The sequence below is a fragment of the Flavobacterium sedimenticola genome, from assembly GCF_030053345.1.
Lineage (GTDB): Bacteria > Bacteroidota > Bacteroidia > Flavobacteriales > Flavobacteriaceae > Flavobacterium > Flavobacterium sedimenticola.
Genome location: NZ_JASGBP010000011.1, coordinates 1 through 57,671, shown reverse-complemented (window position 1 = coordinate 57,671; position 57,671 = coordinate 1). Strand labels below are relative to the sequence as shown.

The window sequence follows — 57,671 nt, the reverse complement described above, 5'->3', positions numbered from 1 at the left end:
ATCGGCGGCTTCAAATTTTTCTTTGCTGCCGTAAAACCACCATGAGGTATTAAAAAACAGGCGTTTGGGCTGCCAGGTGCTCACCAGTTGCAATTGATTAGCATAAATAGAGGGATTGTTAGCTTTTTCGAAAGCTTCTATACTAAGCATGGCCGAGGAAGTATGATGTCCGTGTGTGGTTCCCGGCGATCGATGATCGAAGCGGTTGATAATGATATCGGGTTGGAATTTACGAATAGCCCAAACGACATCGCTCAATACTTGTTCTTTGTCCCAAATTTTTAACGTCTCATCCGGATTTTTGGAAAAGCCAAAATCGTTGGCACGTGTAAAAAACTGCTCACCGCCATCAATTTTTCGGGCTTCGATTAATTCTTGCGTTCTGATCACACCTAAAAGTTCCCGAAGTTCGGGCCCTATTAAGTTTTGTCCGCCATCACCACGAGTTAACGACAAATAACCGGTTCGGGCTTTTTTATCGTTGGATAACCAAGAAATCAATCGAGTATTTTCGTCATCGGGATGCGCCGCAATGTATAAAACAGAGCCTAAAAAGTTTAATTTTTGAATTTGGTGGTAAATTTCTACGGCACTGGGTTTGGCGGGTTGTTGCGCCCAACAGTCTTGAGAAAACAGTATTAAAAAGGCAATAAAACAGGTGTAAAGCTTTTGCATTATATGGATTTTGGCAATAGCTTCAAATATAAACATTAAATAAAAAGCAAGATTTTATTTAGAATGTTTTTAACAAATGATTTACTCTGAGGAAGCCGTAGTACGTGTTGTAAATCTTCCTTTTGAATTGTAAGGATATAACTTTTTGTGAATTTTCAATAATTCATAAGGCTTGTCATCATCGTAATCGTTGATAATCACATGCGCTTTGTTATACATCGAATAACCTCCATAATTAGGGGGAAGTTCGGGAGCCGTTTTCCATTCTCCTTTTTCCTTGTAATGGTACACTAAGGTTAGGTTGTCAAAATAAGCTTCCAGATTCGGGTAATAATAGTATCGTATGTAACAATTGGTTTTTTTATCTTTAGGAAGCGTTTCGATTTTGGCCGTTGTGTTTTGCGCAAACGCTTGATTTGAAACAGCAACAACAGCCCATACAAGCAGAAGTTTGATTGTTTTCATGATTAGTAGGTTTTGGGGTAAACTAAAATAGTTACGGTTTACAGCTCAAAGTTATACAATTTTTTTCTTTGAAATGATAGTTTTACCGATGAAACACACTTTTTTTAGTTTAAAATAAGATTTTTTTGATATAAATAACTGATATTCAAATTTATATTTCAAAAAAAGGCGAAGCATAAAGCTTCGCCTTTTATTCGTTTTAGGAGCATTAGCCGTTACCTCGACCTTTTCCTTTACCTTTAGATTTACCGTGTCCTTTATTCCAGTGACCGTTGCCTTTGTACTTTACTTTGTGTTGTTTAAAGTAGGCATAAGGTCGATTTCCTCTGTAATCAGTGAGGTAAATGGTTCTTCCGCGATACAAATCGTATCCTCTGTATCGGGCCGGTAAAGCAGCTGAACGATGCCATCTTCCGTTATGTAAATAGATGTATCGTCGGGCCGGAACATCATAGTATACTTCAATGTCAGGCAAATAATAAAAATGTACATCAACCGGTGCCGCAGGTGCCCATACAGGAGGCGTTCCGATATTTACATTTACCGATACTTGTGCTTTACCGGTTGTAGTGACAAATAAAGTAGTCATCAAGGCATAAAATAACATCTTTGATTTCATAATATTTACATTTAAAATTAATGTGGTGAGGTTTATGCTTGGAATTTCAATTGTCTGATGACATATTAAGATGCCAATTCAAGTTAAAACTTCGTTACACTAATTTGGTTTCTATCAATTCAAAATTACAATAGGACTTTCCGGAATGTGTTATAAGATTTTTGTTAAAATTTACAGAATTAAAATTTAGTCTGTAAATTCCCTGTCGTCGTACTTGGCTCTGACAATAGAGATTCCCTTTTGCAGTAAAAGGTTATTGGGATAAATGATGTGTTCACCTTCTTTAGTTATCAAATCGACGTGGAAGGCATTAATGTCGATGATTTCTCCTTCGACAGCGAAATCTTTGTCGTGAATCTTGATGACATCCCCAATTTTAAACGGAAAAGAGAAGAATAAGATAATTCCCGAAGTAATATTACTCAGAATAGACCATTGAGCAAACATGGCTACACCAACGACTGTTGCAATAGAAGAAAGTGTAAAAAGAATATCGTTTTTTTGGACACCCCAAATCACGATGAGTGAGATGAGCGCTAAAATATTAATCAGCAAATGAATATATTTAATCACCAAATTGGTACGCTTCTCAATACCGGTATGCGACTTGGCATAGCGTCTGACGGCTTTAGTGACAATTATTCGCAGAAAAATAACCAGGAAAATAACCAGTCCGGTCCCGATGCATTCTCTGTAATAATGTTCGAATATATTCATAACTACAAATGGCTTAAATAGTGAAATACTTTATCGGTTGGCAAACCCACCACATTAGTATACGAACCTTCAATTTTGTTAATTCCGATTAAGCCAATCCATTCCTGAATGCCGTAAGCTCCGGCCTTATCAAAAGGTTTATAATTTTTCAGATAATAATGAATGGATGCTTCTGACAGCGTATTAAAAGTAACGCGAGTAACATCAAACAAGGTTTCGGTTTGCTGCTTTCTTTTAAAACAGACCGAAGTAATGACTTCGTGTGTTTTGCCCGACATGGATTGCAACATATCGAATGCCTCATCGTAATCTTTAGGTTTGCCCAAAGCTTTGTTTTCAAACCAAACAATGGTATCGCTCGTGATTATGAGCTCGTTTTCGGCTATGTCGCTTTCAAAAGCTCGGGCTTTTAATTCGGCCAAATAATTGGTAATCTCAACACCCTGTAAATGATCGGGATAAATTTCTTCAATATCTTTCAATCGCACTTCAAAATCGATATCCAAATCTTTGAAAAATTGCTGTCTTCTCGGTGATCCCGAAGCTAAAATAAGTTTATATCTCCCAAAATTCTTAACCATTGGCCTTGATGTTATAAGTGATTACGATGACAGACAAAATACCGAATAAAATGATATACTTTAAGACGGCGCTCAACAAACGAAAATCATTTTTAGTCGAAGCATTCCAAATTTTAATTAAGAAGAAAACCATTGGCCCGATTACGGTTATTAAACTGTAGATAACCGCCGTGTAGAGTTGGTTGTTCATCAAATTATCATTAATATACCACAGCAACAAGGCTGTAGCCAACAATCCGATACCAAACACAAGTCGGGTGGTTTTGGTAATGCCGATAATCACCGGCAGCGTTCGCATGCCTTCTTTGTCATCACCTTCCATATCCTCGGCATCTTTTACGATTTCCCGCATCAAATTAATGATAAAGGCAAAAATAGCATAATCTAAAAGTATAGCCAAAAGAACTTTCATGTTGGCCGATTGTTCCAAACTCACATAGGGAAATAACGGAATAATATCGAACATTCCGATGATGATAACGCTGAAAGCCAAAATTAGGGCGACTATTACATTGCCCACTACAGCCATTTGTTTTAAGCTGGTAGCATATAAATAGAGTAGGGCCGAACTGATGATAAAAATGCCGAAAAAAGAGGTTTTGTTGACAAAATCGGCCAAATAATAGCCTATCAACATGCCGGCAATATTGAGTCCGAAATACCAATTATAGGCCGTAGCTTCGGAGATGCTTTGGCCAACAATCACTTTTCCGGGCTTGTTGGTCCTGTCGGTTTCCTGATCCATAATATCGTTAATCACATAACCACCCGCCGCAATCAATAGGGTGGCTAAGACCAACAAACCGTATTGCCAATCGTAAAGCGTTAATGGTAATTCTTGATGCTTTAAAAATCCGTATCGGAAAACAAATTGCATCAAAGCAATGAGTAACAAGTTTTGGTATCGAATTAATTGTAAAAATTTCATGGATAGGAGTTTATAAACTGACTTTTTTAGTAAAACTTTAACTCTTAATCGTGTTTGCCATTGTAGTACAAATGCCATTTGCCTTGCACCTTCATAACCTGTTCAATCATTTCACGCACAGCACCTTTTCCGCCTTTTTTGTGTGAAATATATTTGGATATTGCTTTGATTTCCGGACTGGCATCCTGCGGGCAGGCGGGCAACCCAACCAATTGCATTACGTGAAAATCCGGAATATCATCGCCCATATACAATACTTGTTCGGGGTTAATGGCATATAACTCTGTATACTCTTTAAACGTAGCTACTTTATCGGACGAAGCCAAATGGATATCGGTAATACCCAAATTGCGTAATCTGACACGAACGCCTTCGTTATTACCGCCGGAAATGATACAAATGTTATAACCGCTTTCAATGGCCGCTTTCATGGCGAATCCGTCTCGTATATTCATAACGCGGAGCATTTCACCGGTAGGAGTGATATGAACCGTGCTGTCGGTTAAAACACCATCTACATCAAATATGAACGTAGTTATGTTGTTGAGTATTTCTTTATAGCTTTTTCCCATGGTCGATGATAGATTTGGTTAGCAATTTATACATTTCTTTTTGGTTGGTGTCCGTTAAAAACGCAAGATGCGTATTAATTGTTACGGTGTCGCCGCGTTGGGCCGGACCGGTTTGCGCATCTTGTGGTGAGAGAGTCAATATTTTAATGGCAGTTTCCTGTATTAACGGTTTTAAAATATCAAAAGGTAATTGATTTTCGTTACAAATTTCATTTCCCATTAGATACAAATGGTTCACAAAATTGGAGACGAAAACGGCAGCCACATGCAGGGCTTTGCGCTGTTGGGAATCTACCTTATAAATACAGTCCGAAATAGACTGAGCAACAGCTTCTATGGTTTTGTAATCCTCCTGATTTTGCGCTTCCAGACAAATCGGAATGGTTTTAAAATCGACCGCTTTAGATTTGGAGAATGTTTGTAACGGATAAAAAACACCTTTGCGATGCGACTGTAAATCATCAATAGATATACTTCCTGAAGTATGTACTATCAGTTGATTTTTCAACAGAATTTGCCGGGAAACTTCTGATATGGCGTTGTCTGCAACCGCTATGATGATGACATCAACCGGCAACAATTCAGAATAATCGTCAATAATTTTATCGGAATCGAGTAGGTGAGTCAGGGTATTCTTTTGTCGGGTAAAAGCTTGTTTTAATTCGATGTTTTCCGCTTTGCTCAAAGCTGAAATCAAGTGTTGTGCCACATTACCGGAACCAATGATACTAATCGAAATCATTTGGTAAAAGTAGTAAAAAAGGAAGTAATGACGCAAACTAACGACAAAGTGGAAGCTAAACTATTTATTGAATTTTTCTTCCAAAGCTTTTAACCGTTCCTCAAGAGATTGAATTTTGGCATTCTGTGTTTCGATAGTTTTTTGTTGTTCTTGTATGGCTTTCGCCATCGGAGCAATGAAGTCGTTGTAACGTAAACTGTAAAATCCGTTATCGTCTTTGGTTAAAATTCCGCTGTTGGTTACGCCTAATGATGTTAATGTTTCCTCTACTTCTTGGGCAATAAAACCATACTCCAGCTTTTTAAACGTATCGTTTTTACGAAAATAAGAAACAGGTTTTAACTTTTTGATAAATTCCAATCCTAAGTCAGAAAGGTTGATATCCGATTTCCATCGGCTGTCTGAAGTGACAGACCAAGCCACTTGTACACCGGCATAGCTTATATTGGTATCTCCTATTCGCACTTGATTGTTTCCGGCCGCTGTCGGAACGGCAGCATTATAACCAATCCCAATGTTGTTGCTTCCGGTGCTAAAACGAAGCGCATCTGTTCCCAGGGCTGTATTATAGCTCCCGGCAGTATTAAACTCAATTGCTCTGAAACCACCGGCTACATTGTAGTTTCCGGTTGAATTGTTATACATGGTACCATTGCCAAAACCACTGTTAAAACTTCCGCTGGTGTTTGAAATCAGAGCGCCATTTCCTGAAGCAGTGTTATAGTTTCCTATTCCGTTTGCTTTTAAACATTCATATCCTATGGCTGTATTGGCAACCCCGGTTGAATTGCTCAATAAGGCGTAGACACCGACAGAACTGTTATAACTACCGCTGGTATTAGATTGTAAAGAAGCCAAACCAAACGCACTATTTGATGTTCCATTGGTGTTATAATACAATGAATTTACACCGTTAGCAGTATTATAATTTCCGGAAGTATTGCTGAATAATGCACTCATTCCGATAGCAGTATTGCTGGAACCGGTGGAATTTGATTGAAGGCTTGAGCTTCCGGTTGCGGTATTTTGAATACCTGAACTGATATTTTGTAGCGAAAAGGTTCCGAAAGCAGTATTGTTGATTCCGATACGGCCTGAAATGATATTAGATCGTTTGAATAGTAAGTCCACATTGTCTGTTGTACCAATAAAATTAGCAGAAGAAGTACCACTATTCCCTGTGGTGCTCCAGCCTGAATTAGCGGTTAGAAATTTTGTCCAAGCTGTCGAAGCAGAACCGTTAGTCTTGCGGAACCAAATATCCTGATCAAAGAAGCTACCTGCGATTTGCATGGCATAGTTGTTTGTCGAATTACTGTGTCGGACATCAATTAAATGCCACCATGAGGCGGCTCCTGCAGGATAGTTGGTTGGTGATGCTGTTTCAAAAAAGCCCGACTGTGCGCCGGCATTTCCTTGTAAACCGGCATTGTTTCTTGTTTCTGTTCTAACATTACTATTTCCAAATCCGAATGTCCCGTTTCCTAAATCTAATCGATAGGCCGGAGTTGGCGTACCGATACCAACATTTACACTGCTAGTTGCTCCATTGACACCATTGATGCTTCCTAAAACTAACGAATTGTCTTGTCCTACATAGGCTCTCCAACCAATGGCGGTTGCATTGGTAAGACCGCTTGCACTAACATTAGCACCACAACCGACCCCCGTATTGTTACTTCCCGTTGCATTCGAGAGTAAACATTCCGCTCCTAATGCAGTATTATAGCTACCGTATGTATTGTTATAGAGTGCAAAAGAACCATTAGCCAAATTACCGGTGCCCGCAATGTTATTGTACAAGGAATCCTGTCCCAACGCCGTATTAATGTCTCCGGAAATATTAGCATAGAGTGAATTGTTTCCAATACCAACATTGTTATTGCCAAAACTGTTATTAAAAAGTGAATTCCAACCTACACCAACATTACTATTTCCATAATCATTTGTTTTCAGGGCATTGTGACCCATTGCGGTATTGTAAAATCCATTGAAGTTATTTTGAAGAGCCCCATTCCCAAAGGCAGTTATATGTTGTCCGTTTATGTTTGCCGACGAAGCGTTTAATCCGAAAGAGGTATTCTGTGTACCAATCAATCCTGAAAAGGCAGCATTTCTTTTAAAAATAAGATCGTTATCATCTGTAGTTCCTATGAAATTGGTTGCGGTATTTGTGCCGGAATTACCGGTTAATCCCCAACCTTTTTCACCAACGGGCTTCCAACTGCCGGAGGCATTATCCCAATAATAAAACCCCGGATTATTAGAACCCACAGCAGTATTTAAGAAAAGCATCATCCCGTTTTGAGCCGCTGTAGGATTGCCTGAAGGAAATGAGCTTACTCTGGGTATAATAATCCCATCCGTGATATCGGGAAAATCCGGATGAGAAGGGGAAATCTGAAGCCTGGCATTGGGTGACATTTCACCAATACCAATTTTTCCGAAAGTCATGGTGCCCATATCTTTTCCGTAGATAAAATTGGCTATTGACAATTGGTCATTACCGGTATTGACGGGAACTTGAGCACCCGCGCCAATAGCCGTATTGTTATATCCTGTGGTCAAATTAGTCAGTGCGTCCGATCCTAAAGCAGTATTGCTATTTCCAACGGTTAAATTTCCCAAGGCTAATGTGCCCAATGCAGTATTGGCCGATCCGTTGGTTAACAGAAGTGCGCTTTTACCGATGGCAACATTGGCGATTCCGCTGATATTGGCATTTAACGATTCACTACCCACTGCAGTATTGTTATTACCCGTACTATTATTATAACCGGCATTAAAGCCTACAATCGTGTTAAAACTTCCCAAGGTGTTCGAGTTTAGTGATTGTGCGCCCAGAGCAGTATTTCTGTTTCCGGTAGTATTAGAGATCATAGAAAAAAAGCCTACCGCGCTATTGTATTCACTATTGCTATTATCTCGTAAGGCCATGCTTCCTATGGCGGTATTAAATGATCCGGAGAGATTGTTTCTGAGGCTTTGTTTTCCTACTGAAGTATTGTAAGACCCATTGTCATTGCTGAATAATGATTCCGCCCCAATGGCAGTATTATTTTCACCGGTTAAATTGGAGCTTAAAGAGTATATCCCAAGTGCGGTATTATCACTCGAAGTACTGTTGTTGTTTAAAGACCCGAAACCAACTGCAGTATTGCCGCTTCCTGTGGTATTATTGGTTAAGGAGTTACTGCCTAGGGCGGTGTTAAAATTACCGGTGGTAATGGCCGGAAGGGAGTGGTTTCCAAAAGCGGCATTCTGAAGTCCGGTTAGAGTAAGATTTAAACTGCTATTTCCGAAAGAGGTATTATACAAGGCGAGTTGCCCCGATAAGACATTATTTCTTTTAAACCTAATGTCATTATTGTCAGTGCTTCCAATGAAGTTTGAAGCTGCATTCGTTCCGGAGTTTCCGTTTAATCCCCAGCCTTTGTCACCGCCTACACTTTTCCAAGTACTTGATGGACCATCCCAATAGTAAAACCCTGAATCCAGAGAGCCATAAGCGGTAGTTAAAAAGATAAGCATCCCATGTTGGGCTGTAGTTGGGGTAACTAATGGAAAAGTATCCACCCGGGGAATCAAAAGACCATCCGTATTGCTTGGGTTAGCAGCATTACTCGATTTGATGTCTAAAACAGCATTAGGGGTTGTTGTTCCTATACCAACTTGAGAATATAGGCTATTAAAACAAACGAAATATAAAATAAGTGAGTAAAGCTTTTTCATAACCACCATGTAAAGTACCGTAATACTTTACGAAGGTATTATTTCCTTTTGTGCTGTTCAATAAGCCTTTAGGTGGATTTTAATACGGAATCTTCAGGGAAACTGAGGTTCCATTATTATTATTCTTTATTTCGAATTGCGCATTTATCTTTTCCATTCTTTGCCGGATATTTTTTAAACCATTGCCACCTAGACTTTTCTCATTACCGGGGTTTATGCCTTTACCATCGTCTTGAATGGTAATATTTATGTAGTTGTTCTTTTGGATTTTTATGGCCACATTTTTAGCTTCGGCATGTTTCACAATGTTATGCAAACATTCTTTCACAGACAAGAAAATATGCCTTCTGGTTTCCCCTATAATTTTAAAGTTCATCTCCTCGTCCGGGAAAGTAAAAGTTACATTTAAATTATTACTTTCACAGTATTCTTGAGCATACAACTTGATGTAAGAGAGTAATTCTTCCCAACTGTTGTTCTCTTCTTTCATAGCCCAAATAATTTCACTCATGCTTTCCACCAACTCAGTAGACGTATTTTTTATCCCCGATAGCAGCGATTTATTGTCTTCTTTCTGTAGAGCCATTTGACTCAAATATGTAATTTTGGTCAAACCACTTCCTAAATCATCATGCATATCTTTAGCAATTCTTTTGCGTTCCTCTTCAATCAGTTTTTGCTTTTCAATTTCATTTTGTTGTTTTTCTAACTTTCTGTCAAAATAAGAAGAAACGATTCGGAACATCAAAAAAAGTAATCCTACAGTTAATAAAGTAAAAAACCACCAGGTTTCATACCAATAGTTTGCTATGGTAAAAGGTAACGGATTTGCTAGATAAATCCAATCTTTACTGCCTTTGCTGCGAACCCTGGCATTAAATGTATAGGTTCCGGCTTCTAATCTTTGAAAAAGTACCGTTCTGGTTGCGTTTAAATTGTACCATTTTTTGTTGAGCCCGTCTAGTTTATAACTGTATTCGAGATTTTTCCCGTTTTCAATATCGACCGCCACCATTTTAAACTCCATATTGTTTTCATCCGGTTGAAAATGAAGCGGCTTTGAATAAAAATCTGTTATCTTTCTGTCATTTACAATCAAATAATCGAGATAAAGGTTTGTTTTATTCTTTTTACTTTTTAATATCTCATCAGGATTAAAGTAATATAAATTGTTGATGGCACCAATCCACATTGTTTGTGTTTTAGGGTTTCTCTTTAAAACATTATAATTTACCGGATTATCAAAAAAACCATCCCAAATATCCATCAAAAAGAAGCGTTCCGTTTTGGGATCCAAACAACCAATGCCTTCGTTGCTCAACATCCAAACCCGACCACGATGATCCAGCTCGATATCGTTAATGATATTTGTATTCAATCCGTTGGCCAAAGAATATTGCTTTACCGCGTTGGTTTTAGGGTTAAATTTAATAATACCGCCGCCTTCAAAAGATGCCCAAATGATATTATCTTCAGCAATCTCTAAGCCTGTTACTCCGCCAAAGATGGGCATGTTGGTTCCATTTTGGCGGTTAAAATCAATCTCTTTAAAACGATTGGTTTTATAATTCCACTGCAGAAGCAACTCCGAACGATTTACACCAAACCATAAATTTTTATCGGAGTCTTCAACGGCCAAAGCATAATAGGAGGATTTAAACAAAGGCTTCCCGTTTTTATCTTTATAATAGGTAATGACTTCATTGGAATTGGCTTTTCTACGAACAAAACCTCCACCGGCATTACCGCTGTACCAAACATCGCCATTGGAGTGTTGGTAGGCCAAAGTCACTAAATCCGTCTTAGCGTAAATCGTCTTCAAAAAATGGGTTTGTTCAATCGTGTTGGTGTTCGGAAAATAGGTTTCGACCTCTTTCACAGCATTATGACCGGTTATGACAATCTTGTCATCAAAATTATACAATCCCCATACCTTGGTTCGGCAGTTAACGGGAATTGCTTTGTTGTTTTCAGGGTTTACAGACAATACTTGGTTGAGATAATCCCCAACGAAAACGGTATGGTTTCCAAACGCTATTGTGTTAAAAAAGTAATCGTGATTTCCGGTAAAGGAAATTTTATTGACTTTGGAGTTAAGCTTGTTTTTATAAACACTGATTCCTTGGTTGGTTCCAATCCATACATTGCTGTTTCTGTCCAAAAACAATGATGTTATTATGTTTGCTTTTAATGATAAATCATTTTCTTTTTGGTGCCGGATTATCCTATTTTGTCCTTTTTTAAACAAATTGATTCCTGCATGTGTCCCTATCCAAATACTTCCGTCTTTATCTTTTAAATAGGCAATGATATTTGTGGATGAAATGTGTTTGTTGGGGAGTCCTTTGTTGTAATGCACCAATAATCTTCCTTGAAAATCAAAAACATACAGTCCGGTAAAATAATCGTTGATGTAAATTTTTCGTTCCTTTTCATCTATGTATTTTAATTCAAACAAATCAAAGTTTTCATCTTTATACTTTCTCATGTTTAATGGAAACGGTCTTAATTTATGAGTGGTTAAATCGTACTCATAGTAATCGAAGCAATTACCGACCAAAAGTTGGCTTTCAGACAGCCTACGGACAAAAATATTATTGTAAATTTTTCCTTCTATTTTAATTTCAGCTGTTTTTTTTAGTTTTCCATCGGTTAAGATAAAACGGTTGACGGCATTAAAGGCATACAAATCCTCACTTAGCTTTGTAATGTCAACAATTTCAATATTGGCAAAATCTTTTAGAGGGAGTAGCTGGTTAGCAGCACTATTCAAAACATTCAACCTATTGTTCTTAACAAGCAAAATAAGATTGTTCCCTATCGCATGGAGACAACTGTAATTTCCGCTGTCAAAAATATTTTGAAATTCGGCACCGTCAAATCGACTCAAACCTTCTTTGGTTCCAATCCAGATAAAGCCCTTTTGATCTTCCGTTATAGCGGTCACATTGTTATTGCATAGTCCGTTACGAGTGTCGTAATTTTTAAAAACAAACTCCTCAGACTGCGCTTTTAGTGCAACTGTAATACATAGAAACAATACAGAGAAGAGAGTTTTTCTTAACATTTTAGCGCCCCAACATTTTATTAATGGCTTCGGTTTTATTTTGTACTTGTAGCTTTTGATAAATATGATTTAAATGCCTTTTCACTGTACTGAAAGAGATGTTGAGTTTGTCTGCAATTTCTTTGTACAAGAACCCTTTACTCAACAATTCTAACACTTCTTTTTCACGCTTGGAAATCAATTCATCCACCGAAGTGTTCGTTTGCGAAAAAGTATTCAATACTTTGCGTGCAATCTTGGGCGACATCGGACTTCCGCCTTCATACAGTTCAACTACCGATTCAATGATTTTATCGGGCGCCGTATTCTTGAGAATGTAACCCGAAGCACCTGCCTTTAAAGCTTCGAAAACCTGATCGTTGTCTTCGTAAATGGTAAACATGATGAACTGCATTTTATCATTTAGCTTTTTGATTTCCTGCACACAATCGATACCGCTTTTTCCCGGTAAATTGATATCGGCAATGACAATATCGGGTTTAAGATGAGGCAGTTGAACAATAGCGCTTTCTGCCGTAGTAAAGCAACTCAATAATTGAAAACGGGGTTCCCCTTCAATAATCGATTGCAATCCTTTTTGAATCTCTTCAATATCTTCTATAATACAAATGGTTATCATACTAAAAGTTTGAATAACAAAGTAAAGCTACATTTTTTGATAAAGCAATGATACTTATGGGGGATTTATTTGCTAAAGCTTTGGCATTTTCAAAACCCGGAATAAGTCATAAAAAAGTCTTAAATCCCTAAATAAATGCTCTTGAAATCTATTTATTTACGCTACTTTTGTAACGCTTAAAAAAAAACAATTCCACCTCATGGAAAAAAAAATATTCTCCTTTTTGTTCTCCACAAGATTAATGGCTGTTTTGTTTCTGGGTTTTGCCGTAGCTATGGCTGCCGGAACATTTATCGAAAGTAAATACAATACCGATACAGCCCGAATTTGGGTATATAATGCTTGGTGGTTTGAAGCGATTATGTTGTTTTTCATGATTAATTTCTTCGGCAATATCAAACGTTACCAATTGTATAAAAAAGAGAAATGGGCGACTTTATTGTTGCATTTATCGTTTATTTTTATCATCGCCGGTGCTTTCATCACACGATACATCAGTTATGAAGGGGTGATGCCCATTCGAGAAGGCGCCAGTTCGAATCAGATTTATTCCGAGAAATGTCATTTAGCGGTTTATGTAGATGGTATGTACAATGGGCAGGTTATGCGTCGCACATTCGATAAACCGATGTTACTTTCTCCCGTGGCTGACAATTATTTTGCCATCCGAGAAAAATTTGATCAAATTCCGTTTGAGATTGTGTACAAAGATTTTATACTCGATGCTAAAGAAACCATTCAGTCCGATGATAAAGGGGATGTCTATCTGAAATTAGTAGAATCGGGCGATGGAACACGTCACGAACACATGCTCAAATCGGGTGAAGTGCAAAACATTCACAATGTATTGTTTGCCATCGATAAGCCTACGCAAGGCGCCATCAATATCGATACTAAAAACAATACGATTTCTTCGCCTTTTGAGGGACAGTTTATGCGCATGGCCGATAAAATGCAAGGGAGTGTAGCTAAAAATGTGGTACAACCGTTGCAGTATCGCTCGCTTTATAACATCGGCGGAAGCCAGTTTGTGATTCCGGAGTTGCCCAAAAAAGGAAGTAAAACCTACACATCAAGCGGTGATTTTAAAGCCAAAAAAGGAGACGATGTGCTGATGTTGACCATAAAATCGGGTGGAAAAGAACAAGAAGTGGCTTTGATTGGCTCCAAAGGCCGACAAGGTGAGCCTAAGGCGGTTAAAGTAGGTGACTTGGAATTTACCTTAAGCTACGGCAGTAAAATTTACACCGTTCCGTTCAGCGTGAAGCTCAATGATTTTATTGCCAAAAAATATCCGGGAACTGAAAAGAGCTTTTCTTCGTTTGAAAGTAAAGTAACGGTTTATGACGGTACTACCAATTTTGATGCGCATATATACATGAATCATATTTTAGATTACAAAGGCTATCGTTTCTTCCAAGCCTCATTTGATGATGATGAAAAAGGAACCGTGCTATCCGTCAACCATGATTTTTGGGGGACAACCATTACCTACATTGGCTACTTTTTATTGTTCTTCAGTATGATGGCTATTTTGTTTGTAAAAAATACCCGTTTTGCCGATTTAAAGCGAAAGCTTGAAAATGTAAAGCGCAAAAAAGAAAAACTAATGCTCTTGTTGGCAGTTTCATTTTCGTTGAACGGAATGGCGCAAAATCACAGCCATCAATCGTCTAACATCAATTACATCGATTCAATTCTGCATTACAAAGTGCCCGAGAAACAAGCGGCCGCTTTCGGACGCTTGGTAATTCAGGATGCGGGCGGACGTATGAAACCGGTGAATACTTTTTCATCTGAATTATTGAGAAAAGTGAGCCATAGTGACACCTATCACGGTATGAATTCCGACCAGGTATTGCTGTCGATGAAGCAATTTCCGTTTGCGTGGATTGAAGTGCCGATTATTTACGTGAAAGGCGGTAACGACAGTATTCGCAAAATAGTAGGAGTAGAGCCGGATGCCAAATACATTCCGTTTAAAAAATTCTTCGACGAAAAAGGAAATTACAAATTAGGACCGTATTTAGAAGAAGCTTACAAAGCGGCTAATCCGAATCAGTTTGAAAAAGATTTTGTGGAAACCGACAAAAAAATCAACCTGATGAACAGTGCGCTATTCGGCAGTATCTTAAAAATTTATCCGGTACCGAAAGACGCCAACAACAAATGGGTTTCCAATATTGAAATCAGTCATACCACCGGTACGGTTTTGGACACCATCAAAAATGCGTTTCCGTATTATCTCGAATCCTTAGCCGCTGCCCAAAAAACTAAAAATTATACCATGGCCAATACGTTGCTCAATGGTATGATAAAATACCAAAAGACATATGGTAAAGCGGTAATGCCGACTGATGCCAAAATTGATGCTGAAATCCTGTATAACAAATGGAACATCTTTCAGCGTTTACCGTATTGGTATTTAGGGTTGGCCGCATTAATGATGTTGTTTACCATTATCCGAATTTTTAAAGAACGAAAATGGCTGTCCATTACCGTTAACGTTTTCCACGTTGGTATCGGATTACTGTTTCTGCTGCATACCGGAGGGTTAATTGCCCGATGGTATATTTCGGGTCATGCGCCTTGGAGTAATGCTTACGAAAGTATTATTTATGTGGCTTGGGCTACGATGTTTTTCGGATTGGCTTTTGATAAAAAATCCAAGCTTACCGTAGCGTCATCGGCTTTTGTCACGGCCATGATTTTAACGGCGGCTTATGCCAACTGGATTGACCCTGAAATTGCCAACTTACAGCCGGTTTTAAATTCGTATTGGCTTATGATTCACGTGGCGGTAATTGTAGCCAGTTACGGTCCGTTTGCCTTAGGAATGATACTCGGATTTGTATCGTTACTACTCATCCTGTTTACCACCAAAAACAACAAAGCCAAAATGGAGCTCAACATCAAAGAGATTACCTATATCAACGAAATGGCTTTAACCGTCGGATTGGTCATGCTGACTATAGGAAACTTTTTAGGCGGTCAATGGGCCAATGAAAGTTGGGGCAGGTACTGGGGCTGGGATCCGAAAGAAACTTGGGCGCTAATCAGTATTATGGTGTATGCTTTTGTTATTCACGCCCGATTTGTGCCGGCGTTGCGCAACAAATGGATTTTTAATTTGATGGCGATGTACGCTTTTGTTTCCATTTTGTTTACGTATTACGGGGTGAATTTCCACTTGGTCGGATTGCACTCCTACGCCAGCGGTGAAGCGAAATCGCTGAGTTGGATTTGGATGACATTAGGCGGTATGACGTTGATGGGGGCTTTAGCGTATCCGAGCTATCGCAAACATTATAAAAGAAAATAAATAAAAAAGGTTCACTAATCAGTGAACCTTTTTTTATGTAACAATGTACAATTATACTTTTCCTAAGGTGTAGAGTTTCTCCAATGTTGGCGACGGACTTCCTCCCGCCGGTTCTAAGGTAATTCCGAAGGCTTCCGCTCCGGCATTGTGGTCTACTTTGAAAATCGAACGATCAGCCGTAAAATTCTCCAACAAACCGATACTGGTTGGCGTAAGCGGATTTAATTTCAAGGCCCAAACCTGATACACCATGCCTTCCGGTGGTTCCGGTAAGCCCGAAGCATCTACGTACACCACCTGCTGTTCCTGATTCCAATAGACTTTGGCAGAAGCTGAAGGATCAATGGCTTGTCCGCCTAACGGAATCGCTTTGGTCTGCGCGTCTCTGATGACACTTAATATGGTATTCGTTTCTTTGTTTTGGGTTTCCAATTCCACTACCGTTTGTTGTAGTTTGTTTTTCTCGAGCTGAATATTTTTAATTTCTGTCTTGTTTTCATTCAGGGCCGAATATTGGTAACCAATACCGATTAACAACGCAATCGAAGCCGCCCAACCGATATAATTGGTCCATTTGGTTTTGGCTTTAAGGGTCACTACTTTCCCGTGTTTGAGTTCTAATTGCGCTTTAATTTTTTCAAACTGGCTGTGCGACAAGAACGGAGAAAAACTGCTGGAGAGATTAATAATAGCCTTCTCAATAGCGATAATTTCGGCTTTTATTTCCGGATTTCGATTGGCCATAGCATTGACTTCATCGTTTTCTGCTTCAGTCAATAAACCGTAAACATACAACTCGAGTACGCCTGATTCTATATATTCTTTTGCTTCCATCACACTTTTAAAAAATTTCGTAGGTCATTCATGCATAATCGATTTTGGGTTTTCACAGTACCCAAGGGAATGGCTAATTCATCGGATGCTTCTTGTTGGGTATAGCCTTTGAAGAAAAGCAGGTCGATAATTTGGACACATTTCGGTTTTAGTTTTTTGACAAATTCTAAAATTCCAATGGTATCAATGCGGTTCACCAATTTGTTACTGTCGTCTAACAGATGTACGAAATTATCAGAGGACAGGTTTTTTTGGCTGTTGTTAAAACCTTTAGAGCGCAACTTGTCGATAGCCGTGTTCCGGGTAATGTTGAGCATCCACGTGTACAATCGTCCTTTGCTTTGATTGTAGGTTTCGATGTTTTTCCAAATCTTAACAAATACTTCCTGAAGTACATCTTCGGCTTCTTCGCGATCTTTGATTAAATTGGAAATCACACTAAACAGACTCTTCGAATACATATCGTAGAGCATGGTAAAAGCCCGTTCTTCCTTCCTTAGAAGCAAGGGCAATAATTCTTCTTGTGTCATACCTAATTTTTATTTGCCTTAAAAATAACAAAACTTATTTCAAATACAACATCATTCCAGTAATTAGTGTTGTGATAAACAAACCTTTTCTCTTTTTTTATCGTAAATAAATCCGGGAAGTTCAATTATGATTTCCTTGGTTTTTGTTTTGGTAATGGAAATAATTACTTTCCGTTATGTTTGTTTTAAGCCCGTTGAATTCTTTCATCGGGCTTTTATCAATTAGTAAAACTTTAGGAATTGTATAACATCCGAATGTGTAATATTGATTAATTTTATAAAAAATAAAAACCATGAAAAAATTATTAATCGCTAGCTGCAGCGTCATGTCATTGTGGAGTTGTCAAAACAATGCTCAAAACAAGACGGTGGCAGCAACCACAACATCCAATACTGCTATGAATACTACTGTTAGTGCCGAAACGGTTTATCAATTTAAAGTACAAGACTTGTACGGTAAAACGTTTGATTTTGCATCTCTTAAAGGAAAAAAAGTGCTGATTGTTAATACAGCATCCGAATGCGGCTTAACTCCGCAATACAAAGACTTAGAAGCCTTATATCAAAAGTACAAGGATAAAAATTTTGTAATTATCGGTTTTCCGGCCAATAATTTTGGCGGGCAAGAACCGGGAACCAATGAACAAATTGCGAAATTCTGTCAAATGAATTACGGCGTTTCATTTCCCATGATGGGGAAAAGCTCCGTTAAAGGGAACGACATGAATGAGGTATATCAATTCTTAACTCAAAAAAAACGAAACGGTCTTCAAGACAGCGACGTAGAATGGAATTTTCAAAAATATCTAATCAATGAGCAAGGCCATCTGGTAAAAGTATTATCGCCAAGAGTTTTGCCTACCGATAATGAGATAGTCGACTGGATAAATAACAAATAATTTTTTAATCAACGAAAGAAAACCTGACCATGCATTTTGTCAGGTTTTTTTTTTGAATACTATCGACGAACGTCACGGGTGTAGTGATTTAAAGAGTTTTTTTTCCGTTCAACGATTTTACATGCAATAGTCAATTAATGTTAATAGCTTTGGTTTGTCAAAGATCAACTACCACAATGATTATTATATGAAAAACATATTCAACCCGGTTTACAGAGAGGATTATTTTGAAGGTTATTCATCTGGACTCAATCCGTATCTGAAATGTACCCAAAATAAGAGTGAAGCCTATAATTTCGGATTTGAACAAGGACGATTGGATTATGAAAGGATGAACGGAAAAGTCGCCTATGGCATTCCGCAACTGATTGTAACCAACAAAGTATTGGAAGATTTTCTACTGGCAGGAATGCTGGGAATGGACATCGATTCCGACGGTTATACCGCATTTCAAATTGATGTTATCCAGAAATGGTACCAAAGCGGTGTCGAAAAATACGACCCGAGTCAGAGCAGCTATTTATTGGCTATTTTGGAAGAAAACGGCATCGAATTGGCCTGATTTATACTCAAAAACCTGTAAGCACCGGCTTTCAGGTTTTTTTATTCCAACATCAACTGCATGATTTGAGAATGCAACCATCGCCCGAATTTAAAGCCAGTTTCTTTGAGTACGGCAACAGTGGTAAATCCAAACTGCTCATGAAAGGCAACACTACTTTGGTTTTCGGAATCAATCACCGCGATCATGGTGTGTAACTGTTGTTTTTTGGCTAAATCGATAAGATGTGCCATGATTTTTCTACCAATGCCTTTGCCGTGAAAATTTTTATCTACATAAACCGAATGCTCTACGGTAAACCGATAGGCTTCCCGAAAACGAAACTCACTGTAATAGCCGAAACCAACTGTTTTGTCATCAACAACAGCCACAATTACCGGAAATCCTTTTCGCAATTTATCTTCAAAAATGGCACGTTGTTGTTCCAAGGTTCGGGGCTGATAATCATACAAAGCGGTTGAATGTAAAATGTTGTCGTTGATGATTTCAACTATGGCCGGAAGGTCGGCTACAGTATACGGTTTGATTGTTATTTCCATGCAATAAAAGTAGGTATAAGTATTGAAAAAACAGCACTTCTTTGTACATTTGTAGTTCCTAATACACAAGAATGATTTATCCCAAAATACCCTTGGCACAGAGCATTATAGAAATTTGCGATGCTAAAGGAGTTCACGATATCGTTATTTCACCCGGTTCCAGAAATGCCCCTTTGACGATTGGATTCGCCAATAACCCCAATTTCAATTGTTACAGTATCGCCGACGAACGTTGTGCGGCGTTTTTTGCCTTGGGTATGGCCCAACAAAAGAAAAAACCGGTAGCGGTGGTTTGCACCTCGGGATCCGCGGTGCTCAATTACTATCCGGCCTTTGCGGAAGCGTTTTACAGTCAGATTCCCTTAGTGGTTATTTCGGCCGACCGACCGCTGGAAAAGATTGATATCGGTGACGGACAAACCATACGTCAGGAAAACGTATTCCTCAATCATTCGCTTTATAATGCTAATTTAACCGAAGAAGCTTCCGAAGAAAACGATGTGTTTATCAATGAAGCGATTAACGTGGCTATAGCACACAAAGGGCCGGTGCATATCAATGCCCCTTTCGAGGAACCGTTATACGAAACGGTAAACAAACTCACGGTTGATGTTAACGTAACAAGTTTATTTAAACCGCACAGAACGGTTAGAGTAGAAGACATCATCGCGTTTTCTACGTTGTGGAATCACAGTCAGAAAATATTAATCTTGGTGGGTGAATTAGCACCCAATACCATCGAACAAAAATGGATTGATTTGTTAGCCGAATTGCCTTCGGTAGTCATCATGACCGAAACGACCTCGAATTTGCATCATCCGACAGTAATCAATACCATAGATACCTTAATCACGCCATTTTCAGCGAAAGAATTTACCGAGTTACAGCCTCGTATTTTAGTGACTTTTGGGGGAATGATTGTCTCCAAACGAATCAAAGCGTTCCTCAGAAAATACAAACCCAGACACCATTGGCATATCGACGAACTCAGAGCATACGATACATTCGGAATGCTGACCAAACATTTTCATGTGACACCGAATCAGTTTTTTTCGCAGTTTTTACCTTTTGTCAAAACTGTAGAAAGTGATTATAAAAGAACCTTCGCCACACTGCTTCGCAATCGCAAGGACAGTCATAAAAAATATATGGCACAACTTTCGTTTTGCGATTTAAAAGCGTTTGAAGTCATTCTTTCGGATTTGCCGCCAAACATTCAGTTGCAAGTGAGTAACAGTGCGGCCATTCGGTACACGCAATTATTTGATATCGATGCCTCCATTCAGGTTTTTTGCAACAGAGGGACCAGCGGTATCGACGGCAGTACCTCCACAGCCATTGGCGCAGCGGTAGCTAATTCGCGACCCACCGTTTTAATAACCGGCGATGTTGGTTTTTTGTATGACAGTAATGCCTTGTGGAATAATTACATTCCCAAGAATTTTAAGATAATCCTGATTAACAACGGCGGCGGCGGTATTTTTAGGATTTTGCCGGGTCATCAGGAAAACGAAACCTTTCATACGTACTTTGAAACTTCACACTGTCTGACTGCCGAACACCTGGCCAAGATGTATCGATTGGAGTATGTTACAGCTCATGACCATGAAACGTTAGCGCAATCGTTGAAACATTTTTTCACGATAAGCGACCAACCGGCAATTTTGGAAGTGTTTACGCCAACCCGCGAGAATGATTTGCGCTTGAAGGAATATTTTAAAGCTTTGGCGTAAATTCATATCTTTATAAAAATTAAAAAATCTGTGAGTCAAACCAATAAGTTAAAAATTTTCAACGATCCGATTTATGGCTTTATCACCATTCCGAATTCGTTGGTATACGATTTAATTCAGCATCCTTATTTTCAACGGTTACGACGTATTTCGCAAATGGGATTGTCGTATTTGGTTTATCCGGGTGCGCACCACACTCGTTTTCATCATGCCTTGGGCGCCATGCACATGATGCAAAAAGCGATTGAAGTATTGCGATTTAAAGAAGTGGCCATTTCTAAAGAAGAGGAAAATGCGCTCTACATTGCCATCTTGTTGCACGACATCGGACACGGGCCGTTTTCCCATGCCATGGAGCATAGTATTGTAGAAGAAGTGAACCACGAGGCCATTTCTTTGTTGTTTATGAATCAACTCAATAGGGAATTTGACGGACAATTACAATTGGCGATTCAAATTTTTAAAGGCGAGTACCATCGAAAGTTTATGCTGCAACTGATATCAAGCCAGTTAGACATGGATCGTATGGATTATCTGAAGCGCGACAGTTTTTACTCGGGCGTTGCCGAAGGCAATATCAATTCGGATCGCTTAATTCAAATGATGAACGTGGTGGATGATGTATTGGTGATGGAAGAAAAAGGCATTTATTCTATCGAAAAATTCCTGATGGCACGCCGTTTAATGTACTGGCAAGCCTATTTACACAAAACCAGTTTGGTGGCAGAACTTACCTTAACCAAAGCCTTGCAACGCGCTAAAGAGCTATTGACCAAAGGGGTTGAAGTAGCCTGCAGTGCGCCGTTAAAATATTTTATGGTGCATAAAGTTACCTTGGAAAATTTCTCAACTTCCGATTTAGATACATTTGCACAACTAGATGATTTTGATATCATTAGCGCGCTTAAAGTTTGGCAACATCACGAGGATTTCATCCTAAGCAGTCTGAGCAAAATGATTATCCATCGCGACTTATCCAAAATAAAACTCAACAGCGAGAAATTTGCTCCGGAAGTATTACAGGAAATGAGTGCTGCCTTTGCCAAGGAACACAACATCACACTTCAGGAAACCAAATATTTTATCTTTAAAGGAAAGATTAAAAATCAGGCTTACAGCAAAGAGGCGGAGCCTATTCGAATTTTAAAGAAAGACAGAAGCATTGAAGATGTGGTAGAAGCTTCCGACCAGTTAAACCTGAGAGCTTTATCGAAACCGGTGACCAAGTACTTTATTTGTTTCCCAAAACAGTTGGGTGAAATTTAACAATAAATTTTTTTTTATATTTTTGTCTCGATGAAACAAGCTGTAAATATTATTATACTATCATACACCAAAACTTCCGGCGCGTTGCATCTTATAGAACAACACAAAATTACTGTAGCATAAGATGAAATTTACAGCCGCACAAATAGCAGGAATTCTGGATGGCGAAGTGGTGGGAAACCCGGATGCCGAAGTTTTCAAATTATCGAAAATTGAAGAAGGTACTGCGGGTTCTCTGACCTTTTTGGCTAACCCGAAATATGTAAACTACATTTATACTACAGAAGCGACCATCACTATAGTCAACGCTAATTTTGAACCGGAAAGCGAAATCAAAACCACACTCATTAAGGTGGAAGATGCCTATAAGTCGTTTTCAAAGTTGTTAGAATACTACAATCAGGTAAAATTGATGAAATCGGGTATCGAACAACCTTCGGTAATATCCGACAATGTAACGTATGGCGAAAATCTGTATTTGGGTAGTTTTTGTTATTTAGGTAAAAATGTCACCATCGGAGCCAATGTTAAAATCTATCCTAATACTTTTGTGGGCGATAATGTAACCATAGGCGATAACACTATCATTTTTGCCGGTGTTAAAATATACTCAGAATCTGTGATTGGCGCTCATTGCACATTACATTCCGGCGCTATTATCGGGTCAGATGGTTTTGGCTTTGCACCGCAAGAAGACGGAAGCTACAGCAAAGTACCGCAAATTGGAAATGTAATCCTTGAAGACTATGTTGACATAGGCGCTTGTACCACTATAGACCGAGCAACATTAGGTTCTACCATTATTCGCAAAGGTGTAAAACTTGATAATCATATCCAAATTGCTCACAATGTGGAGATTGGTGAGAATACGGTAATAGCGGCACAAACCGGTGTGGCAGGCTCAACCAAAATAGGCAGTAATTGCATGATTGGCGGCCAAGTGGGTTTTGCCGGCCATTTGACTATCGGGAACAATGTTCGCATTCAGGCGCAATCGGGCATCGGAAAGAACATCGCGGATGGCGAAACCATACAAGGTTCTCCTGCCTTTAATTACGGTGACTTCAGCAAGTCGTATGTGCATTTTAGGAACTTACCTAAAATTGTCGCTGATGTTGAAGACCTCAAAAAGAAACTAAATACAAACTAAACTAAAATTGCATACCAATGGTTAAACAAAAAACCATCAAAAACGAAATTTCGCTTACAGGCGTTGGATTACACACCGGAAAAGAAGTCAAAATGACCTTTAAACCGGCTCCCGTAAATAACGGCTATACTTTTGTTCGAGTTGATTTAGAAGGGAGCCCGATTATCGAGGCTGATGCCAATTATGTCGTGAACACACAACGGGGAACCAACTTAGAAAAGTTAGGCGTAAAAATCCAAACTTCAGAACACGTATTGGCAGCTTTTGTAGGCTGTGATGTAGATAACGTAATCATTGAGTTAAACGAATCGGAGCCGCCAATTATGGACGGTTCTTCAAAATACTTTGTGGAAGCCATTGAAAAAGCAGGTATCGTTGAGCAGGATGCGGAGCGAAAATATTACGTGGTGAAAGAAGTGATTTCTTTTGTGGATGAAAACACGGGCAGTGAAATTTTGGTAATGCCGGCCGATGATTATCAGGTAACCGCTATGGTCGATTTCGGTACGAAAGTGTTGGGGACTCAAAACGCCACCATGAAAAGCATTTCTGAATTCAAAACCGAAATAGCCGATTCCAGAACCTTCAGTTTCCTTCACGAATTGGAAACCTTATTGGATAACGGTTTAATCAAAGGAGGCGACTTAAACAACGCCATTGTTTATGTGGATAAAGAGATTTCGCCGAAAACATTTGAAAACCTCAAAGTAGCTTTTGGCAAAGATTCTATTTCGGTAAAACCAAACGGAATCCTCGATAATCTCACATTGCATTACCCGAATGAGGCTGCACGTCATAAATTATTGGATGTTGTGGGCGATTTGGCCTTAATCGGAACCCGAATCAAAGGAAAGGTAATTGCCAACAAACCCGGACATTATGTGAACACTCAGTTTGCCAAAAAAATGTCCAAAATCATCAAAATAGAACAAAAAAATCAGGTTCCGGTGTACGATTTACACAAAGAGCCTTTGATGGATGTCAATAAAATCATGGCCATGCTACCGCACCGACCGCCGTTTTTATTGGTTGACAAAATTTTGGAAATGTCAGACGAACACGTAGTCGGATTGAAAAATGTAACTATGAACGAAAGTTTCTTTGTGGGACATTTTCCGGGCGCACCGGTAATGCCGGGCGTTTTAATCGTGGAAGCCATGGCACAAACCGGGGGAATTTTAATTTTAAGTTCGGTGCCGGATCCCGAAAATTACCTGACCTATTTCATGAAAATTGACAATGTCAAATTCAAACATAAAGTCTTACCCGGCGATACGTTAGTCTTCAAATGTGATTTAATTTCACCTATACGAAGAGGTATTTGCCACATGCAAGCCAGTGCTTATGCGAACGGAAAGTTAGTCGCCGAAGCCGAATTGATGGCGCAAATTGCAAAGAAAAATTAGACGGCAACCTATTGTTAAAAATATAAAAGTAGTATATGAATCAACCGTTAGCATACGTACATCCCGGAGCGAAAATCGCTAAGAATGTCGTTATAGAGCCTTTTACCACCATCCACAACAATGTCGTTATTGGCGAAGGAACCTGGATTGGCTCTAATGTGACCATCATGGAAGGCGCCCGAATCGGGAAGAATTGCAATATTTTCCCCGGAGCTGTTATAGCCGCGGTGCCACAAGATTTAAAATTCGGAGGTGAAGAATCCTTAGCCATCATAGGCGACAATTCGACCATCAGAGAATGCGTAACCATCAACAGAGGAACTATCGCTTCCGGTCAAACCGTAATCGGTAAAAACTGTTTGGTTATGGCAACGGCGCACATCGCACACGATTGTCACATTGGCGATAATGCCATTATCGTAAATGGGGTAGCGTTAGCCGGACATGTGATTGTGGGGAATTACGCCATCATTGGCGGATTAGCCGCTATTCATCAGTTCATTCACATTGGCGATCACGCCATGATTTCCGGTGGTTCTTTGGTTCGTAAAGATGTACCGCCGTATACCAAAGCCGCTAAAGAACCGCTTTCGTATGTGGGAATTAATTCGGTAGGTTTAAGACGTCGCGGATTTACTTCTGAAAAAATCAGAGAAATTCAGGACATCTACCGCATACTATACCAAAAGAATTACAATACTTCGCAAGCCATGGCCATCATCGAAGGCGAAATGGAAGCCACACCGGAACGCGATGAAATTTTAGATTTTATCCGTAACTCGTCACGAGGAATTATGAAAGGGTATTCAGGCTCCTATTAAACCTTTTATCAAGACAGCAAATCACATAAATAAATACAAAAACATACATTACAATGGCATCTACAGCAGATATTAGAAACGGACTATGCATCAAATTCAATCACGATATATACAAAATCGTTGAATTCCTTCACGTAAAACCGGGTAAAGGTCCGGCTTTCGTGAGAACCAAATTAAAATCACTAACCAACGGAAAAGTATTGGACAATACGTTTTCTGCCGGTCATAAAATCGACGTGGTTCGTGTTGAAACGCATACGTTCCAATTTTTGTATTCAGAAGGCAATGACTTTCATTTTATGAATACCGAAAGCTATGAACAAATTACCCTGAACAGAGACGTTTTAGATGCGCCCGATTTGTTAAAAGAAGGAACTAACGTAATGGTACAAATCAACACCGAAACCGATATGCCATTATCAGTAGATATGCCGGCTTCGATTGTTTTGGAAGTAACCTATACCGAACCGGGAGTAAAAGGGAATACAGCGACTAACGCTACCAAACCGGCTAAAGTAGAAACCGGTGCTGCGGTCAATGTACCTTTGTTTATCAATGAAGGGGACAAAATCAAGATTGATACCGCTACCGGTAAATACATGGAAAGAGTTTAATCCAGTTAGCAGTATTCAGTGATCAGTATGCAACTATTATGCAACACTGGACACTGAGTACTGAATACTGAGCACTAAAATATGAAGTTCCCAAGAATCCATACTCTTAAAGAAATTGCCCAAATCATTGGTTGCCAATACGTTGGTGCCGATGATTTTGCGGTGCATGGCATGAACGAAATTCACGTGGTAGCGCCCGGGGATATCGTTTTTGTCGACCATCCCAAATACTATGATAAAGCACTGCAATCGGCGGCGACTATTGTTTTAATTAACAAAGAAGTCGAATGTCCCGAAGGCAAAGCCCTTTTAATTTCCGATGATCCGTTTAGAGATTTCAATATCCTTACCCAACATTTCCGACCATTTGTGGCGGCTCAAGCGGCCATATCGGCTTCGGCAACCATAGGCGAGGGAACCATTATTCAACCCAATTGTTTTATCGGGCATAATGTAACCATTGGTAAAAATTGCGTGTTACATGCCAATGTGATTGTGTATGATAATACCGTTATTGGCGACCATGTGATTATCCACTCGGGTACCGTTTTGGGAGCCGATGCTTTTTACTATAAAAAACGTCCCGAAGGATTTGACCAATTATTGTCGGGCGGTAGGGTAGTCATCGAAGACCATGTCGGCATCGGTGCGCTCTGTACCATCGACAAAGGGGTAACCGGAGACACGACCATCGGAGCCGGAACCAAAATTGACAATCAAGTCCATGTGGGTCACGACACTGTTATTGGCAAAAAATGCCTCATTGCGTCGCAAACCGGTATTGCCGGTTGTGTGGTCATTGAGGACGAAGTGACGCTTTGGGGACAAGTCGGAACCACCAGCGGTATTACCATTGGGGCCAAAGCCGTGGTACTCGGTCAAACCGGTGTCACTAAATCTATCGAAGGCGGAAAAAGCTATTTCGGCACACCGGTAGAGGAGTCTCGTGAAAAACTAAAACAACTGGCCAACGTTAAACGCATACCCGATATTTTAAATAAATTGAAATAAGTTATGGGCGCTAAAACTATCGTTCAAAATTTTTACAAATCAGATGTACTGCTCGAACCGGAAAAAGTGAATGCTTTATTGCATCCCGATGTAATCTTGGAATGGCACAGCAGTAAAGGTTTTTTAAAACTCCACAAAGATCAGATTATCGAACTCAGCCATGAGTTGGGCAAAGCGTACCTGCGGTCCAAATCAAGGATTTCTCATATCGTTTCAGACGGCAATACCGTATCGGTACGCTATTCGCATTTTGTAAAAACCATAGAGAATCCCAGAGAAGAGATGCTCTTGGCGCATTTTATGGTGATTTGGGAAGTTAAAGACGACAAACTGTACCGCGGTTACCAAATGAGCCAGCTATAGTATTTTTGCAAAAAACTATTCTGCGCATACCCAAACACTGAATACTATTTCATACTTTTGCAACACATTACATAACACAAATAAACAAACACAAACATGAGCGTTTTAGTCAATAAAAATTCAAAAATAATAGTACAAGGTTTTACCGGAAGCGAAGGAACGTTTCACGCTTCTCAAATGATTGAATACGGAACCAACGTGGTTGGCGGTGTAACACCGGGAAAAGGCGGAACCACGCACTTAGATCGTCCGGTTTTCAATACCGTTAAAGATGCCGTAGAGCAAGCCGGAGCCGATACTTCAATTATTTTTGTACCGCCGGCCTTTGCTGCCGATGCGATTATGGAAGCGGCTGATGCCGGTATCAAAGTCATCATCGCCATCACCGAAGGTATTCCGGTGGCCGATATGATTAAAGCGTACAATTTTGTAAAAGGTAAAAACTGCCGTTTGGTAGGGCCTAACTGTCCGGGGGTAATCACTCCTGAAGAAGCCAAAGTAGGTATTATGCCGGGCTTTGTATTCAAAAAAGGCAATGTGGGTATCGTATCTAAATCGGGTACCTTAACCTATGAAGCGGCCGACCAAGTGGTTAAACAAGGTATGGGAATTACAACGGCTATCGGTATCGGTGGCGACCCGATTATCGGGACAACCACTAAGGAAGCGGTAGAGTTGCTAATGAACGATCCGGAAACGGAGTGCATCATCATGATTGGTGAAATCGGCGGACAATTAGAAGCCGATGCCGCACGTTGGATTAAAGAAAACGGAAACCGCAAACCGGTTGTAGGATTTATCGCCGGTGAAACGGCCCCTAAAGGAAGAACCATGGGACACGCCGGGGCCATTGTTGGGGGTTCCGATGATACCGCCGAAGCCAAAAAACGCATCATGAGAGAATGTGGTATCCACGTAGTGGATTCTCCGGCAGAAATCGGTAAAAAAGTAAAAGAAGTAATGGGATAATTTATTCCTTTATGTGCTGTAAATAATAGAAAGCCTCGAGAAATCGGGGCTTTTTTTATTTAAATTTTGGCGTTCCCTTTCAGGTCGGGCTTTCGGCTGTCGCTTCCCGAAAAAATCGGGAGAGCTCCGCAAAGCCTCAATCCCTAACGCATTAATTCGGAAACGGATTGGACCATTTCGGGTCGGTATATACATTCGTTCCGGAAAGCGTTCTGAGAAAAGCAATCACTGCATTAACCTCAGGAGCAGTCAAATGCAATTGCTGACCAAAACCATTCGGACGCAACTTCGCATCCAAATTGGTATTTCCGGGCGCAATATTTATCGTCCCATAATGACCAACCGCCGCTTGCAAGGTTGTAATCACTCCGGTATGCATCATCGGGCCGTTAGTGGTTCCGTCTAACTTCACCAAATCGCGCAACGAAGGCGCTCGAGTATTGCCTACATCAATTCCGGTGCCGTTTAAAACGCCGATAATACCGTTGTTGCCGCTATTCGGATTGATGTCAAACTCGGGTGCCGCATGACATCCGGCACAACCCAAACCGCCCGAGGTGCGATTGCCGTTACCGTCAAAAACGGGCGGTGCCAAAAACAAATTTTTTCCTTGGTTTTCCTGATTGGTAAAATTCGGAAAGGGCTGGGCATCATTGGCGACTTGCGCCCTTCCGATATCATATTTACTGTCAAACGATTGAATGCTGCGCACAAACTGCGCCAACGCCAACTGAATTTTAGCTTCCGTAATTTCTTCGGAACCATACACCCATTGAAACAACTCTTTGTAATAACCAATGGCGCTGAGCTTGGTAAGTAAGGCGCTAAAATCGGCATCACCATTGGTACCGCTAAAACCCATTTCGCCGTGGTCTTTAATCGGCATCGTGGTTTGGGTTTCCAAATTAACGGCGCGTTCGTTCCAAAAAAATCGGGTTTCGTTGGCAAACCGCGTGTTAATCAAACGCATCGAATGCCTTCCGGTGGTACCGTTTACACCCGTACTGGCCACTTGGGTATCGCTGAACGCATTGGCTTGTTGGTGGCAACTCGAACAGGAAATCGTGTTGTTGGAAGACAAATCTTTATCGTAAAACAACACCCGTCCCAAAGTGGCGCCTTTATCCGTAATCGGGTTTCCGCCACTGTTGTCTTTGGTAATGTAATTCGGAATGGTTTGGTTGGCATAATTGTACAAATTATCCGGATTTACAGCAGACCCGAAAGTAGCGCTGATATTCGTATACGGATTCACCGGAACATAGTCGGAGCTGTCATCACTGCCGCAAGAATAGCCTAAGACTACTATCATGGCGACCCAAATTCGTTTCATCATACTAAAAGGTTTTTTATTCCGTTTCCACTACCAACAAGTGGCGCCTCGGAGATGGGTTAGGATTTTGATATCAAAAGAGAGAAAAGGTTTAATCGCTATTTATTCACGACAACCTTTACCGTTTTTTCGGTGTTTCCACCGGCAATTTTAACGAAATAGACACCGTTATAAACGGTAATCAAATCCAATATACTAAGCGTGCTGCCCTGTAAAATTTCACCGGTCATTACCACTTTACCCAATTCATCAATCAGCCACACGGTACTGTTGGTTGGCTGACTGTCGGTTTGAATGGCGATGAATTCTTGGGCTGGATTCGGATATACTTTTACTTGTATTCCGGAAGCGTCGAATTCGGCATTATCCAACGTGTATTGGGTCGTCGCCTCAGTTATGGAAGCCACTTGTGAGGCGGTGCGATTGCCGTAAAAAGTCGGACCAACCGCATACGGATACGCCGAATTGTGATTGGCATCAACCGTGGCAAAATAGCAATACGTGCCGTTCGGATATTCTGGAGTAACACAAAAACGACCGTTGTGTACATCCAAATAACTCGGATCGGACGGGTGCGCTACAAATTCATAATCTTCTCTGAAATACCCCAAAGGATAGGTCGTACTCACGGCCGGTCCGTCGGTCACATTCGTACCGTCGGCATAATGGGTTCGAGTAGTAATATTACGGAGTTGGTAACTCGACTTGATTCTCACGATACCACCGGTGCCATCAGCATTGGCGTAGCCATAGGCACCGTAAATCGGGAAACCGTCATACGCAAACCCAATCAAAGGCGAATGCTCATTTGGATTAATCACATACAATCCGTCTGAAGGGTAGGTATTGCAAATGTTGGAAATGACCACCAAGTCTAAATTAAAGGCACTCGGATTTTGGTGATGGTGGTAGTTGCCCATCGCCGGATGCGCTTTGGCACAATCAAAACCAACACGTTCCGCATATACCGCGTCACGGTTCCAAACACCGTCTCCGGTGCAACCCATAATCGGGCCGCCACAAATCTGACTCGTCGAATTCTTCCAGGAAACACCGTCGCGGTAATCAAACAAAGCCACACCGTTTTTAAATAAACCGATATTGCCTGCGGTTGTATTGGTTGGTGTGCCGGTATTTTGGGTTGGGCTTAACGGAAATCGGAAAATAGCGCCGTTTCTACTGGTCGCCAACGACGGATTGCCGTCCAAAAACGGACCGGTAATGTAGGCCGGAATTCCGTTGGTAGTCACATACACCCAATTGTTGGAATATTGCACAGTTTGTACGTTGGCCAAAACCGCATCGTTAATAGGTGTAGGGTTACCCGAAACATAATGGCGTCCGGTAATTCCGGTGGTGTTGCGCAACCAGGCGGTAATGGCCGGGTTGGTTTGAGCCCAAGTGGTCACTTGGGTCAGTAGAAGCAGCATAAATACAATTCTTTTCATAAGGGTCATAAGGTTAGTTATAGGGTTAGACGCACAAATGGTTACATTCTTGCGTTTGATTTCATTTTATTCTCTCGGAAATTGAAATCGCGGATTAAACAGGAAGGTTTTATCGGTTAAGGTGTTTAAAAACACTTCCATATCAACACGTTCGTTATCAGACAAGTTCATGGGTTTGGCTAATTCTTTCGGCAAACTTTTATCATGTCCTAAAGAATTGTAATGTTTGATGACTTCGTTTAGTGTTTTAAATCGGCCATCGTGCATGTACGGTTTTGTAAATTGAATGTTTCGTAAAGTCGGAATTTTAAAACGTAGGTGATCTTCTTTGCGCCCGGTAATTTTTATTCGGCCCAAATCATTCAATGCAGTATCAACCGCCAAACCGTTTCGTTCAAATTTGTCACTATTGAAAAGTGGTTCGGTATGACAGGAAGCACAATGTTTTTTAAATAAAACATATCCGTTTTGTTCTTGTGCATCAAACGATGTTTCACCACGCATGACTTGGTCATATTTAGAATTAGTTGATTTTAGTGAAACGGTGAATTGAGCCAAAGCTTTTAAAAGACGCTGTGACGTAACTTTTTCATCACCATAAGCCTTTGCAAACAGATTCCGATATTTGGAACTTTGTTGCAACTTGGCAACCACATGCTCAAGTTTTTCATCCATCTCCACCGGATTGGTAATCGGATTGATTGGCTGTACTTCGAGATTGTTTACGCCTCCATCCCAATGAAAATCTTTATTCCAAGCCAAATTGATTAAGGCCAAAGAATTCCTTGTTCCTTTTTTTCCTTCAATGCCATGACTTAAGTCGTGATCAACATGGGTGAAACCGGTAGCTTGTGCATGACAACTTGAACATGAAATAGAATTGTCGCGGGACAATATCGGGTCATAAAACAAATGGCGGCCTAATTGGAACTTTTCTTCAGACAGCGGATTTTTCTTGAAATCGTATTCGGGCTGCGGCCAACTTTTGGGTACTTCGAAATAAAGGGGTGTAAAATAACTTTTGGAGAATGCTAAAATCCCAAAAACAACTCCTCCAAATCCCAATATAAGAATGGCTCTTTTCATTCTGAATAAAACATTTTACTACTTAAATCTGCTAATTCCATAGCGATTTTTCCGGGAATCATAACTGAGTTTGTTGTAGCCAAAGTGACTTCGGCAAAAAAAACGGAAACATCAATGCTTATGGAAATATCGCTTTTATTATTGATATTAATTACTTTTTTTCGCATCGCATTATACGGCTGTAAATAACCGCCTAAATGGAACTCGAATTGATTTTTCCTGGTCTTACAACTTGGACTTTGCCCTTCAATTTTCATATTGACATAACCGCTTTGCCATGCCCAATACATTCCTTGAATCGGATCTAAATCGCCACCCAAAGCGCCGGAAGTATTAGTTGTACTGTCAATACCGATATTGAAAGTAACTTTTGAAATTATTTTATCACTGTTCTTTGTAATAGGGATTTGCAGCGAACTCGGATTTGCTAAGTCGAGTAGGTGATGGCTGTTTTTTTCTTTGAAAACGGTTTTGTCAGCAAATTGGATTTCAAGATCCGAAACGTAACATTTGAAAGCCGTTACAGTTATGGTGTCTTTTTTAGTGCTAACATATCGTTTGTTTAGTTCCAATGGAAATCGGTCAAAAACAACTTTAAAATTAACGTTCAGCGAATCGTTGCTTTGCGCAAATAACTGAAAGCAAAACAACAAAAACAAAACGGTATATTTTCTTTTAGTCATGTCTTGGTCCGCGAGGTTTTGGCGCAAATATTTTTGGCAATTCGCTAATCAGTCTGTCAAAATCTTTTTGTTGCTGTGCATTACATAAATTTCGGATATCCTGAAAATGTTTGAAATGAGTCTCTTCAACTTGTTGTTGCCAATAAGACAATTCGTTTAAAATACCCTGTTTTCGTTCTTTTAATTTTACATCGGTAGAATCCCTGTACAAAAAAGTATACAGCAAATATTTTTTGTGTCTGATATTATCATCCAAGTGTTCAATTTCAGCACGATGCCACTGAATCAGTTTGTCATATTCCTGCTGCTGTTTGGCATCAAAATGCAATTTCTCTATGATAATTTCTCTGGGTTCGGGTCTGCCTTTATGAGGTAATTTACCGGGTTTTGGGCCGCTCAAAAACAGGAAACTTAAAGTTGCCAAATTGAGCAACAATAATCCTATGACTGCAATGGTTAATAGCTTTGTTTTCTCCATAACTTCTAATAAAGTTGGTTGCTTTGGTTTACAGTATTTTCAAAATAAATAGCGGTTGTATTGTCCTTTTGCTTGTTTTGGTTTCCTAACAAAAAAATATTGATGGCAATCAAGGCCGCAATAGAAGCAGCGGTCATCCAAACGGTTTTGGGTGATACTTTGTTTTGCTGCTGTATTTTCTTTTGGATTGTGGATAATAAATTGTCATTCGGCTCAACAGTTGTCATGCCGTTAGTGCTGCTCATTATTTTTTGAATCCATTGTTCTTTTTCCATATTCAGTTAGACGAAAATTATTTTTTTTTCTTGCGATAGGTCTCAAATTTTTCCCCTAATTTTTCCTGAAGCGATGCTTTGGCTCTGAACACAAGTGACTCGACAGCGGAAATACTGACTTCCATTACAGCCGCAATTTCGGGATTAGGCAACCCTTCTACTTTAGATAGGAGGAAAGCAGTCTTTTGATTTTCGGTCAGGGTATTGATGGCGTCAAAAAGAATTTGAGCATCTTCCCGGTGTTCCATCAAAATGCCGGGATGTTCTAAGGTGGTGGCATTGAGATATTCTTTTTCGTCTTGACTTTTCGGACCAAAAATAAAGAACCGCTTGCGACTGTTTTTCTTTTTGACAACATCCAAACACTGATTGATGGTAATGCGATATAACCAAGTTTTAGGCGACGATTGATGATTAAAGGTATCGAGCGAATGGTAAACTTTTACAAACACATCTTGGGTAACTTCCTCAGCATCTTCCCGGTTTTGCAAATAATGCAACGCCATGTTGAATACAAGGGTTTTGTATTCTTGGTACATGCTTTTAAAAGCGGCGTTTGGCTGTTGCATCTGCAATTTTATGATTTCTTTAAGACTTTGAGAAATAACAAAGGTTTAAAGTGATTGATTTTTTTTCAACCTTTAAATTATTGTTATATTTGACCTTTCATTACAATAATCATCCGCGACACAACTAAATGGGTAGTGTGTGTAGCGGAATAAATCAAATTTTTTATCCTATGAAATTATTAGAAGGAAAAGTAGCCATCATCACCGGAGCCAGCAGAGGAATCGGTAGCGGAATCGCTAAAGTTTTTGCACAACACGGAGCCCATGTGGCTTTTACTTATAGTTCTTCTGCCGAAAGCGCTTTGGCATTGGAAAACGAATTAGCCGCAATGGGTATCAAAGCCAAAGGATACCAATCGAATGCAGCCGATTTCAACGAAGCTCAAAAATTAGTGGATGATGTCATAGCCGAGTTTGGTACTGTAGATGTTCTTATTAATAATGCCGGAATCACCAAAGACAACCTTTTGATGCGTATGAGCGAAGAAGATTTTGATAAAGTAATTGAAATCAACTTAAAATCGGTGTTCAATATGACCAAAGCTGTTCAGAAAATCATGCTTAAAAACCGCAAAGGTTCTATTGTAAATATGAGTTCTGTGGTTGGTGTAAAAGGGAATGCCGGACAAGCCAATTATGCGGCTTCCAAAGCCGGTATGATTGGGTTTACCAAATCGGTTGCCTTAGAATTAGGTTCGAGAAATATCCGTTGCAATGCCATTGCACCGGGTTTTATTGAAACTGAAATGACCGCCAAACTAAATGACGACGTAGTACAAGGTTGGAGAGATTCCATTCCGTTAAAACGCGGCGGAACTCCGGAGGATGTTGCGAATGCTTGTTTGTTCTTCGCTTCCGATATGAGTGCCTACGTTTCGGGACAAGTGTTGAATGTTTGCGGCGGAATGCTGACTTAAAAAAAGTAGGCAGAGATCAGTGGTCAGTTTTCAGTAATTAAGTGTTTCTAAAATATTTTTTATGATGTTTCAAGATTTGTTAGCTTATCAAAAATCATTTGAGTTGGCTATGCGTGTTTTTGAAATTTCTAAGTCTTTTCCAAAAGAAGAAACCTACTCATTGACTGATCAAATCAGACGTTCATCAAGAAGCGTTCCTGCCAATATCGCTGAAGCTTACCGAAAAAGAATTTACCCGAAGAGCTTTCATAGTAAACTGACTGATAGTGACGCAGAAAATTCGGAAACACAAGTTTGGTTAGAATTTGCTTTTAAATGCAATTATATTAATCAAATTGCTTACGAGGAACTTGTTAATTATAGTTTAGAAGTTGGAAAGCTCATTAATTTTATGATAGTAAATCCCAATAAGTTTGGAGTAAAAACGAATTAATAAAAAGTTGGCAGTGTTCAGTAATTAGTAGTCGGAAATCCTGATATATTGACCACTGGACACTGAACACTGAACACTGAACACTATAAAAAATGACCACCAACACTGTTTTACTGATCGTACTTGCCTTGGGAATAGCGTTTGCTGTGTCATTTTTCCAATACCTATACAAAGCCAAAAGCCGGTCGAGAGTGACATTGCTTTTGGCTTTTTTACGTTTCCTGACCGTGTTTGGGGTATTGTTGCTGTTCATCAATCCCATTATTACCCGGAAAACAGTGGAAACCACCAAAGTTCCGCTGCCGATTGTGATAGACAACTCGGCTTCGATAGCCGACTTGAAAGCCGATAAACAGGCTTTGGAAGTATGGGATAAGCTCAAAAATAACGATGCGCTGAATGCTAAATTTGAGGTGCAAACCTATCAGTTTGATGAGGACTTTTTGCCTTCGGATACCCTTGATTTCAAAGGAAAACAATCGCAAATGGATATGGTGGCCAAAAACCTCAAAAATATCTATAAAAACCAATCATTTCCGACAGTTTTAATTTCAGATGGCAATCAGACGTCGGGGGAAGATTATGTTTTCGGTTTTGATCCCAATAACAAAGTATATCCGTTAGTCGTAGGCGATACAACCACCTATTTGGATTTGAGAATTGCGCAACTAAATGTGAACAAGTATGCCTTCCACAAAAACAAATATCCGGTGGAAGTCTTCTTAAACTATGCCGGAACGAAAGCCATCAATGCTTCGTTTAAAATTACCCAAGGTAATTCGGTTTTAAATGAGCAAACCGTGGCATTTTCGCCAGACAAAAAATCGGCAATCATTGAGGTCTTATTACCGGCAGACAAAGTCGGGCTTCAGGTGTTAAAAGCAACTGTAACTTCCAAAGAGCAAGAAAAGAACACCTACAACAACACCAAAAATTTTGCGGTGGAAGTCATCGATCAAAAGACAGAAGTGGCGTTGGTAGCCGAGATGTCGCATCCCGACTTAGGTGCTTTAAAACGCAGTATTGAGTCTAATGCACAGCGAAAAGTAACCTTACTTAAACCAAATCAAATCAGTGATTTAGAAAATTACAATATCCTGATTTTATACCAACCAACAACCGCATTCAAATCGGTTTTCGAACAGAATAAAAACGCCAAAATCAATACGTGGATTATTACCGGAAACGATACCGATTTTAATTTCCTGAACCAAAATCAAACGGTCTTTCAGTTTAAGATGAGTTCTCAAAAGGAAGATTTTCGCCCCAATTTCAATGCGCAATTCAATTTATTTGCGTTAGACAATATCGGGTTTGCGCAGTTTCCGCCATTGGAAAATCCGTTTGGCAAAATAGAAGCCAAAACAAACACCAACACCTTGTTGGAAGCTACCATTCGCGGTGTGAATATCAATCAACCTTTGTTTTCTTTTGCCGAAACACAAGGCAACCGTGCGGCGTATTTGTTTGGTGAAAACCTCTGGAAATGGCGTGCAGAAAGTTATTTAAGCCAAAAAAGCTTTGCCGATTTTGATGTATTTGCCGATAAAACCATACAGTATTTGGTCTCCAACAATGCGCGAAAATCGTTAATAGTAACTCATGAACGGTTTTACAATTCGGGAGAAGGTATCGAAATCACCGCCCAATATTTTAATAAAAACTATGAGTTAGACGAAAAAGCGCGACTCACCATTGCGGTTACCAATACTAAAACCAAGCAAGTTAAAAAGTATGATTTATTAAAGGCAACCAATACGTTTCAAGTCAACTTAGACGGTTTATCCGCCGGAAATTATACGTTCACCGTAAAAGAATTGAATTCCAATTCAACTTATTCGGGCGGATTTGAGGTCTTGGATTTCGATATTGAAAAACAGTTTGTGAATCCCGATTGGAATAAACTCAATCAATTAGCCCAACAAACGCAAGGAAAAGCGTATTTACCCAATCAAGTGGACAATTTGATTCAGCAACTGACCGCTGATGAAAGTTACAAAGCCGTTCAAAAAGTGATTACCAAAAAATCGCCGTTGTTGGATTGGATTTGGTTGTTGGTGTTGTTGGCGGCCACTTTAACGGCAGAATGGTTTATCCGAAAGTACAACGGATTACTCTAAACGATTTCTCGTAACCCTTTTTTCAACGGCTATCACCAATAGTATTCCGGCAACATAGGCTACCAAATCTTCCCAAGCAAACGAAGTGCCGATGACGGTACGAGCCAGCTTGTTGTCCTGCAAACCCAGCGTCTCAATAATGTTAGCATACTGCAGGAATTCGATTCCGAAAGAAAACAAAAGTACGCCCAAAGCGGCTTTCGGGACAGCCACTTTTACAAACGTTTTTACAAAACAATAGATCAACATAACCACCAAAACATCGCCCAAATACGGACGAATAAAACCATCGTGAACGAATAGGGCAATGCACACTTCTATACCGAAAAGGAGTAGGGTCAGCATAAAATAACTTTTCGAAAAAGTAAACATCAATACGAATGAATTGAATTAGTGCACTCGGGTAATCGAATAAATCTTGAGGCGAATATAATCGTAATACAGCGCAATCACTAATATGGCCGAAGCCAAAAACAATGTTCTGATTCCGGCGGAACCATACACAAATCCCCCTAAAACACAACCTATAAAAAAGAAGGCAATAATCGAAAATCGCAAGTAAATGTTATTTTTCAATTTGCGTTGCTGTTCCTCTTTCTTGTAAAAAAACAATTGCGACAGCTCGATACCTAAATCGGTGAACAAGCCCGTTAGATGTGTAGTTCTCACGGTAGACTGCGACACTTTGGTCACCAGGGAATTTTGAACTCCCATAGCAAATAACAGTAAAAAGGCAGCGGCTTTACCTTGCCAAAAAGCAATACTTGCCGGTGCCAAAAACAGAGCTACAGCAGTCAGAATACTAATTTCAAGGGTTATGGGTACCACATAAGCCAATCGGGGTTTCCGTTTCAGTACCATCTCTACCAAAGTGCTTGCTGTAAAAGAACCCAACAAAAAGCAAAAAGTAAAAAACAAAAAAGTAACGGCAATACCGTAATTGTGCTTGGTAATCTCTTCGGCAAAATAGGCAAAATGACCGGTAACATTGGTCGTCAGGGTTTGCAACGCCAAGACTCCGGTAACATTGACAATGCCGGCCACCAAAGACAGTAAAGCTGCCAATCGGAGATTGTGAAGAAAGGTTCTTGCTTTACCTTGATGTCTGAACATGGGCCAATGTGCTTCAAATAGAACAACTACTTTTTGGTCATGACGAGTTTCATGCCGCCTTGGTCTAAGGTCATTTGTTTGTCGGCTGTATTGAATTCTAATTTGATGCCGGCCAATGGAAATTCAAAAACATCTTTACGCACCGCATCCAACGGAAAGGCATTTTGACCGGTTGCCTGAGCCGTTATGGTATTTCCTTCTTTGCGAATGGTAATGATTAACGGAATTTCGGGTGAACTGTATTCGCCGACGTATAAGTCTAAATCTTCTGGCTTTACCTCAATAGTATTGAAGGATGGTACTTTGAAAGGCTTACCGAAATAACTGCTCAATGCACAAATTAAAATTTGATTGTTATCGTACGTATTCCCGTTTGAGGCCACGGCAATAGCTAATTTACTTGTGGGAAAATACGAAACCGAAGAAGAAAAACCATCGATACCACCGGTATGTCCATAACCCTTATTCTCATAAAACGGCACTTGGAATATCCCCATACCGTAATTGTCTTGTATGGTTATCATTTGATCCAAACTCTTTTGGGAAATGATTTTTCCGGCAAACAAAGCCTCTATAAATTTCGTCAAATCGGCAGGATTCGAAACTAAAGCACCGGCACCCATGGGAACCGACATGTCCGTTTCGGTCTCTTTTTGCCACGAACCGTCGAAGGTATAGGAATAACATTCGTTGTTGGCAATATTGGTTTTACCACCAAAATACGTATTTTTCAGTCCGAGTGGTTTGCCAATTTTAGCATCAACGAGCAGGGCATAGGGCTTCTTATAAATCTTTTCCAAGATATAACTCAGTAACACATAATTAGAATTGCTGTATTCTGCTTTGGAATTCGGTTCAAACTCCGTTTTTCCTTTGGCTATGAGTGCCACCATCTCTTTTTCGGAAATGGGTTTGGTGTTGTAAGACAAATAATCTTCATCATCGGTAAAACTGTGAATGCCGCTGCGGTGATTTAATAAATTACTGATGGTAATTTTAGAAGCATTTTGTATTGCCGGGAAATAGCCCTCTATGGTTTTATTTAAATCCAATTTACCTTCTTCCACCGCTTTAAAAATTAAGCAAGCCGTAAAGGTTTTTGAAATAGAACCAATGCGGTATTTCGTAGCACTTGTAGCCTCTTTGCCGCCGGCAACATCGGCTTTACCGATGGTTTTGGCAAAAATGGTTTTTCCGTTTTCACTGATGGCAATACTGCCCATGTATTTGTCTTTGGCCTCCAAAACCGAGAATAAACTGTCGAGTTTAGCCGTGTTGAATGTTTGAGCGAATGCACTGAAAGTAGTACATAAAATAAGGAACGATAAGGCGATTTTTTTGGTCATAAAATTTTTGCTTGATTGAAGCGTAAATTTACTAATTATTGTAGCGCAAAAGACCAGATAAACGATTAATTATCGATTGAGCTTTTGATGACGCAACAAATAAGCCGAAGTTTGATAATACGCAATAGTTTCGTTTATCAAATCTTCTTGCTTTTTTAAGATAGGCTTTTCCAAATAAACCGATTGAAATTCGGGTTTTACATTCGCTTTAGGTTCAAGTGTTAATTGGTATTGTTTTACTTTTTTAACCGGTGACAAAACCGTTAATACATTATCCTTTATCATTCCTAAATCCTGATAAGTGGCTACAAAAGCTCTTGGCTTATAGGTGGCATCAAAAATGTCCTGACCGTAAAACTTGCTGTCGTAACTAAAGTTAAGCAAGCCAAATAGGGTAGGCATTACATCAATCTGCGACATCAAAGTGGTAACATGTTTGGGTTGGATGAACCCCGGTGCGTATACCATGGCCGGAATACGGTATTTTTCCAAAGGCAATTCGGTTTTACCCGAACTCGAAGCACAATGATCGGCCAAAATCACAAAAACCGTTTCCTTAAACCAAGGCTGTTTTTGGGCATCCTTAAAAAACTGTCCTAAAGCATAATCGGTATACTTCACTCCACCGCTTCTCGACTTTTTGTCGGCCGGAATATCTATTTTTCCCTCCGGATACGTAAATGGTCGGTGGTTACTGACTGTCATAATATGATTAAAGAAAGGCTTGTTTTGGGCGGCTTCTTTATTCATTTCGCGAATCGCTTTCCGATACATATCTTCGTCGCAAACTCCCCAAATATTAGAAAAACTGATTTCGTTTGGCTGAAATGTTTTCTTATCAATTATGTCATACCCATTGCCTCCAAAAAAGTCTTCCATATTATCAAAATAAGCATCACCGCCGTACATGTATTTTACCGCATAGCCCTTTTGTTTAAAAATAGCACCCGTGGTAAACTTGTTTTTATTGTCTTTTCGTTTCACAACACTTTCAGCGGCGCTAGGCGGCAAACAAAGTGTAACCGCTTCTAAACCCCTAACCGTGCGATTACCCACGGCATACAAGTTGGTAAACTGCATGCTGTGTTGCGCTAATGAATCGAGGAAAGGCGTGATGTGTTTTTCGTTACCAAACTCGGTCATGAAATCTTCACTCAAACTTTCGACGGTAATCAAAACCACATTTTTCCGAATTTCAGCGGAATCATTCTGCAAAGTGCGAAGGGTACTTTCGTTTTTACTCCCTGACAATTGATTTTGTAAAACCGTAAAAGCTTTCGATTTGGGTATTGACGGATAATAGGTGTCATAATCCAATTCATTGCTCATAAAAGCCGAATAAAACTTATACGCACCATTAGCCTGTAATTCATTAGCAAAAACATTAGTGTCCGATTCTCGCTGTGCCATTGCAGGAATAAGTTGCAGCGATAAAAAGAATAAAACAACATACAACACCGCTCCTTTTAATTTAGTGCTCAAGTCAGGCAAATGCCTTAAAAACGGACGACTTTGCTTCACTATAAAATACGTAATGGTAAACGCTACCAAGCCAACTGTGAGGAAAAGGGGAACAACCGGGTAGGATTCCATGATATTGCCGATAACCGTGTTGGTATATACTAAGTAATCTACGGCGATAAAGTTGTAACGCACACCGAACTCGTTCCAAAAGAAGAACTCGCTAACCGCATTTTGAACGATTAACAATACATAAATAAAAACAGTGATGAAGAATAATGCTTTTCGTATAGCATTTCGATACTTGGGCAAAAACAACAGCAATCCGAAAAAGAGTGTTTTTATTGCTACAAAACTGATGACGACTTCAGGAAGTGAACCACCGTATTCGTTGAGAATGGTGTTAAAGAAGCTGATATAAACTAATACAATCAAAAGCACACCGAAAATGACATATCCCCAAGGTTTATTGTATTTTGAATCGGACAAAAATAACAGATACAACCATAAAAAAACACCAATCACAATAAAAAAGGCGATGTCGTTTATAAGTCCGAACCCGAAAATTTTTAGTAGTTGTACTGCGTTAAACTCCGATTGTGTAATAGGATGAAACATTAAAACAATTCGAAGGATAAAATTGACAAGAAGGGAGAAATAGGCTAATTTAATGAACGGAGAGTAGTGCTTAAAATAGGACATAAACAGGGTTGAAATGATTTTATAATTGTAAAACAATTACAAGCGGTTTTACCCTAAATTAATTTTGGCTTAAGAGAATATCTTCCTTCTCATGAGCACCATTTTAACATTACTTATAACCATGGGTAGGGGAAAACAAGTACCGACTGTTTTAGCTATAAATCGGATTTATGAGAAAATTAATTTGTATCAGTTTGCTAATGATTTCAGCATTTGGGTTCAGTCAAACCTGGAAAACCAATATGGAAGAAGCAAAAACAACCGCAACAGCACAAAACAAAAACATAGTATTGGTGTTTTCGGGCTCTGATTGGTGCGCGCCTTGTATTAAACTGGATAAAAACGTTTGGCAATCGGAGGCCTTCAAAGCGTATGCCGATGAAAAGTTGGTTTTAGTGCGCGCCGATTTTCCTAAGAAAAAAAACAACGCACTGCCTGAAGATATCCGAAACAATAATCTGCTGTTAGCCGAAAAATACAATAAAGAAGGTTTTTTTCCACTTGTGGTAATTTTAGATAAAAACGGTAAAGTCTTGGCCAAAAAAGGCTATGAAAATCAGACGGCTGCACAATATATTTCCGAATTAAAAGCCATATTAAAATAACACATGAAAGCTTCCTTTTTTCTAACGGCACTATTGGTTGGTTTTTCAACTACAGCTCAAATCATACACAAACGAAAATTAAGTTTGTTGGGAAGTCCTTTTGAAGTCACTGTAGTGGCCAATGATACGGCGCAAGCCAACGAATATGAAGACATAGCGGTTCAGGAAGTAAAACGAATCGAAAATTTAATTTCCGATTGGATTCCGACGACACCCTTATCGGCTATTAACCAAAATGCCGGGAAACAACCGGTGAAAGTACCTCTGGAATTAATTGAATTAATCGAACGCTCCATCAAAATTTCAAAACTCACCGACGGTGCTTTTGACATTAGTTATGCTTCGATGGACAAGATTTGGAAGTTCGACGGCAGTATGAAAGAGATGCCTTCACCCGAAGCGATTAAAAAATCCGTGGAAAAAGTGGGCTATCAAAATATCATCATTGACAAAGAAAAGCAAACTGTTTTCCTGAAATTGGAAGGCATGAAATTGGGCATGGGCGGTATTGGTCAGGGGTATATTGCCGATAAAATCAAACAATTGCTCATTGCCAAGGGCTGCGTGGCCGGATTGGTCAATGTTTCGGGCGACATCAGCACTTGGGGTAAGCAACCTAACGGTGAGCCTTGGAAAGTAGGTATCAAAAACCCCATGAACAAGAACAAGATATTCGCCACTTTTCCGCTCGAAGACACGGCTGTCGAGACGTCGGGCAGTTATGAAAAATATGTAACCTTCAACGGCAAAAGATACTCTCATATCATTGACACCCGAACCGGTTATCCGGCCACCGGATTAATCAGTGTGAGTGTATTTGCCAAAACCACCGAATTAGCCGATGCCTTAGCCACAGGCGTTTTTGTAATGGGAAAAGAAGCCGGCATGAATTTAATCAATCAGCTGCCCGGAATCGGATGTATTATGGTAGATGACGAAGGCAAAATAGCCACTTCAAATAATATCGATTTAAAAAAATATCAAAATGAATAGATTCGGTTTGTTACTGATCGTAATGTTCTTCATGACGTCTTGTACGGTGGTGAAGGAATATGAAAAAGAATATATCAACGATGTTGAAATGAAATTATCTTCCAAAACGGCGGAGCGTTATGAAGTCACTTTTCAAGTATATCGCGAAGCGGCAGCAGGGGCCAATGGTGGTAAAACAGGAGGTGGCTGTGGCTGTAATTAATGTCTAAAGTAATGAAAAACTCCTTTTTATTTTTTGCCACACTAGTCAGTTTATCCGCCTTTTGTCAGGAAGCCGATACGACCAAAGTATTTAAAAAACGGGTGTTAGACGCCACTGAAGTGGATTTTCTGATTAGTTATTACAAACAAGACGGTGTGCATTCGGCGGTTTCGGGTGGAATGGGTTCTGAAAAGCTCACCGATTTGGCTTCCAACATCGTGGTAACAATGCCGATGAATGCCGATGATGTATTAACGGTTGATGCAGGAATTTCATCGTACACCTCTGCATCTTCCAGTAATATCAATCCGTTTAACGATTCGGGAGCCTCGGGTGGCGGCGATGATGATGATGACGATGACAGGGCGACTGTAAACCCGAGAGGAACGCCTTGGTTGGCATCATCCGGAGCTTCTGCCCAAGATGCCTTGGCCAGTGTCACTGTCAATTACAGTCACAGTTCCGACGATCGCAATTTTATTTGGAATGCCGATGTATCATTTTCCAATGAGTACGATTACACCTCTATTGGTTTTGGTGGTGGAATAGCCAAATTATTCAATCAAAAAAATACGGAAGTCAGCCTGAAAGCCAATGCTTATTTAGATCAATGGCGTCCGATTTATCCAACCGAACTGCATGAATACAGTCGTTACGGGAATTCTTTTTTAAGCAATGGTTATTTCAGCGGTCAAACCGTGTACAATCAAAACGGAGCTGCAACGACCGATTATTTACCGTCACAATTTGAAACTATCAGCTCCGTGAATCGTAATTCGTATTCGGTTTCGTTCTCTTTTTCACAGATTTTGACCAAGAAACTGCAAGCCTCCGTCTTCTTTGATTTGTTATTCCAAGAAGGATTATTGTCAACGCCTTACCATCGCATCTATTTCGCAGATAAAGCCAATTACTATTTAGGGGAACCGCAATACATTCCGGTCTATGAAACAGAGGCCAACGTGGGCGTGTATCGTTTGGCTGATGACATTGAGCGATTGCCGGGAACGCGATTTAAATTACCGTTTGGCCTTCGTTTAAATTACTACATCAGTGAGCGTTTCAAACTCCGAACCTATTACCGATACTATACCGACAATTGGGGCATACAGGCGCATACCGCTAACATTGAAATCCCTATCAAGCTGAGTGATCAGTTTACGGTTTATCCGATGTATCGTTATTACACGCAAACAGCGTCGAAGTATTTTGCACCGTTTGAAACACATGTGTCTACCGAAAAATACTATACCTCTGATTATGATTTGTCGACGTTCAACGCCAATCAATTTGGTTTCGGTGCTACGTATCTCGATATTTTTACCAAAGCTAAAATTTGGAAATTGGGCTTGAAAAACATCGATTTCAGATACAATCACTATCAAAGAAGCGATACGCTGTCGGCAGATATCGTCTCGATGGTCTTCAAATTCATACTAAACTAAAAAAAGCAGGATTCAGTCCTGCTTTTTTTATGATTGTCCAAATTAAATTTCACTTAAAAACCAAACGGGTTGTCACTAAAAATGATAATTTGCTGTACCTTAGCTCATAATTTATTAGGGTATGAAACATATTTTAATTGTGGAAGACGAAGAAGGCATCGTTCAATTTTTAAAGCAAGGGTTAGAGGAGGAAGGTTATCAAATTTCTTCGGCCAACAATGGTGAAGCCGGACTTGAGCTCTTCCGAAAAGAAAAATTCGATTTGGTATTACTCGATTGGATGATGCCCAAAATGACCGGTTTAGAAATCTGTAAAGCCATCCGACAACAAAATACTAAAGTGCCCATTATATTTTTAACTGCCAAAGATACCGTTCAGGAAACCGTAGAAGGATTACAGTCGGGCGCCAACGATTATATCAAAAAACCGTTTAGCTTCGACGAATTGGTAGAACGCATCAAAGTACAACTTCGCGATAAATCGGAAAGTGAACTATTAACGTTGGGTCCGGTAGAAATCAATTTACAAAAGCATCAAGTAACCGTGAACAAAAAAGAGGTTTCATTAACTCAAAAAGAATTTGATTTATTGCATTATTTGGTTAAAAATAAGGGAACCGTTTGTTCCCGAACTCAAATTATTCAGGATGTTTGGGATATTCATTTTGAATACGATACCGGGGTAATTGATGTGTTTATGAATGCCATTCGGAAAAAATTAAATCTCAAAGTCGATGAAGACTACATCAAAACCATTCGCGGTGTAGGGTACATTGCTAACGACGAATAAGCATGCAACAACTCTCTTTTAAAAACAGAATTGCTTCCAATTACATTATTACCACAGCATTATTGATTTTTGTGGTGTTTTTTGCTATTTACTCTATTGTAAAATTCAGTATTTACATTCGAGTGAATAACGAAATTAAAACCGAAGTCGCCAAGCACTTAAAAGAAATTGAAGTGATTGAAAACTGTGTTTTATTAATTGAGGAAGAAGAATGGAAGTCGAGCCAATTCAACAAAGTAGAGGTGAGTCCGGCTTTCATCCAATTTGTAGACGAATTGGGCAGCATGGTTGAAAAATCACCCAATCTGAAACAAAAAAAGCTCACTTTCAAACCCGATGCGCCGGTAAACGAATTGTTTGATACCAAGCTCGAAAACATTTCGGTCAGACAAATTCAAGTGCCGTTGTATCAAGGCACCAAAATTATTGGCTATCTTATTGTAGCCATGTCGTTGGAAGACTCCGTGATGGTACTCAACAACTTATTTAGCATCATGTTGATTGCCTATCCGTTGATTCTCTTGGTTTTGTTTCTCATCGCGCGTTTCATCGCGGGGAAAAGCATCAAACCGATAAGTGCTATTATTGAAACTTCCAATATCATCACCAAAGACAATTTAAAATCGCGTATTCCGTTGCCACAAAACAAAGACGAATTGTATTTGCTGTCCCAAACCATTAATAATTTGTTAGACAGAGTAGAAAGTGCCATCGAAAGAGAGAAACAGTTCTCTTCTGATGCGTCACACGAATTGCGAACACCGTTGGCTGTCATTAAAGGAACATTAGAAGTATTGATTCGTAAACCTCGTAATCCTGAGGAATATAAAGAAAAAATAGAGTTCTGTGTCAACGAAGTCAACCGCTTGAATCACTTGGTCGATGAGCTTTTATTATTAGCCCGATTTGAAAATCAAAAGCAATCCTTAAAAATCGAGAAAGTCTCGTTGAACACCGTTTTCTTTGATGTGATTTCCAGAAACGCAACCCTGATTTCCGAGAAAAAAATCAAGTGTGTCTCTAATTTTGAACAAGAGTATTACGTGAATACCGATGCCTATTTATTGGGCATCATCGTAAACAATATACTTACCAATGCCGTGAAGTATTCCAATAAAGGCGAAACGATTACTTTTGACATTATCGAAAACGACCGGCAGCTTATTTGTTCTGTTTCCGACAAAGGAATCGGCATTGCTGCTGAGGATTTGCAAAAAATATTCGATCAGTTCTATCGTTCCAAATCCAACGAGCATCCTGAGATTAAAGGAACCGGTTTGGGCTTATCCATAGTAAAACGCTTGTGCACATTACTGCAAATTGATTTGCAAATAGAAAGCAAGGAAGGAAGCGGTACCAAAGTTATCTTAGGATTCCGCAAATAATGACCGTAAAACTGATTATTATCATGGTTTTAATCAAAGAATAAGGCTATATTTGGGTTAAACTTATAAACTCTTATCCTATGAACGAAGCACATTTGCACCTGTTGGTTAATCATTTTCCGATTATCGGAACCATTTTCGGATTGGGCATTTTAATTGGCGGTATTATTTTTAAAAACAATGCCGTTAAAAACACCGCTTTTATTGTATTAATTGTCGCGACTCTCTTTGGTGCCGCTTCAATGGCTACCGGAGAAGGAGCCGAAGAATTGGTGGAAGATATGCCAACCGTAGGCAAAAGCATTATCCACGAACACGAAGAATTAGCCGAGAAATTCATTGTAGTCTTGTATGTAACCGGTGCATTTGCGCTGTTGTCCTTATTAGCCAACATTAAAAAACATTCCAAAGCCAATTTATTAGCATGGTTAACCTTATTGCTGTCAATAGTTGCAGTTGTTTTGGTTAAAGAAGTAGGTACTTCCGGAGGCGAAATCAGACACACCGAAATCAGAGCCGACGCAAGCACTCAAACCAATGCCGGCGGTGAAAATCAAAGCGAACACGGCGAAGAAGATTGATTCCAAATAATCAAAGGACACAAACCTAACAGCACAAACTGTTAGGTTTTTTTATTTTAAGGCAATAAGTATAAATTAATGATAACAAAACTGCCCGAAATCACAAGTGATAAACTAATCAAGCGCTTTTTCAAGAATTATGATGCTATTACACTTCTATAAGTTGTATTTGGCTTTTTAATCTTTCGATAAGCATATGCATCATACGCTTATTAAGGTTTGAAGAGTTTTGGATATACTCGGCATATTCCTCTAAGGTAAAGAAAGCGATGACCATTCCCTTTAATGAGTTTCTGAATTTGATATCGCGTTGAATCACATTTTCAATATACGCCATTTTCTTTTCGGGGGTTAGCGAGAAGAAAACATTTTTTTGCTTTACAGCATAATTGATAAATACTTGAATGAATAAATCGTTTTGTAGTTTTAGAATAGGGCGTAGGGTTTTATTTTGAAAAACTTCTTCTACCGATGATTGAACGCTGATTGTCCCGAAAGGTTCCCCTCTTAACTCAAGGACATTGTTGTCTCTGGCTTCCATTTTTTCTTTTAAAGTTATAAAAAAACCTCTGCGGTAAAACAGAGGTTAATTTATAGTTATTAATAATTAATTGTTAATTAGTAATCTTAAAGACCGCTTTACGAACTAGGCGTCGGGCGTACTCCGAATTTTTATCGACAGAGCTGTCAATACCGGCTCCTTTAGCTACTAAACGAGAAGGGCTGATTCCGGCTTTTACCAAGATGGCCTTAACATTTTCGGCTCTGGTAGCAGCCAATTTTTCATTTTTAGCACTATTTCCTACTTCATCCGCATAACCGGAAATCTCAATCGATTTGGATGGATTGTTTCTCAAGTAATTCAAGATAAATCCAATATTATCGGCTGAAGCCGGGCTTGGCTGCGATACATTTTTGTCAAAGTGAACGGCAATATATCCTTCGTTGATAAGCTGCTCTAGCATTCCTTTCGACAAGGTAGTGTTATTGTTATTGGTAATGGAACTGTCCACATATTTTTCCAATTCATCAGGAACGCCGTTGGTGTTTTTATCCACCATTCTACCTTTCGTATCAACAGCTACACCCGCAATAGAATTGTTTTCAACATCTAAGTAATCCGGAACCCCGTCTTTATCAGCATCATTCATTAAAGTTTCAATCTCACCAATACGATTGTTCAATTCGTCTATCTCTTTGTCTTTTTTATCTTGAATAATTGCCCAATCCCCGTGTATTTTTTCGTTTCCGAAAGAATACGACAATCCTAAAGTTGTTACAATCATCTGTCCGGACAAATTATTAGAAGGGTCGGAATACGAACCATCCCAGTTTAAATGTTGTCTGAAACTATTTAACATACTGATGTCTGCATTCACGGATAAGGATTTTGTCAGTCGGAACTGAGGTGTAAAACCTACGATTAAACCACCGTTCATTTCGTCTTTATCCACTACATCAGAGTGCATTCTGCTTAATTGCAAACCACCATGCAACAACAAACCAAAGCGTCCGGCAGCTTCTTCAATATTAAACAATCGGATAGCATTGATAACGCCTTGAAATCCCATTCGGTATTGGTAGGTTTCAAAAGGTAAACTACCGCTTCCGGATTGGTTGTTGAACTTGTCGTAACTAAAGTCTAATTTAAGACCAAATTTAGGACTCATCATGTATCGCGCTCCGATACCAAAACTATTGACTTGAACACGACCCAAAAACTTGTTAGGATCATTCGAAAAATAACCGTCAGCATAAGGCTTTATCCCTTTTGCCTGACCAACCGCCAATTCGATTGACCATCTGTTATAACTGTCTCCCACGATACCGGTTGTATCAACAACGGTTTGTGCGGAAACGGCAGAAAATGTAAAAAAAGAAATTACAATAAGTAGGCTTTTTTTCATGTGGATGTACTTTGTATTTGTTTAAAATTAGCGGGTTACTATTGCAAATATAATTGTTTACAATTAATAATCAACTTTTTTACTTATTAACTACTCGAGGATATAATAGGTACATAACTCTGAAATCGATTTCGGTTAATGATTTGTCAATTTACCGAACCGGATTTTACAAATGTGTACTTTTGTTAAAAAATAACAATGAGATTTCACACCAGAAAATGGGTTAAGCCCGAAGACTTAAATCCGAACCACACCTTGTTTGGCGGGCGTTTGTTGGCTTGGATTGACGAAGAATTAGCACTTTATTCGATTATTCAATTGGAAAACCCGAAAATTGTAACCAAGCACATGTCGGAAATCAATTTCAAAAGTTCGGCCCGTCAAGGCGATATTGTTGAAATTGGTATTGATGTCGTTCGGTTTGGCAAAACATCAATCACATTAACTTGCGAAGTGCGAAACATGATGACACGGGATACGATTATTTCGATTGACACCATTACTATGGTGAGTTTAGGAGAAGACGGCAAACCGAAACCTCACGGAAAAACGCAAATAGAATATATTAAAGACCGATTGGGCGATTAATCGACAAAATCGCTTTTACCGGAAGGCATCTCATAAATTTGAAGGTCAAAATACGGTATCGCGGCAAAAATGTGATCGAAAATATCGGCCATAATGTATTCGTAATTTTCAAATCGTTTGTCGTTTGAAAAAGCATAAATCTCCAACGGGATACCATGTGGCGTAGGTTGCAATTGACGACACAGTAAAATCATGTCTTTGTTTAATCCGGGATACTGACTCAAATACTGCGTAATGTATTTTCGAAACAAACCGAAATTGGTCATGTTTCTGCCGTTAATCAATAAGGTCTTATCAATTTGGCGATGGGCATTAAACTTGTCAATCTCACTCTGACGGTGTTCGATGTATTGGGTAACCAATTGTATTTGTCTCATTTTTTCCAAATCTTTTTCATCCAAAAAACGAATACTGTGGGCTTTAATCAAAATGTGACGTTTAATGCGTCGACCGCTGGAGTTGAGCATGCCGCGCCAATTTCGAAACGAATCGGAAATCAAGCTATACGTGGGAATAGTTGTGGTGGTATTGTCAAAATTTCTAACTTTTACCGTAGCCAAATTGATTTCAATCACATCACCATCGGCACCGAATTTATCAAAGGTAATCCAATCGCCAATGCGCACCATATCGTTTAACGACACTTGTACACTGGCCACAAAACCTAAAATCGTATCTCTGAAAATCAGAATAATAATGGCCGAAACGGCTCCGAATGTTCCCAACATAGCATTGGTACTGATGTCAAATATTTTGGAAACAATAACAATAAACCCAAAAATCCACAGGACAATCATAATAACCTGAATGTAACTGTCAATGGGTTTATCGCTGTAAGACGGATTGGATTTTAAATGATCACGGAATGCATTCAACACCGTTTTAATAATCCATAAACTGAGTAAAACGATGTAAATGCCAACCAGTTTGCCAAAAATACCTTCCCAATACACAAAATTCTCCAAGATAATGGGCACCGATTTGTAAATGAACAATAGAGGAATCAGATGCGCGATGTACTTGGCGGTTTTGTTGGAAACCAATAAATCATCGAAACGAGTTTTGGTTCTTCGGGCCAAAATAATCATACTTCTGACCAAAACGTATTTGAATACCAGAAAAATCAGGTAGGAGATAAAAGCCAATACTGCAATATTAATGGCCAGACTCAAATAGGAGGAAAGGGTTTCGCCCCAATCCCAGTTTTTGAACATCGGATAGCTCCAACCGAATATTTTTTCTGCTATTTTATGCATTTCTCACATACTTTTTTTCGACATAAAAGGTAGCGAACGGCAGGAGGGAAGCCAATTGCACCATAACAAATTCTTTAAAATTCCACTGCTGCTCGTTTTTAATCATAATGGCCATCAACACATAACCTATAAACAATAAGCCGTGGGCCATCCCAATTGGAAATAGTAGTGTTTTATAGAGTTCCATATGGTTGGGTTTTATCACCAACATATTAAAAAACAACACTAAATAGGATATGCCTTCGGCAATGGCAATGAATTTAAAAAGCTTTGTCATAGTTTTTTTATTTACCGGCAAAATTAAGTAATAACAACCACAATGGCGAAAAAGAAATTACTTTTGTTACATGAGTAAAAGAGATTTAAAAAAATACTTGGGTACGCTTTCTAAGGCACAACTCGAAACCCAGATTGTGGAGTTGTACGATAAATTCAGCAACGTCAAAACATTTTATGATTTCGCGTTCAATCCCAATGAAGACAAGCTGTTGCGAGAAGCTAAGGTTAAAATTTCTAATGAATATTTTCCGACGACGAATAAGAGAGCCAAAATGCGTCGTTCGGTGGCACAAAAGTTCATCAAACACTTTATCACTATAGGAGTAGACCCATACATCACGGCCGATGTAATGTTGTATACTTTAGAAATCGCGTTGGCCTATTCTTCTGAAAAAACCATAAAGCCAGCGTCGTTTTACAGCAGTATGCTTTCCTCATTTTCTCAAGTCATCCGATTTTGTGTCGAAAACGGGATGGTAGCCGACTTTAAAAATCGGATTATAAGTGTAAATGAAAAAGTGCAAACACAGCAATGGCCCAATCGATACGACTTTACCACCGTCATAGAAAAAGGGTTGTATTAAATTTTCGTTATTTGAAAAAATTAATTGCCGAATAACTCGTTTTTAGCTGTACTTTTGCAAAATTGTACTAATTGCCATGTCGCACAAAGAATTTCATGTTGAAACCGAAGAAAAAAAGGAACTTTACGGTTACCAAAAGGGCGATATTGACAAAATTTTTGAGCGATTAGACAATGCACCAAGCGATTATCACTTGTTGTATCAATTGCCGACCGGTGGTGGAAAAACAGTCATTTTTTCAGAAATCGTACGTCGTTATCTCTCCAAGCACAATAAAAAAGTAGTGGTGTTAACACATCGTATTGAGTTGTGCAAACAAACCTCTAAGATGCTCAAAGGCTTTGATGTTAAAAATAAAATCATCAACAGCAATATTAAGGATTTACCCGATCAAGACGAATATTCTTGCTTTGTGGCAATGGTGGAAACCTTAAAAAACAGGTTAAATGATGAAAAGTTACTCATTGATAATGTAGGCTTAGTCATTATTGACGAAGCCCATTACAACTCGTTCCGAAAACTCTTCAGCCAGTTTAAAAAGTCTTTTATTTTGGGCGTAACGGCCACACCGTTGAGTTCAAACATCAAACTGCCGATGCATCAAAATTATGATGAACTCATTGTGGGTGATACCATCCAATCGCTTATCGACAAAGGCTTTTTGGCCAAAGCGACTACATATAGTTACGACGTAGGGTTAACGTCTTTAAAAGTGGGTATCAACGGGGATTATACCGTAAAATCGTCCGATGATTTGTATATGAATATGGTGATGCAGGAAAAATTATTGCACGCATATACCGAAAGATCATTGGGTAAAAAAACCTTAATCTTTAATAACGGAATTCACACTTCGTTATACGTTTACGATACTTTCAGAGAAGCCGGATTTGACATCAAACACCTTGATAACACCACGTCTTCCGAGGATCGTAAAGAAATTTTACAATGGTTTAAGAAAACACCCGATGCCATTTTAACTTCTGTTGGCATTTTGACCACCGGTTTTGATGAACCCACTGTAGAAAGCATTATTTTGAATCGGGCCACGAAATCGTTAACACTTTATTTTCAAATGATTGGACGCGGTTCCCGTAAATTACCGCACAAAGATGAGTTTACGGTAATCGATTTGGGAAACAATGCCTTGCGATTTGGTTTGTGGAATGATCCTGTAGATTGGCAACACATATTTAAAGCACCCGAAATGTATTTGGAAAGTTTACGGGATGATGCCGAAATTGAAATGAATTTTAAATATACCATGCCGGAGGCGGTTCGAAAAATGTTTTCGCAATCGGACAACGTCACTATGGATATTGAAGAAGAATTTAAAAAAGTGATGGCACAAAATCGCAGAGCCAAAGAAGTCATCGAAAAATCAATTCAGCAACACGCTTTAATGTGTGTGGTAAATTCCAAAGATTTGAACGGCGCCAGAATGTTGTCTAAATTATTATCCGATGATATCGAAAGTCGTGTAAAACGATTTGTGAGCTGTTTGGGAAAAACCAGCAAGAATTATCGCGAATGGCTTATTGAAGATTATAAAAACAAATTGAGTTTGGTAATAGGCAAAACCTTTCGCGAATTGAATTTGTGACATAATAAATTCACATAATGTCACGTAAATTACTGTTTTTAAACTATTTAAATATTTTTAATTTTAATTTTTGAATTTCATACAAATCAAACTATAATTTATATTATGTAAAATAGAATTTTTAAAAACCAACTGCACCAACACGGTAATTTTAGTTTTCAAATCTTGTTAACAATGCCCTATTGATGTTGTGAGTTTGTTATTTTTGCATAAGATAGATTATCATTTTATCCTTAAGCTAAATTATGAGTAATTCGATCGCTGAAAATATTGCCAATTTTTTAAAAGAATATCCGCCGTTTAATTATCTGACTTATGAAGAATTAATTCAGGTTACTCAAAATATCGGCGTTGTCAATTTGGATAAGCATAAAATTTTATTTCAAATTGATGATAAACTGCACGATAGCTTTTATGTAGTGGCTTCGGGTGCCATTAATTTGACCGTTGTGGCGGATGCCGAAGAAACCTTACTCAACAAATGTTACGCCGGGGATGTATTTGGTTTACGTCCGTTTTTTGCCAAAAACAATTATATGATGACCGCTAAAGCGCGCGAAGACAGTATTGTATACGCCATACCTATTGCTGTTTTCAAACCGTTTGTGGCGCAAAATCCTCAGGTGCTCGACTTTTTACTGGAAAGTTTTGCCACCAATACGCGAAATCCGTTTGACAAAGAAAACCGCGGTAAATTAATTACCGATTTTGTGTATACCGACAGTCAAGCCAATGAAATTCAGTATTTTCAAAATTTAGCTTACAATAAAACACCGCTCAAAATAGCCGCCAATACCACCGTTAAAGATACCGCACAATGGATGACCGAAAACCTATTGGATAACGCCATCGTTATAGCGCAAAATGAACCTATCGGAATTGTAACCGATACCGATTTCAGAACTAAAATTGCCAACGGCCGCTTTCCCATTACCGCAACAGTGGACAAAATCATGTCGGCTCCGGTAATTACAGTTCCGGAAAATGTTTCCGTGGCCGAGGCACAATTACTCCTGCTCAAGCACAATGTGAGCCACTTGTGTGTCACCGTTGACGGCTCAGACAAAACGGAAGTTAAAGGTGTCATTTCGGAACACGATTTAATTGTAGCACAGGCGAATAATCCGGGAGTTTTAATCAAAGAAATCAAGCGTTCTTTATCGCCTAAAGAATTACGTTCGGTACGTGAAAAACTAACCGACTTAATCCAAACCTCAATAGCCAAGAATGTGCCTTTGCCGCACATTTACAATATCACAGGTGAAATCATTACGGCTATCATCAAGCGCTCAGTCGAGTTAGCGATACTCGATTTGGGTTCTCCTCCATCGCGTTTTGCCTGGTTGAGTATTGGCAGTCAGGGTCGAAAAGAACAACTTTTGTTAACTGACCAAGACAGTATTTTAATTTTTGAAGATGTAGCACCCGAAAAATACCGTGATGTCAAAGATTATTTTCTGAAATTAGCCAAACGAACTACCGCTATTTTAGAAAAAGTGGGATATCAGTTCTGCCCTAACGGTCATATGGCCAGCAATATGCTTTGGTGTAAATCGCTATCCGACTGGATAAAGCAATACAACAATTGGATGAAGACACCCGGTGAAAAATCAAACGATATCAGCAGTATCTTTTTTGATTACGAAACCGCTTTCGGGGAAACTAAGATTGAAGATGCTATTTCCGACTTGATATTCAAAAATGCAAAAAGCAACGCCCTTTTCTTTGATTATTTAGGCAACGACGCCTTGCGTAAGAATCCGCCGTTGAACTTCTTTAAAAAGTTTAATTTGGAGGAAGAAGGCGAACACAAAGGAAAATTCGACATTAAAAGCAGAGGAATCATGCCGTTAGTGGATGGTGCACGATTGTTTGCAATTAACTTGAATCTGCGCGGCATCAACAATACCTATCTTCGCTTTAAGCAATTGGCCTTGGTAGATCCCAAGTTTTCGGAAATATACCTGAATTGTGCCGAAGCTTTCCTAATTTTATCGAAATTCAGAACCTTAGAAGGATTGAAAAATGACAGCTCCGGTGATTATATCAATATTGATGAATTGACAAAAGTGGAACGAGAGCGACTTAAAAATGCCTTACACCCGATGCGCGAGTTAGAAGAACTCATCAAAGATAAATTTCAATTAACCCAATTTTCATAGTATGCTCGATTGGATTAAAAACATCAATAAGGAATACCCCGAATTTTGGAAATCGTACCTGTCTAAGTTGGAGACCAAATCCAACCGCTATGTCATTTTAAGTACCGAAACCACCGGTTTAAATCCTAAAAAAGATGTTATACTTTCTTTTGGCGCCCTTGGTGTCGTTAATGATGTGATTAAAATTGGCGATAATTTCGAAGCTGTGATTTTGCAATACAAATATTTACATGATAATGGCTTGTCTAACGAGTTTTTAATTGAAAGTAAACTCCCGAAATTAACCGAGTACCAAGCTGTACAATCATTAGTGGAATATATCGGCAATGCGGTTTTGGTAGGTCACCGAATTCATTTTGATATCGAACTGATTAATGAAGCTTTGGAAAAAATGGATTGCGGAAAGCTCAAAAATGAAGCCTTAGATATCGAAATCATGCATCAAAAATTGATGGACATCACCAGCAAATCATTTTCTATTGATGATTTGATTAAACATTACAAACTCCCGTTAAGTGAGAAATCATCGGCTTCTGATGATGCTTATGCTATTGCATTATTGTTTTTGAAACTCAAATCCCGTCTCGGATT

The 57,671-nt window shown here is 39.3% G+C and carries 56 protein-coding genes (1 of these 56 running past the window's edge); 27 read left to right on the top strand and 29 right to left on the bottom strand.

Going from position 1 to position 57,671, the window contains the following annotated elements; genetic code table 11:
- The 11 genes from QHT84_RS13210 to QHT84_RS13160 form a co-directional block, all read right to left on the bottom strand.
- Positions 1 to 675, bottom strand: partial view of a PIG-L family deacetylase gene (locus QHT84_RS13210; RefSeq protein WP_283240046.1) — the 5' end (the start) only. It extends 1,827 nt beyond the left edge of the window; 675 of the gene's 2,502 nt are visible here — the first part of the coding sequence; it begins with the start codon at positions 673 to 675; the stop codon falls past the left edge of the window.
- A gap of 81 nt (positions 676 to 756) precedes the next feature.
- Positions 757 to 1,140 carry a hypothetical protein gene (locus QHT84_RS13205; RefSeq protein WP_283240045.1) on the bottom strand — a complete coding sequence of 128 codons (384 nt, stop codon included), beginning with the start codon at positions 1,138 to 1,140 and terminating at the stop codon, positions 757 to 759.
- A 208-nt stretch (positions 1,141 to 1,348) separates the two neighbouring features.
- Positions 1,349 to 1,759, bottom strand: a complete 411-nt coding sequence (locus QHT84_RS13200; RefSeq protein ID WP_283240044.1) for a hypothetical protein — start codon at positions 1,757 to 1,759, stop codon at positions 1,349 to 1,351.
- A gap of 186 nt (positions 1,760 to 1,945) precedes the next feature.
- On the bottom strand, positions 1,946 to 2,476 hold the full coding sequence (locus QHT84_RS13195) for a mechanosensitive ion channel domain-containing protein (RefSeq protein WP_283240043.1): 531 nt from the start codon (positions 2,474 to 2,476) through the stop codon (positions 1,946 to 1,948).
- 2 nt (positions 2,477 to 2,478) lie between these two features.
- Entirely contained in the window at positions 2,479 to 3,057 is a 579-nt protein-coding gene (locus QHT84_RS13190) for a Maf-like protein (RefSeq protein WP_283240042.1), read from the bottom strand.
- Positions 3,050 to 3,985, bottom strand: coding sequence for a geranylgeranylglycerol-phosphate geranylgeranyltransferase (locus QHT84_RS13185; RefSeq protein ID WP_283240041.1), 936 nt, complete (start codon positions 3,983 to 3,985; stop codon positions 3,050 to 3,052). Before QHT84_RS13185 ends, QHT84_RS13190 begins: the two co-directional genes overlap by 8 nt.
- 44 nt (positions 3,986 to 4,029) lie before the next feature.
- A complete protein-coding gene (locus QHT84_RS13180) occupies positions 4,030 to 4,557 on the bottom strand; it encodes a KdsC family phosphatase (protein ID WP_283240040.1) in 528 nt (175 codons plus the stop codon).
- Complete coding sequence (locus QHT84_RS13175; RefSeq protein ID WP_283240039.1) at positions 4,541 to 5,299, bottom strand: Rossmann-like and DUF2520 domain-containing protein; 759 nt, start codon at positions 5,297 to 5,299, stop codon at positions 4,541 to 4,543. The genes QHT84_RS13180 and QHT84_RS13175 overlap by 17 nt, the downstream gene beginning before the upstream one ends.
- A 60-nt stretch (positions 5,300 to 5,359) precedes the next feature.
- A complete protein-coding gene (locus QHT84_RS13170) occupies positions 5,360 to 9,031 on the bottom strand; it encodes a tail fiber domain-containing protein (protein WP_283240038.1) in 3,672 nt (1,223 codons plus the stop codon).
- A 79-nt stretch (positions 9,032 to 9,110) separates the two neighbouring features.
- Complete coding sequence (locus QHT84_RS13165; RefSeq protein ID WP_283240037.1) at positions 9,111 to 12,098, bottom strand: ligand-binding sensor domain-containing protein; 2,988 nt, start codon at positions 12,096 to 12,098, stop codon at positions 9,111 to 9,113.
- A 1-nt stretch (position 12,099) separates the two neighbouring features.
- The gene (locus QHT84_RS13160; RefSeq protein ID WP_283240036.1) at positions 12,100 to 12,717 is read right to left on the bottom strand and encodes a response regulator transcription factor; all 618 of its coding nucleotides are present in this window, start codon (positions 12,715 to 12,717) and stop codon (positions 12,100 to 12,102) included.
- Positions 12,718 to 12,916: 199 nt separating this feature from the next.
- Between QHT84_RS13160 and ccsA the strand changes: the two genes are divergently transcribed.
- On the top strand, positions 12,917 to 16,039 hold the full coding sequence (gene ccsA / locus QHT84_RS13155; protein ID WP_283240035.1) for a cytochrome c biogenesis protein CcsA: 3,123 nt from the start codon (positions 12,917 to 12,919) through the stop codon (positions 16,037 to 16,039).
- Positions 16,040 to 16,090: 51 nt separating this feature from the next.
- Here the strand turns inward: ccsA and QHT84_RS13150 are convergent, their stop codons facing one another.
- Together QHT84_RS13150 and QHT84_RS13145 are read right to left on the bottom strand one after the other, a co-directional pair.
- A complete protein-coding gene (locus QHT84_RS13150) occupies positions 16,091 to 16,873 on the bottom strand; it encodes an anti-sigma factor (protein ID WP_283240034.1) in 783 nt (260 codons plus the stop codon).
- Positions 16,873 to 17,403 carry an RNA polymerase sigma factor gene (locus tag QHT84_RS13145; protein WP_283240033.1) on the bottom strand — a complete coding sequence of 177 codons (531 nt, stop codon included), beginning with the start codon at positions 17,401 to 17,403 and terminating at the stop codon, positions 16,873 to 16,875. Before QHT84_RS13145 ends, QHT84_RS13150 begins: the two co-directional genes overlap by 1 nt.
- A 293-nt stretch (positions 17,404 to 17,696) precedes the next feature.
- Between QHT84_RS13145 and QHT84_RS13140 the strand changes: the two genes are divergently transcribed.
- Together QHT84_RS13140 and QHT84_RS13135 are read left to right on the top strand one after the other, a co-directional pair.
- Positions 17,697 to 18,302 (top strand): glutathione peroxidase, encoded by a 606-nt coding sequence (locus QHT84_RS13140; RefSeq protein ID WP_283240032.1) that lies wholly within the window; start codon positions 17,697 to 17,699, stop codon positions 18,300 to 18,302.
- A gap of 187 nt (positions 18,303 to 18,489) precedes the next feature.
- Positions 18,490 to 18,864: a hypothetical protein gene (locus QHT84_RS13135; RefSeq protein WP_283240031.1), complete on the top strand. Its 375-nt coding sequence runs from the start codon at positions 18,490 to 18,492 to the stop codon at positions 18,862 to 18,864.
- Positions 18,865 to 18,905: 41 nt separating this feature from the next.
- On the opposite strand, the gene QHT84_RS13130 is transcribed toward QHT84_RS13135, so the two are convergent.
- On the bottom strand, positions 18,906 to 19,403 hold the full coding sequence (locus QHT84_RS13130) for a GNAT family N-acetyltransferase (RefSeq protein WP_283240030.1): 498 nt from the start codon (positions 19,401 to 19,403) through the stop codon (positions 18,906 to 18,908).
- A gap of 71 nt (positions 19,404 to 19,474) precedes the next feature.
- Here QHT84_RS13130 and menD point away from each other — a divergent pair, with 71 nt between their 5' ends.
- From menD to sucD, 9 genes are all read left to right on the top strand, one after another.
- Positions 19,475 to 21,136 carry a 2-succinyl-5-enolpyruvyl-6-hydroxy-3-cyclohexene-1-carboxylic-acid synthase gene (gene menD, locus QHT84_RS13125; RefSeq protein ID WP_283240029.1) on the top strand — a complete coding sequence of 554 codons (1,662 nt, stop codon included), beginning with the start codon at positions 19,475 to 19,477 and terminating at the stop codon, positions 21,134 to 21,136.
- A 30-nt stretch (positions 21,137 to 21,166) separates the two neighbouring features.
- On the top strand, positions 21,167 to 22,402 hold the full coding sequence (locus tag QHT84_RS13120) for an HD domain-containing protein (protein WP_283240028.1): 1,236 nt from the start codon (positions 21,167 to 21,169) through the stop codon (positions 22,400 to 22,402).
- A gap of 124 nt (positions 22,403 to 22,526) precedes the next feature.
- Positions 22,527 to 23,552 (top strand): UDP-3-O-(3-hydroxymyristoyl)glucosamine N-acyltransferase, encoded by a 1,026-nt coding sequence (lpxD, locus tag QHT84_RS13115; protein ID WP_283240027.1) that lies wholly within the window; start codon positions 22,527 to 22,529, stop codon positions 23,550 to 23,552.
- A 17-nt stretch (positions 23,553 to 23,569) separates the two neighbouring features.
- Positions 23,570 to 24,958 carry a bifunctional UDP-3-O-[3-hydroxymyristoyl] N-acetylglucosamine deacetylase/3-hydroxyacyl-ACP dehydratase gene (locus tag QHT84_RS13110; protein WP_283240026.1) on the top strand — a complete coding sequence of 463 codons (1,389 nt, stop codon included), beginning with the start codon at positions 23,570 to 23,572 and terminating at the stop codon, positions 24,956 to 24,958.
- A gap of 35 nt (positions 24,959 to 24,993) precedes the next feature.
- Positions 24,994 to 25,779: an acyl-ACP--UDP-N-acetylglucosamine O-acyltransferase gene (lpxA, locus tag QHT84_RS13105; RefSeq protein WP_283240025.1), complete on the top strand. Its 786-nt coding sequence runs from the start codon at positions 24,994 to 24,996 to the stop codon at positions 25,777 to 25,779.
- Between the two features lie 53 nt (positions 25,780 to 25,832).
- The gene (efp, locus tag QHT84_RS13100) at positions 25,833 to 26,393 is read left to right on the top strand and encodes an elongation factor P (protein WP_283240024.1); all 561 of its coding nucleotides are present in this window, start codon (positions 25,833 to 25,835) and stop codon (positions 26,391 to 26,393) included.
- An 81-nt stretch (positions 26,394 to 26,474) separates the two neighbouring features.
- On the top strand, positions 26,475 to 27,404 hold the full coding sequence (locus QHT84_RS13095) for a UDP-3-O-(3-hydroxymyristoyl)glucosamine N-acyltransferase (RefSeq protein ID WP_283240023.1): 930 nt from the start codon (positions 26,475 to 26,477) through the stop codon (positions 27,402 to 27,404).
- Between the two features lie 3 nt (positions 27,405 to 27,407).
- Positions 27,408 to 27,767 carry a nuclear transport factor 2 family protein gene (locus QHT84_RS13090; RefSeq protein WP_283240022.1) on the top strand — a complete coding sequence of 120 codons (360 nt, stop codon included), beginning with the start codon at positions 27,408 to 27,410 and terminating at the stop codon, positions 27,765 to 27,767.
- 96 nt (positions 27,768 to 27,863) lie between these two features.
- Positions 27,864 to 28,736, top strand: a complete 873-nt coding sequence (gene sucD / locus QHT84_RS13085) for a succinate--CoA ligase subunit alpha (RefSeq protein ID WP_283240021.1) — start codon at positions 27,864 to 27,866, stop codon at positions 28,734 to 28,736.
- Positions 28,737 to 28,887: 151 nt separating this feature from the next.
- On the opposite strand, the gene QHT84_RS13080 is transcribed toward sucD, so the two are convergent.
- From QHT84_RS13080 to QHT84_RS13050, 7 genes are all read right to left on the bottom strand, one after another.
- A complete protein-coding gene (locus tag QHT84_RS13080; protein ID WP_283240020.1) occupies positions 28,888 to 30,072 on the bottom strand; it encodes a cytochrome-c peroxidase in 1,185 nt (394 codons plus the stop codon).
- A 95-nt stretch (positions 30,073 to 30,167) separates the two neighbouring features.
- Positions 30,168 to 31,517, bottom strand: a complete 1,350-nt coding sequence (locus tag QHT84_RS13075) for a YHYH protein (protein ID WP_283240019.1) — start codon at positions 31,515 to 31,517, stop codon at positions 30,168 to 30,170.
- A 66-nt stretch (positions 31,518 to 31,583) separates the two neighbouring features.
- On the bottom strand, positions 31,584 to 32,603 hold the full coding sequence (locus QHT84_RS13070) for a cytochrome-c peroxidase (RefSeq protein ID WP_283240018.1): 1,020 nt from the start codon (positions 32,601 to 32,603) through the stop codon (positions 31,584 to 31,586).
- On the bottom strand, positions 32,600 to 33,286 hold the full coding sequence (locus QHT84_RS13065) for an MbnP family protein (RefSeq protein WP_283240017.1): 687 nt from the start codon (positions 33,284 to 33,286) through the stop codon (positions 32,600 to 32,602). The genes QHT84_RS13070 and QHT84_RS13065 overlap by 4 nt, the downstream gene beginning before the upstream one ends.
- Positions 33,279 to 33,764: a hypothetical protein gene (locus QHT84_RS13060; RefSeq protein WP_283240016.1), complete on the bottom strand. Its 486-nt coding sequence runs from the start codon at positions 33,762 to 33,764 to the stop codon at positions 33,279 to 33,281. Before QHT84_RS13060 ends, QHT84_RS13065 begins: the two co-directional genes overlap by 8 nt.
- 5 nt (positions 33,765 to 33,769) lie before the next feature.
- Positions 33,770 to 34,039, bottom strand: a complete 270-nt coding sequence (locus QHT84_RS13055; RefSeq protein WP_283240015.1) for a hypothetical protein — start codon at positions 34,037 to 34,039, stop codon at positions 33,770 to 33,772.
- Positions 34,040 to 34,056: 17 nt separating this feature from the next.
- On the bottom strand, positions 34,057 to 34,608 hold the full coding sequence (locus QHT84_RS13050) for an RNA polymerase sigma factor (RefSeq protein ID WP_283240014.1): 552 nt from the start codon (positions 34,606 to 34,608) through the stop codon (positions 34,057 to 34,059).
- Between the two features lie 170 nt (positions 34,609 to 34,778).
- Between QHT84_RS13050 and fabG the strand changes: the two genes are divergently transcribed.
- The 3 genes from fabG (at position 34,779) to QHT84_RS13035 (ending at position 38,078) form a co-directional block, all read left to right on the top strand.
- Positions 34,779 to 35,525 (top strand): 3-oxoacyl-[acyl-carrier-protein] reductase, encoded by a 747-nt coding sequence (fabG, locus tag QHT84_RS13045; RefSeq protein WP_283240013.1) that lies wholly within the window; start codon positions 34,779 to 34,781, stop codon positions 35,523 to 35,525.
- 61 nt (positions 35,526 to 35,586) lie between these two features.
- Positions 35,587 to 35,958 (top strand): four helix bundle protein, encoded by a 372-nt coding sequence (locus QHT84_RS13040; RefSeq protein WP_283240012.1) that lies wholly within the window; start codon positions 35,587 to 35,589, stop codon positions 35,956 to 35,958.
- A gap of 92 nt (positions 35,959 to 36,050) precedes the next feature.
- Positions 36,051 to 38,078, top strand: a complete 2,028-nt coding sequence (locus QHT84_RS13035; RefSeq protein WP_283240011.1) for a hypothetical protein — start codon at positions 36,051 to 36,053, stop codon at positions 38,076 to 38,078.
- Here QHT84_RS13035 and QHT84_RS13030 read toward each other — a convergent pair.
- The 4 genes from QHT84_RS13030 to QHT84_RS13015 form a co-directional block, all read right to left on the bottom strand.
- On the bottom strand, positions 38,070 to 38,423 hold the full coding sequence (locus tag QHT84_RS13030; RefSeq protein ID WP_283240010.1) for a ribosomal maturation YjgA family protein: 354 nt from the start codon (positions 38,421 to 38,423) through the stop codon (positions 38,070 to 38,072). The genes QHT84_RS13035 and QHT84_RS13030 overlap by 9 nt on opposite strands.
- Positions 38,424 to 38,468: 45 nt before the next feature.
- Positions 38,469 to 39,191 carry a YoaK family protein gene (locus tag QHT84_RS13025; RefSeq protein WP_283240009.1) on the bottom strand — a complete coding sequence of 241 codons (723 nt, stop codon included), beginning with the start codon at positions 39,189 to 39,191 and terminating at the stop codon, positions 38,469 to 38,471.
- Between the two features lie 26 nt (positions 39,192 to 39,217).
- The gene (locus QHT84_RS13020; protein ID WP_283240008.1) at positions 39,218 to 40,537 is read right to left on the bottom strand and encodes a serine hydrolase domain-containing protein; all 1,320 of its coding nucleotides are present in this window, start codon (positions 40,535 to 40,537) and stop codon (positions 39,218 to 39,220) included.
- Between the two features lie 69 nt (positions 40,538 to 40,606).
- Positions 40,607 to 42,700, bottom strand: coding sequence for an LTA synthase family protein (locus tag QHT84_RS13015; protein WP_283240007.1), 2,094 nt, complete (start codon positions 42,698 to 42,700; stop codon positions 40,607 to 40,609).
- A gap of 170 nt (positions 42,701 to 42,870) precedes the next feature.
- On the opposite strand from QHT84_RS13015, the gene QHT84_RS13010 reads away from it, so the two are divergent.
- The 7 genes from QHT84_RS13010 (at position 42,871) to QHT84_RS12980 (ending at position 48,701) form a co-directional block, all read left to right on the top strand.
- On the top strand, positions 42,871 to 43,305 hold the full coding sequence (locus QHT84_RS13010; protein ID WP_283240006.1) for a thioredoxin family protein: 435 nt from the start codon (positions 42,871 to 42,873) through the stop codon (positions 43,303 to 43,305).
- Positions 43,306 to 43,308: 3 nt separating this feature from the next.
- Positions 43,309 to 44,298: an FAD:protein FMN transferase gene (locus QHT84_RS13005; RefSeq protein WP_283240005.1), complete on the top strand. Its 990-nt coding sequence runs from the start codon at positions 43,309 to 43,311 to the stop codon at positions 44,296 to 44,298.
- On the top strand, positions 44,291 to 44,500 hold the full coding sequence (locus QHT84_RS13000; RefSeq protein WP_283240004.1) for a DUF4266 domain-containing protein: 210 nt from the start codon (positions 44,291 to 44,293) through the stop codon (positions 44,498 to 44,500). The genes QHT84_RS13005 and QHT84_RS13000 overlap by 8 nt, the downstream gene beginning before the upstream one ends.
- Positions 44,501 to 44,511: 11 nt before the next feature.
- Positions 44,512 to 45,945, top strand: coding sequence for a DUF3570 domain-containing protein (locus QHT84_RS12995; RefSeq protein ID WP_283240003.1), 1,434 nt, complete (start codon positions 44,512 to 44,514; stop codon positions 45,943 to 45,945).
- Positions 45,946 to 46,066: 121 nt separating this feature from the next.
- Positions 46,067 to 46,735, top strand: coding sequence for a response regulator transcription factor (locus QHT84_RS12990; protein WP_283240002.1), 669 nt, complete (start codon positions 46,067 to 46,069; stop codon positions 46,733 to 46,735).
- A gap of 2 nt (positions 46,736 to 46,737) precedes the next feature.
- Positions 46,738 to 48,120: a sensor histidine kinase gene (locus tag QHT84_RS12985; RefSeq protein WP_283240001.1), complete on the top strand. Its 1,383-nt coding sequence runs from the start codon at positions 46,738 to 46,740 to the stop codon at positions 48,118 to 48,120.
- 80 nt (positions 48,121 to 48,200) lie between these two features.
- Positions 48,201 to 48,701 (top strand): DUF2231 domain-containing protein, encoded by a 501-nt coding sequence (locus QHT84_RS12980; protein WP_283240000.1) that lies wholly within the window; start codon positions 48,201 to 48,203, stop codon positions 48,699 to 48,701.
- A gap of 148 nt (positions 48,702 to 48,849) precedes the next feature.
- Here QHT84_RS12980 and QHT84_RS12975 read toward each other — a convergent pair whose 3' ends face one another.
- Positions 48,850 to 49,242: a glyoxalase gene (locus QHT84_RS12975; RefSeq protein WP_283239999.1), complete on the bottom strand. Its 393-nt coding sequence runs from the start codon at positions 49,240 to 49,242 to the stop codon at positions 48,850 to 48,852.
- 73 nt (positions 49,243 to 49,315) lie between these two features.
- Positions 49,316 to 50,608, bottom strand: a complete 1,293-nt coding sequence (locus tag QHT84_RS12970) for an OmpA family protein (RefSeq protein ID WP_283239998.1) — start codon at positions 50,606 to 50,608, stop codon at positions 49,316 to 49,318.
- Between the two features lie 198 nt (positions 50,609 to 50,806).
- Here QHT84_RS12970 and QHT84_RS12965 point away from each other — a divergent pair, with 198 nt between their 5' ends.
- Positions 50,807 to 51,196, top strand: coding sequence for an acyl-CoA thioesterase (locus QHT84_RS12965; RefSeq protein WP_283239997.1), 390 nt, complete (start codon positions 50,807 to 50,809; stop codon positions 51,194 to 51,196).
- Here the strand turns inward: QHT84_RS12965 and QHT84_RS12960 are convergent.
- Entirely contained in the window at positions 51,193 to 52,452 is a 1,260-nt protein-coding gene (locus tag QHT84_RS12960; RefSeq protein WP_283239996.1) for a mechanosensitive ion channel family protein, read from the bottom strand. The two genes, QHT84_RS12965 and QHT84_RS12960, sit on opposite strands and share 4 nt — an antisense overlap.
- Positions 52,445 to 52,729, bottom strand: a complete 285-nt coding sequence (locus tag QHT84_RS12955) for a DUF3817 domain-containing protein (RefSeq protein ID WP_283239995.1) — start codon at positions 52,727 to 52,729, stop codon at positions 52,445 to 52,447. Before QHT84_RS12955 ends, QHT84_RS12960 begins: the two co-directional genes overlap by 8 nt.
- 70 nt (positions 52,730 to 52,799) lie before the next feature.
- On the opposite strand from QHT84_RS12955, the gene QHT84_RS12950 reads away from it, so the two are divergent.
- From QHT84_RS12950 to QHT84_RS12935, 4 genes are all read left to right on the top strand, one after another.
- Entirely contained in the window at positions 52,800 to 53,315 is a 516-nt protein-coding gene (locus QHT84_RS12950) for a DUF6155 family protein (protein ID WP_283239994.1), read from the top strand.
- Positions 53,316 to 53,391: 76 nt separating this feature from the next.
- A complete protein-coding gene (locus tag QHT84_RS12945; protein ID WP_283239993.1) occupies positions 53,392 to 54,918 on the top strand; it encodes a DEAD/DEAH box helicase in 1,527 nt (508 codons plus the stop codon).
- Positions 54,919 to 55,163: 245 nt separating this feature from the next.
- Positions 55,164 to 57,080, top strand: a complete 1,917-nt coding sequence (locus tag QHT84_RS12940; protein WP_283239992.1) for a DUF294 nucleotidyltransferase-like domain-containing protein — start codon at positions 55,164 to 55,166, stop codon at positions 57,078 to 57,080.
- 1 nt (position 57,081) lies between these two features.
- A partial coding sequence (locus tag QHT84_RS12935; protein WP_283239991.1) for a 3'-5' exonuclease occupies positions 57,082 to 57,671 on the top strand: 590 nt, incomplete at its 3' end.

Bases quoted from the DNA above. Each gene is read 5' to 3' on its own strand.
- QHT84_RS12945 (WP_283239993.1), top strand. From the start codon at position 53,392: ATGTCGCACAAAGAATTTCATGTTGAAACCGAAGAAAAAAAGGAACTT.
- QHT84_RS12955 (WP_283239995.1), bottom strand. From the start codon at position 52,729: ATGACAAAGCTTTTTAAATTCATTGCCATTGCCGAAGGCATATCCTAT.
- QHT84_RS13200 (WP_283240044.1), bottom strand. From the start codon at position 1,759: ATGAAATCAAAGATGTTATTTTATGCCTTGATGACTACTTTATTTGTC.
- ccsA (WP_283240035.1), top strand. From the start codon at position 12,917: ATGGAAAAAAAAATATTCTCCTTTTTGTTCTCCACAAGATTAATGGCT.
- QHT84_RS13030 (WP_283240010.1), bottom strand. From the start codon at position 38,423: ATGCTGACCCTACTCCTTTTCGGTATAGAAGTGTGCATTGCCCTATTC.
- QHT84_RS13180 (WP_283240040.1), bottom strand. From the start codon at position 4,557: ATGGGAAAAAGCTATAAAGAAATACTCAACAACATAACTACGTTCATA.
- QHT84_RS13190 (WP_283240042.1), bottom strand. From the start codon at position 3,057: ATGGTTAAGAATTTTGGGAGATATAAACTTATTTTAGCTTCGGGATCA.
- QHT84_RS13185 (WP_283240041.1), bottom strand. From the start codon at position 3,985: ATGAAATTTTTACAATTAATTCGATACCAAAACTTGTTACTCATTGCT.
- QHT84_RS12980 (WP_283240000.1), top strand. From the start codon at position 48,201: ATGAACGAAGCACATTTGCACCTGTTGGTTAATCATTTTCCGATTATC.
- QHT84_RS13195 (WP_283240043.1), bottom strand. From the start codon at position 2,476: ATGAATATATTCGAACATTATTACAGAGAATGCATCGGGACCGGACTG.
- QHT84_RS13080 (WP_283240020.1), bottom strand. From the start codon at position 30,072: ATGATGAAACGAATTTGGGTCGCCATGATAGTAGTCTTAGGCTATTCT.
- QHT84_RS13010 (WP_283240006.1), top strand. From the start codon at position 42,871: ATGAGAAAATTAATTTGTATCAGTTTGCTAATGATTTCAGCATTTGGG.
- QHT84_RS12950 (WP_283239994.1), top strand. From the start codon at position 52,800: ATGAGTAAAAGAGATTTAAAAAAATACTTGGGTACGCTTTCTAAGGCA.
- QHT84_RS13035 (WP_283240011.1), top strand. From the start codon at position 36,051: ATGACCACCAACACTGTTTTACTGATCGTACTTGCCTTGGGAATAGCG.
- QHT84_RS12960 (WP_283239996.1), bottom strand. From the start codon at position 52,452: ATGCATAAAATAGCAGAAAAAATATTCGGTTGGAGCTATCCGATGTTC.
- QHT84_RS13090 (WP_283240022.1), top strand. From the start codon at position 27,408: ATGGGCGCTAAAACTATCGTTCAAAATTTTTACAAATCAGATGTACTG.
- QHT84_RS13070 (WP_283240018.1), bottom strand. From the start codon at position 32,603: ATGAAAAGAGCCATTCTTATATTGGGATTTGGAGGAGTTGTTTTTGGG.
- QHT84_RS13170 (WP_283240038.1), bottom strand. From the start codon at position 9,031: ATGAAAAAGCTTTACTCACTTATTTTATATTTCGTTTGTTTTAATAGC.
- QHT84_RS13165 (WP_283240037.1), bottom strand. From the start codon at position 12,098: ATGTTAAGAAAAACTCTCTTCTCTGTATTGTTTCTATGTATTACAGTT.
- QHT84_RS13130 (WP_283240030.1), bottom strand. From the start codon at position 19,403: ATGGAAATAACAATCAAACCGTATACTGTAGCCGACCTTCCGGCCATA.
- sucD (WP_283240021.1), top strand. From the start codon at position 27,864: ATGAGCGTTTTAGTCAATAAAAATTCAAAAATAATAGTACAAGGTTTT.
- QHT84_RS13145 (WP_283240033.1), bottom strand. From the start codon at position 17,403: ATGACACAAGAAGAATTATTGCCCTTGCTTCTAAGGAAGGAAGAACGG.
- QHT84_RS13065 (WP_283240017.1), bottom strand. From the start codon at position 33,286: ATGACTAAAAGAAAATATACCGTTTTGTTTTTGTTGTTTTGCTTTCAG.
- QHT84_RS12965 (WP_283239997.1), top strand. From the start codon at position 50,807: ATGAGATTTCACACCAGAAAATGGGTTAAGCCCGAAGACTTAAATCCG.
- QHT84_RS13140 (WP_283240032.1), top strand. From the start codon at position 17,697: ATGAAAAAATTATTAATCGCTAGCTGCAGCGTCATGTCATTGTGGAGT.
- QHT84_RS12990 (WP_283240002.1), top strand. From the start codon at position 46,067: ATGAAACATATTTTAATTGTGGAAGACGAAGAAGGCATCGTTCAATTT.
- QHT84_RS12975 (WP_283239999.1), bottom strand. From the start codon at position 49,242: ATGGAAGCCAGAGACAACAATGTCCTTGAGTTAAGAGGGGAACCTTTC.
- QHT84_RS13025 (WP_283240009.1), bottom strand. From the start codon at position 39,191: ATGTTCAGACATCAAGGTAAAGCAAGAACCTTTCTTCACAATCTCCGA.
- QHT84_RS13060 (WP_283240016.1), bottom strand. From the start codon at position 33,764: ATGGAGAAAACAAAGCTATTAACCATTGCAGTCATAGGATTATTGTTG.
- QHT84_RS13110 (WP_283240026.1), top strand. From the start codon at position 23,570: ATGGTTAAACAAAAAACCATCAAAAACGAAATTTCGCTTACAGGCGTT.
- QHT84_RS13050 (WP_283240014.1), bottom strand. From the start codon at position 34,608: ATGCAACAGCCAAACGCCGCTTTTAAAAGCATGTACCAAGAATACAAA.
- QHT84_RS13015 (WP_283240007.1), bottom strand. From the start codon at position 42,700: ATGTCCTATTTTAAGCACTACTCTCCGTTCATTAAATTAGCCTATTTC.
- QHT84_RS13150 (WP_283240034.1), bottom strand. From the start codon at position 16,873: ATGGAAGCAAAAGAATATATAGAATCAGGCGTACTCGAGTTGTATGTT.
- QHT84_RS12985 (WP_283240001.1), top strand. From the start codon at position 46,738: ATGCAACAACTCTCTTTTAAAAACAGAATTGCTTCCAATTACATTATT.
- QHT84_RS13205 (WP_283240045.1), bottom strand. From the start codon at position 1,140: ATGAAAACAATCAAACTTCTGCTTGTATGGGCTGTTGTTGCTGTTTCA.
- QHT84_RS12970 (WP_283239998.1), bottom strand. From the start codon at position 50,608: ATGAAAAAAAGCCTACTTATTGTAATTTCTTTTTTTACATTTTCTGCC.
- QHT84_RS13175 (WP_283240039.1), bottom strand. From the start codon at position 5,299: ATGATTTCGATTAGTATCATTGGTTCCGGTAATGTGGCACAACACTTG.
- efp (WP_283240024.1), top strand. From the start codon at position 25,833: ATGGCATCTACAGCAGATATTAGAAACGGACTATGCATCAAATTCAAT.
- fabG (WP_283240013.1), top strand. From the start codon at position 34,779: ATGAAATTATTAGAAGGAAAAGTAGCCATCATCACCGGAGCCAGCAGA.
- QHT84_RS12995 (WP_283240003.1), top strand. From the start codon at position 44,512: ATGAAAAACTCCTTTTTATTTTTTGCCACACTAGTCAGTTTATCCGCC.
- QHT84_RS13020 (WP_283240008.1), bottom strand. From the start codon at position 40,537: ATGACCAAAAAAATCGCCTTATCGTTCCTTATTTTATGTACTACTTTC.
- QHT84_RS13095 (WP_283240023.1), top strand. From the start codon at position 26,475: ATGAAGTTCCCAAGAATCCATACTCTTAAAGAAATTGCCCAAATCATT.
- QHT84_RS13040 (WP_283240012.1), top strand. From the start codon at position 35,587: ATGATGTTTCAAGATTTGTTAGCTTATCAAAAATCATTTGAGTTGGCT.
- QHT84_RS13000 (WP_283240004.1), top strand. From the start codon at position 44,291: ATGAATAGATTCGGTTTGTTACTGATCGTAATGTTCTTCATGACGTCT.
- QHT84_RS13160 (WP_283240036.1), bottom strand. From the start codon at position 12,717: ATGATAACCATTTGTATTATAGAAGATATTGAAGAGATTCAAAAAGGA.
- QHT84_RS12940 (WP_283239992.1), top strand. From the start codon at position 55,164: ATGAGTAATTCGATCGCTGAAAATATTGCCAATTTTTTAAAAGAATAT.
- QHT84_RS13005 (WP_283240005.1), top strand. From the start codon at position 43,309: ATGAAAGCTTCCTTTTTTCTAACGGCACTATTGGTTGGTTTTTCAACT.
- QHT84_RS13135 (WP_283240031.1), top strand. From the start codon at position 18,490: ATGAAAAACATATTCAACCCGGTTTACAGAGAGGATTATTTTGAAGGT.
- lpxD (WP_283240027.1), top strand. From the start codon at position 22,527: ATGAAATTTACAGCCGCACAAATAGCAGGAATTCTGGATGGCGAAGTG.
- lpxA (WP_283240025.1), top strand. From the start codon at position 24,994: ATGAATCAACCGTTAGCATACGTACATCCCGGAGCGAAAATCGCTAAG.
- QHT84_RS13075 (WP_283240019.1), bottom strand. From the start codon at position 31,517: ATGAAAAGAATTGTATTTATGCTGCTTCTACTGACCCAAGTGACCACT.
- QHT84_RS13055 (WP_283240015.1), bottom strand. From the start codon at position 34,039: ATGGAAAAAGAACAATGGATTCAAAAAATAATGAGCAGCACTAACGGC.
- menD (WP_283240029.1), top strand. From the start codon at position 19,475: ATGATTTATCCCAAAATACCCTTGGCACAGAGCATTATAGAAATTTGC.